Here is a 56,218-nt window from a genome sequence, read left to right as displayed (position 1 = left end):
AATAACCGGCGCGCAGCAACCGACGCAAACGCGAGCAGTGGCAAAAGCGCCATTGACATGGATCAATTACCCGCGGGGACATTACCGGTAGCATCCGCGCCTTTTGCCGCGACCTGATCATGACCTCGTTTGCCAAACCTGAATTGCTCGCCCCAGCCGGCACCCTGAAGAATATGCGTTACGCCTTCGCCTATGGCGCCGACGCGGTCTATGCCGGCCAGCCGCGCTATAGCCTGCGCGTACGCAACAATGAGTTCGACCACGCCAACCTGGCGCTGGGCATCAAAGAGGCCCAGGCTCAGGGCAAGCGTTTTTACGTGGTGGTCAACATTGCCCCGCACAACGCCAAGCTCAAGACTTTCCTCAAAGACCTCGCCCCGGTGATCGAGATGGCCCCGGATGCGCTGATCATGTCTGACCCGGGCCTGATCATGCTGGTGCGCCAACACTTCCCGCAGATGCCGATTCACCTGTCTGTGCAGGCCAATACGGTAAACTGGGCCAGTGTCGAGTTCTGGCGCAGCCAGGGGCTGACCCGAGTGATCCTGTCCCGCGAGCTGTCGCTGGAAGAAATCGAAGAGATCCGCCAGCAGGTACCGGCCATGGAGCTGGAAGTCTTCGTCCATGGTGCCTTGTGCATGGCTTATTCCGGCCGTTGCCTGCTGTCGGGTTATCTCAACCGCCGTGACGCCAATCAGGGCAGCTGTACCAATGCCTGCCGCTGGAAGTACAGCGCTACAGCGGCCACTGAAGATGCCAGCGGCGATATCGTCCGCGAAGTACAGCCAACTCTGGGGATCGGCGCACCCACCGAGCAGGTGTTCCTGCTCCAGGAAAGCAATCGCCCGGATGAAGACATGCCGGCCTTTGAGGACGAACACGGCACCTACATCATGAACGCCAAGGACCTGCGTGCAGTGCAGCACGTCGAACGCCTGACCCGTATGGGCGTGCACTCACTGAAAATCGAGGGCCGCACCAAATCGCATTTCTACTGCGCGCGCACCACTCAGGTCTACCGTCAGGCCATTGATGATGCCGTGGCGGGCCGTGAGTTCGACCGCAGCCTGATGCTCAATCTTGAATCGCTGGCCCAGCGTGGTTACACCGAAGGCTTCCTGCGGCGTCACGTGCATGACGAATATCAAAACTATCAGCGTGGCAATTCGGTATCCGAGCGCCAGCAGTTTGTCGGTGAACTGACTGGCGAGCGGGTCGATGGGCTGGCTGAGGTAAAGGTCAAGAACCGCTTTGCCTTGGGTGATCATCTGGAGTTGATGACCCCGCGTGGCAACTATCATTTTGATCTGCACCAGTTGCGCGATCGTCAGGGGGCATCGATCGAGGTAGCTCCGGGGGACGGGCATACCGTCTACCTGCCGATTCCCGAGCAGGTAGACCTGGGGTTTGGCTTGTTACTCAAGGAACTGATGCATTAACGGCTCTGACCACCACCGCCGCATCTGCCTCGCGTATGACCAGTGAGCGATACTGTGGATCAGCCTTGATCTGCGCCTCGGTGAAGGGAATCACCTGCCACTGTTTGGCCGAAAAAGCCCGAGTCTGGTCACTGGCATGCACCGACTCTGCCTCGCTGGACTCCGAAAAAGCCAACAGCCCCAAGGCCTGCGGCCCCTTGGTATCAAAGGTCACCAACTGCAAATAGCTGGTACCACTGACCACCAGGCGCTTGCCTGGCCCGGTCGCTACACTCTGGATCGCATTGTAGACCCCCAGGCTGGCAGGCCCGCCGTGAATCGGCGTGCCGTCGGCGGCTTGCTGGATAAAGTCACCACGGCTCAGGCTCGGTAGCAGTTGGGCTGGAAAGATGCCAGGCTGCGCCGCACGCGGGTCAATTTTCCAGCTGCAGGCACTGCAGGCACTGCGCGAACCGTCGAGCACAATCAACTCCTGTCCCGCTGCCGGATCGCTGCACTGTGCCAGCAAGGCAGCGTCGACAAAAGGCACCACCGACTGATTCAGGTACAAGGTTTGCCCCTTGGCGTCCACGGCCAGGGTGTTGACCCAGGGAATACCCTGCAAGCAATACACCGAGTCCTGCAACGCTTCCAGGCTGTCAGCCTGGTTCATGCTGTACCACTGCTGCAGTACCCGAGTGTTGTCCAGATTGGCGTCGCGCAGGCTGAAAGCGTGCTGTTTGTCCCAGCCCAAGCGTCCGGGCCACTGTACTATCGGGCCGAACACCGAGCTGTAAACGTCACGGTTGAGCGCGGTCAGCTTGCCGTCCTCACCCTTGACCGACACCGTCAGACGTTGGCGGTTCATGGGTATCGACTTGCCATCGAGCAGGTAGCGGGTCGGATCCTTGGGATCGAGTTCAAGCCGATACACCGTGAAGTGTCTGGAAGTATCCACGGTGTGGGTCCAGGCCAGATGACGGTTGAAACCGATGTTGATCATGGGAAGACCCGGCAAGGCGGCACCCATGACATCCAGTTTGCCGGGCACGGTAAGCTGCATCTGGTAAAAGCGCATGCCGCCTGCCCAGGGGAAGTGCGGGTTAGCCAGCAACATGCCATGGCCACTGGCCGATCGCTCGCTGCCGACCGCTACGGCATTGCTGCCACGCTCCAGAGCGAAATTGTTCTGGCGTGTTTGAGCCACGCCCATATCCACGTTCAGGCGCGCGATGGCATTGGGCGGGGTAGCGCCCGCCAGGGCTTCGGCAAACTGCCCGACCCCACCTTCAACCAACAGGCGCCGGGTGAGCTTGACCAGATCAAGCGTGGTGATCGGTCGCAACCACTGCGCCTGAAGGCATGGGGCACCCTGCCTCTGGGCAACGCGCTCGGCCAGTGCGCGGTTGTAGCCCTTGGCATAGCCTTCGAGCAAGGCCCGTACCTGCGTCGGTTGTGCTTGCCAGAAGCCGAACACACCAGCAGGCGTGTTGAGCCAGCTGAAAAACAGATCACTGGCCAGGTTCTCGCGCTGTTCGAAGGTTACCTGCTCAGGCCCGAAGTAACGTGAGCGTTTGCCGTTGACCGTGACCACCTCGTTGGCCAGCAGGCACAGGTTGTCCTGGGCGTAGGCATAACCAATGCCATAGCCCAGACCCTGTTCATCCCGGGCCAGGATGTGCGGTACCCCAAAGCTGGTACGGCGAATTTCGGCGCTGGCATCACCAGGAGCAACACGGGCCTGGGAAGCAAAACTGAGGCAGACCAGCAGTCCGGCCAGACAAACGCTTGCCAACGGATGGGTTTTGATCACGGACACTCCTGCACCGATCAGGGAACTATTGATCCTGATTGAACGAAGCGCAGGCGATAAATTTACGGAATCTGCCTCGCTGAAACGTCTTTACCTAAGTGGCTCGATAATTTTTTCCCCGGGTACTGCAGTTTTGCCACGCTCATTCGTCTTATAGGGTGTAGGCAACAATTTTGACGGTATCTGGACTGGCCACGAAAGGGAGCGTTCACATGTATAACCAGCAACAGGCAGCGATCGCCAACCGCCCCGAGCGAAAACCTCGGCAAGCCTTGACCGTAAAAGTCGACAATCGCGAAAGCGAGCGCCCCGGCAACGAACATATTCGCGAACTGCTCAGGTCATTCGGGCTGCGAACCAGCCTGATCCGCCTCAAGGTCATCGATGCCTTGCACATGGCCGACAGGAACGGGCGCAGCATCGGCGTACGCGGCGTCCACAGTCACCTTGAACAGCTGGATGTTCCCCTGTCGTTCCTCAGTGTCCGGGAAGTGCTCAAGCGCCTGTGCGTCGAGGGTGTGATCTGCATGGGCAACGACAAGTGCTACAGCCTCAACCCCGAGGCCCGCAGCATTCTGGAGCAAACGTGCCCACGCTAAGCGAAAGGCCGGCATATGCCGGCCGCGCGGATCACCTCAGAGCTTGACCTTGCGGCGCATGATGCCGTTGATCACCACAACCGCGACTGCCACCGCAATGGCAATGTACTGGAACACTTGCTCACTGATCGTCCCCTGCTTCTGCAGGTAGGACAGACCGAGCATGATCCCCAGCACCAGCAGGGAGATCAGAATGGAATATTTCAGGCGTTGACCTTGAGTCATTGATATTTCCTTGCAACATCGGGGTAAGGGCCCGGGACGGCCGACGCGCATCATACAACGCAGCTTTGCCGCAAGCGGACAATTTCCTCCTTCTGCAGTGACCTTGCTCCTGAAACCATGGCGTCCCGGGCATAGTCCCAGACGAATGGAAAGTCGCCATGCTCCTCGGTCGATTATTAAGTGGCATCACCTTGCTGGTTGGCCTTGAGGCCCTGGCGCTCCCCACCACGACACTCTCCCCCGATCAACGCGCTGCACTGGGCAAACAACTGGCCGAACACGCAGGTGCCAGCCAGTGGCAACAACTCTGGCAGCGCTCGCGACACGCCGGGTACCTGCACGAACAATCGACGGTTCCCCACTTCAGCCTTGATTCCAACGAACTCATCAAGGCAGCAGCTCTGACTCTGTCGCAGCCAAAAGAGACAAGTGCAGTCAACCAGACCCAAGTCCTGTATCGCCGGGACTTTGCCCCGAAAATCGTAGGTAAACACGCACAAACCAGCCTAAGTGCCGTGTGCATCTGGGTAGACTGGCGCGCCCTCCCGGAGCACGCCGTGAACCGGCCCGCCCCCTACCTCGGGCAAATCAGCCTGCTGCTGGTGCACCCCTGCCAGTAAACATGGGTTGCCAGACCTTACCCCCCTCGACCAAGCACCTGGAACGCGGAACCAAGGGGTTACGCAGTATCAGCCATGACTTTCCTATTCCAATGGCCCACGTTGCCTACAAACCATATACCCGATGCCCACCGCCCCTGCTGCGCTTGCGGCCTGTTACGACCGGCTGGGATGTTCAAACATGAAGGTGTCAAGCCAATCCCTACAAGGAAGTCACTATGGAACTGCACGACCTCGACCGTATCGACATTCACCAACTGCCCCATTCGCTGCAGATGCTGATCGAATGCCTGGGTATTGAAAACGCTTACAACTTGACCTGTGCTTTCGGTGGCCGCCCCAAGTACATCCCCAAGCATCGTGAACGCACCGCACTGGCAGACGTTCTACCCGCAGAAGCCCTGGACGCGCTGATCAAACGTTTTGCTGGTATGGCTCTGGAAATTCCCAAGGTCGACCACTTCCTGCGCCAACTGCGCAATCAACAAATCCAGCAGGAAAGCGCCGAGGGCCTCTCGCGCAGCATGCTAGCCAATAAATACGGCTTGAGCTTGCGCCAGATCGGCAACATTCGCCGCCAGGAGTCATGTGCACTCTCTCGCCTCACCCCTTGAGCCGCTAACCTCGGCGCTCAAGGCAGCTCCCGCACAATGATGTGCATTCATCACAAGGAATCTTCTAATGGCAACTATCGATAACAGCTTGATCGGCTCGGTCATGAACGCCTTGCCACTGGACCGAATGATCTCCGGCCCCTTGCAGGCGATGATTCAGGCGCAAGTCACCGCGAGCAAGTCGTACGCCGACTTTCTTATGGGCGTCTGTATCCAGGATGGTAAGGCCGTCGCCATTCAGTTTGACTACGACGAAACCATCACCGATGAACAAGGGGTCTATAAGGGAACCGTCTCCAAGAAGATGCAAATCCCGCTGCTGGCAGCGGTTACCCACCCCAACATTGTCATTGAAGAAGGCAACATCGAGTTTGAGCTGACCATCAGCCAGCAAGCCGAGAGCACCACGGAAACCGGTGGCGAAGCGAGTTTTGGCGCCTCGCTGGGTTGGGGGCCATTCAGACTCAATGTCAAAGGCCAGGTCAGCCACAAGTCCAGCCAGACCCGTAAAACCGACACCCGTGCACGTTATGCCTTCAACACCAAAGTCCGCCGCCAGGATCCACCAGAAGCCTTGATGCGCGTAATTGACTTCCTCACTGATGCGGCCACCAAGCCGGTGGTCATGGGCGATGCCACTGCTCAAAACCTTGAGGCACTGCCTGAATCGGCCCTGCCAATGCCCGACAAAGCAACGCAATCATAAAAAATACCCGCTTGAACATGCTTTGCTAACAAATTCGGCCTCTCCCTGGTGAGGGGCCCCTGCTAGAAACACAAGGAGTGCAAACGTTTGGATGATCTCTCCTCAAAAAACGCCCCCATCACTGCCAGCGATCTTTGTGATATTACCCGTGGCCTGCAGGAAGCCGCTGCCGCCACCAATAATCTGATCGCCCAGCAGTACATCAAACTCTTCGATCAGTTTTTCGACTATGACGCCCAGGCACTGGGCTCACCGATGAAAGCCAAGATGGTTGAAGTGGCGATGGATGATCAGCACAAGATGCACGTCCCGCTGATTGCCCTGGTTTCGCCCAGGGGGTTGGCGCTAGAGCGTATGCAGGTCGACCTGTCGGTGAGAATCCAGAACACCGAAACCACCAAGGCCAGCGAGAATCTGAAGCGCGAGCGCTTCTATGTAACGGTAGGCGGCCAGAACAAGCGTAACGGCGACGCCCGTGATCCCGACGAAGTGCAAATCCGCATGCAGTTCCAGGCGTGCGAGCCTCCCGAGGCACTGAACCGCCTGATCGAGGAATACACCAACCTGATCAGCCCGCAACGACTGCCAGAGTCCCCCAAGCCCACGGACGACAGCAACGAATTCATCGAAGCTGCGACCGTACGCTGATAGCGATCATCAAAAATCTCGCTTGTAGAAAATATCCAGAGAGCTTGCCAGGCCACTAGCAGCCTCCAGGTAGACCTTCTTGCTCAACTTGTAACGTAGAGCAACGGTATTGACCGGTTCGAACACACCCACGCCATAGCGCAAGCTCAATCGCTCGGTGAGGTTGCCGCTGGCCACCACACTGGTGCTGGTACCGCTGCCTTGGGTGTCCAGCTGGAAATCGTCGATCCCCAGGCTCGAGGCCAGGCTGCCGGTAACCCCGGCGCTGGTAGCCAGGCCCAGGCCAAGTGCCGCTTGGGCGAGCATGTTGTTGTCCTCGCCCGTGGCCCCCAAGGGGCGCCCTAATACCAAGTACGACAGGGCCTGCTCCTGGCTCATCGCCGGCTCGGAAAACACCTGGGTGGTGGGTTGCTCGGCACTACCACTGAGGCGGATACCGGCAATCACATCATCGGTCTGGCGAATAGCTTCAATGTCCAGGTAAGGCTGATCGATGGGCCCGGCAAACAATAGGCGCGCACGGCGGATGGTCAGCCGCTGGCCGTAGGCACGATAGCGACCGTCGGCCAGGCTCAGCTCACCCCGGGTGTCGAGGTTGTCACCAATGTGCACATGGCCGATTAGATTGGCGGTCAGGCCAAAGCCACTGAACGACAACTTGTCCTGGCCCACCTCGACATCGATGTCCATGGCGACTGCCATCGGGGCTTTGCCTTCTTCGGTCTGATGGCCGACGATCACCGTGTCATCAGAAACCTTGACGGTCGAAGGCGGCAACTCACGCACCGTGATCTTGCCCTTGGGCACCCGTACCTTACCCGCCACCGCCAGCTTGTCATCGAGCAGGCTGACCTTCAGGTCCGGCGCCACCTCCAGGTTCGCATAGGGCTCGACAGTGACCGGTAGACGTTGGCCCTGCAGTTGCAGGTCAACCGCCAGAGCCCGTCCCCAGCCGATCTGGCCACGCAGGCTGCCCTGGCCGGCCTCACCGCTTTTCCAGGCACCGTTAATCTGTACTTGCTCGCCAGCGATCAGCGCCTGCAGGCTCAGGTCTTCCAGACTGACCGGCAGCTCTGCCCCGGCGACTTCGCCAGCGGTCAGGTTCAAGCTGCCGTTGACCTGTGGCGTCAGCAACGTGCCAGACAGCTGCCCGCTACCGTTCAACTGGCCGGACAGACGCTCGACCATCGGTGCAAACGGGCGGGCAATGGCGATATCCAGCCCGGTCAGGCGGAAATCACCGTTCAGCGGCTTGTTGCGGGCCACCGGATCAAGGCGGGTGGCCAGAGACAGTTCGCCCAACCGTTCGCCCTTGAAATCCAGACGGGTATCAACCCGACGTGGTGCCAGGGTGCTTTGCAGGCGCAGGGTCTGGTAGGGAAAATCCAGCCATTGATCCTTCTCGCGCAATCGTAGGGAGCCACCGCTGGCATCGACCACAATGGTGCCTTTCGGACCACTGACCGGCAGGTCCAGATTGATGTCGGCATTGAGCAGCCCCTGCCAGGCGAAGTCCTTGGGCAACCATTGCGCCAGGCTTTGCAACGGAAATTGCTTGAGGTGATAACGCAAGCGCGGCTCGGGTGCCAGACGCTGGTCGTCGCCGCACAGGCTGGCTTGCCCGGAGCGCCAGCAATGGGCGCCGAAATCCAGTTGCCCAGTGGCCAGGCGTTGTAGTTTCGCTGGTGCCTGCAACCGCCAGTCCTGACCGCCGGCCTGGATCTGACCAGTGGCCAGTCGTCCACGCCAGCTGCCCTTGTCCAATTGCCCATCCAGGCCCAGATCAAGCTTGAGTTGCGGTCCGTCGAGGGCCAGCTCCAGCTGCTGCTGACGAATGTCGCCACGACCTTTGACGTTGAGCACGCCCAGAGCGGTATCGCCCAGACGAATTCCGCCCGCCTGCAAATCAATCACTGCCCGCTGGGCACTGTCCAGCCGTGCGTCCAAGGCCAAACGCTGCAAGTGATTGTCAGCCTGGGCCAGTCGCTGTCCCTGCAAGGTCAGCGTACCTTGCGGCGCATGCAGCGTTCCGGCGACGTCCAGCCTACCCTTGAGCTGTCCCTGCAAATGCGGCCAGAGCTGGCCAAGCCGAGGCAGATTGAGGTCCAACTGACCGGCCAGGCGCTGCTGCAGACTGCCACTGCCGTTGATATGGTTGTCGCCCAGGCGCACGTTCAGAGTACCGAGCGTCCAGGTCTGCCCTGCGCCTTGGGCGACAGCCTTGAGCACCGCCGTCTGGCCGCGCAGGCGGCCCTTGAGGTCAAGTTCGGCGTCCAGGCTGAGTTCACCGTTTTTAATCTGGCCCTTGCTGCGTAGCGGACCGGCCAGAGTGCCAGGCAGCTCGGCGAGCCAGTAGGCTGGGTTCAGCGCCGACAGTTCGAGAGCGGCCTCCCAAGCCACAGCATCAGCGAACTTCACACTCACGCTTCCCGCAAGCTTGCCTTGCCCGGCATTAAGCGCCAATTGAGGCAAGGCAATCTGCTGCAAGTCGCCCTTGAACGGACTGCTCAGGCTGAACGCACCCGCTGGCCCGTCAAGGTCGCCCTTGAACTCACCCTGATAGTTGCCATCGCGGTACTGCACCTGGCCGTTGAAGCGGCGCAACGTGACCTGTGGCGCTGGCTCCAGCGGGTACAGACGCAGCCAGGGGAAGTCCAGCCAGTCGATAGTTGCCTCGGCGCTCAAGCCTTTTTGCCAGTCGGCACTGGCCGTGAGTTTGAGGCGCTGATCCGTGCCGGCAGTAAGGTCCAGGGCGCTCAGTTGCGCGCCCTTGGCATCGACCTTGCCCTGCAGGCTCAAGGCCACAGGCTGCTGTTCGGTCGCCAGAGTGGCCGAGCCGAGCAATAGATAGCCACTCTGCAGGTTGCCCTTGGCGCTGAGTTCAAGATTGTTCAGTTGCAGGGTGTCAGGCAGCTCAGCACCAGGTTTGAACGCCTGGGCACTGATCTGTAGCTTGGCCGGCAACTGTTCGGCCAGTGCCTGCAGCTCACCACTGAGCCGGGCGTTCAGGTAACCGCTACTGTCGGCAGTGAGCTTGAGGGTTTTCTGCAGCTCGCCCTTAATCTGTACGGCCAACTGCCAGTCCTGGCCATCGACCTTGGGCAGCTGTAACTGCCCCTGAATCTGCAACGGCCAGTCGCCCTCGGGTTGCAGCTGGCCTTGCAGGCTCAAATGCAAGTCATCGCGTTGCAGTTGCAGGCTGTCGATCTGCAATCCGGCAACGGTCCAGTGAGCCGCCAGTTGCAACTGGCTCAGTTGCTCGTTGCCATCCAGGCGCAAGTGACCGATGCGCACCTCACCCAGCTCGATCGCCAACGGTAGTTTCAGGGTGGGCAATTGCAGCGGCCCGCTGTCGGGTTTGGCCTCGCCAGGGGCGAAGGCGAGATTGACCTGCTCGGCCTGCAGGCGCTCGATACACAAGGTCATGCGCAACAAGCATGACGGTGACCAGGCGAACACCGGTGCAACCAGTTCGACCCGGTCAGCGCCCTGCTCCCACAGCACGCGCTCGGCCTGCCACTGACCGCCCAGACGCCCCTGGTACTGCTCAAGCTGCAAGCCCGGCACCAGACCCAGCGCCCAGCGACTACCCGCCTGGGTCCCCAGTAACAGGCCCAGCAGCAACACCAACATGAGCAACAGTGTCAGCATCGCGAGCAGGATATTTCTGAAAACGCGACTCACAGTTCCGGCCCCATGGAGAAGTGCAGACGAAAGCCGCCATCGTCATCCAGCGCGTGGGCCAGATCCAGACGCAGCGGTCCGACCGGAGATACCCAGCGCACGCCAATACCGACACCGGTCTTGAGGCTGGGAAACTCCAGGTTGTTGAATGAATTACCCTGGTCGACAAAAGTCGCCACCCTCCACTTTTCCATCACTTCGTACTGATACTCGGCACTGCCGGCCACCAGGTAGCGGCCACCAATCCGATCGCCATCGGAGTTTTCCGGCGACAGGCTCTGGTAGTCATAGCCACGCACACTCTGGTCACCACCGGCAAAGAAACGCAGCGAGGGCGGAATCGAACTTTGATAATCGTTGGTGGCGCTGCCGCCGACCTGCACGCGCCCGAGAAAACGGTGTTTCTGGGCCAGTGTGGTCAAACCCTTGAGCACCACATTGGCATGCAGCAGGTTGGTATCGGACACCAGCCCTTCCTTGGCCGCCTGCACATCGAACTGCAGACGATAGCCGTTGTGCGGGTCAATACGGTTGTCGCTACGCAGATAGGAATAGCTGACGCCAGGCATCAACAGGTTGCTCAGGCCCGAGTCATCCCCTAAGCGATACTCTTCGCGCTGGTACTTGAGCGACAGCACGCGCTGCCAGCCACTGGGTAGCTTGCTGTGCCACTCCGGGCCAACGGTGAGGAGCTTGCTCAGCGTGTCGGTGCCGGCGATTTCTTCGTTCTGGTAGCCACCGGCAAAGCGAAATTTGTCGGTCAATGGTGGGTCGAGGGGAATGTCGTACCACAACCCGACATTCTGCCGGGGGGCCGACAACTCGGTTTCCCAGCCATAACTATGGCCCTGTGGATTGACCCAGTGCCGGGTCCAGTTGGCCTTGCCACGCGGACCGACGTCAGTCGAAAACCCCAGGCCCAGACCCATGGTGCGTGGTTTGCGGGTGCTCAGTTGCACCGCGACGGGAATGCTCTGTTCTACCGCTGCCGTGGGCGCGGCATCGACCCGCACGCCCTCGAAATAGCCGCTCGATTGCAGGGCATTGTTGAGTTCGGCAATCAGCTCGGAATCGTAGGGGGTGTCGGCCTTGAACGGCACCATGCGCTGCAACAGGGTCTCGTCGAACGGCGTGTCACCGGCAAAACTGACCTTGCCCAGGCGATAGCGTGGGCCACTGTCATAGATCAATTCGATGTCGGCAACGCCAGCCTGGGGATCAACTACCAGGCGCTGGCGCAGGAAACGCCCGCTGAAGAAACCGTAGCGCGCAGCCTGGTTCTGGATCAGCCGTTTGGCGTCTTCGTAATGGCCATGGTTGAGCACCTCGCCTGAACGCAGGGCCTTGCTGTCGGGCATGCGAAATGCCTTGAGCTCAGTGGCCGGGCCATCAATGCGGATGGTCACGTCACGCAGGTGCACAGGCTCGCCGGGGTCGATGTTGAGGATCAGTTGCGGGCCCTTGTCGGCCTTGGCCGGCGGCTTGACCTCACTGTCGATCTGCGCCTGATAGTAGCCCAGGGCCTGAGCCGCCTTGTGCGCCTGCTCGACAGCCCCACGGCTGAAACGCAGCAGCGCCTCTTCATCGCGTTTACCAAGGCTGCCGATATAGCCTTCGACATTGGCCTTGAGTTCGTTATTGGCAGGTTTGACCTTCACAACCAACTCGCTCTGCGCATACGCGGCAACGCTGGCCATCCATAGAATCAAACCGCAGGTGAATCGTCCTGAATACGTCATAGGCGCGGATGCTACCAGAGCTTGGCGCCAGCATGGAGTCCGAGGCTCTCCCGCCAGCTATGCAGGCACGGCCGATGCACGCCGAGATGACTGGGGATTGGGATGAAAGAACACATGTTCGCGAACAGGTCCTACAGCAATTTCGCCGATTTCCTGGTAACCCTGGCGCTGATAAAAGGCCAGATAGTGTTCATTTCCGGTGTCCAGCACCACACCTTGGGAGTGCTCGTCCTCGGCACACCAGTCATGCACAGCTTGTAACAATTGCTCACCATAGTGCTTGCCCTGGAACTGCGGATGAATGCCCAGCAGCGGCAACACATGCACGGCGTCGCCCGGTAGGCAGGCCATCAGTGCTGCCTGATAATCGAGGTAGCGCCGGGTACAGCGAAAACCGGTACTCAAGACCATGCGCATGCGCCAGGCCCAACTCTCAGTGATACCCAGGCGGCGCTGTGGCGGTGCAATCAGGGCAATGCCAATCAGCCGGTCGTCAACCAGCAGCCCCAATGCCGGCAACTCCTGAAGAAAATGCTGCTTGACCAGTTCACGCACCGTGGCGCGAATACGCTGATCATAGCCAGGACGCTGCGCTTCGAACAGGAAGGCAAAAGTCGGCTCATGCCGATAGGCGTGATACAACAATGAACGCGCCTCACGGTTATAGCCGCCATCAAGCAAACGGACCTGAGCCGGGACAGCAGTCGATTCGGCCATACTGAAAAACCTCCACAAATGGGCATTCATTGCCTTCAAGGCGTACGTTGCGCCGACGTTCGCCCCGAGCACCACGTTAGCAGCCTACGCAGTGGTGCGCCATGCTGGCCGCAGCCGTCGATGTCGGCTAGGATCCTTGGTTTTATCAGGATTGTGTTTCCCATGAAGATCGTCTCGTTCAACATCAATGGCCTGCGCGCCCGGCCCCACCAGTTGGCGGCGTTGATCGAAAAGCATCAGCCAGACGTGATCGGCCTGCAGGAAACCAAGGTCAGCGACGATCAGTTTCCGTTGGCCGAGGTCCAGGCACTGGGTTATCACGTGCATTTCCATGGCCAGAAGGGCCACTACGGCGTCGCCCTGCTCTCGCGCCAGGCGCCGCTGAGCCTGCACAAGGGCTTTGCCACCGATGAGGAAGACGCCCAGCGCCGCTTTATCTGGGGCACCTTCGCCGATGCCGATGGCACGCCGATCACCATCATGAACGGCTACTTCCCTCAGGGCGAAAGCCGCGACCACCCCACCAAATTCCCAGCCAAACAGCGTTTTTACAGCGACCTGCAGGCGCTGCTGGAAAACCAGTTCAAGAACGATCAGCCGCTGCTGGTCATGGGCGATGTGAACATCTCCCCCGAGGACTGTGACATCGGCATCGGCGCCGACAATGCCAAACGCTGGCTCAAGACTGGTAAATGCAGTTTCCTGCCTGAAGAACGCGAGTGGATGGCACGCCTGAAGAACTGGGGTCTGGTCGACAGCTTCCGTCACCTGCACCCTGAGGTTGCCGACCGTTTCAGTTGGTTCGACTACCGCAGCCGCGGTTTCGAAGATGAGCCCAAACGTGGTCTGCGTATCGATCTGATCATGGCCTCCCAGGGCTTGCTGCCGCGGATCAAGGCGGCGGGGGTCGACTATGATCTGCGCGCGATGGAAAAACCTTCGGACCATGCGCCGATCTGGCTGGAACTGGCTTAACACTGACTTTTCGCTGGGCAAGCCCGCTCTCACTATGGGGGTTTGCCCAGCGATCAGGCGCTGTCACATTACGGTCATCCAACCGTCTTAATCTGCGGCAAATCCTTTGCCCGAAGAGTGCCTGCCGGCATGTTCCGCCACCTCAGCCTGATTCTGCTGTGCCTGCTTGCGCTCTATGCTCAGGCAGCCCCTGACACCTCGACTCAACTCCGTATCCAGGGCTCGAATACTATTGGCGCGGCGCTGGCGCCAGCGTTGGTCAAGGGTATGCTGGAAGCTCAAGGCGCCAGCCATATATCAATCGTAACGGCCAGCACTGCCAACGAAATCCAGGTCAACGCCCGGGATGCCCATGGCCAGCCCTTGCGCATCGACATCGCCGCCCACGGCTCCAGCACCGGTTTTGCCGCACTCAAAACCGGACAGGCCGAACTGGCCGCTGCCTCGCGCCCGATCAAGGTCAGTGAGCTGAGCGAACTTCAGGCACTCGGCGACCTGAACAGCGCCGCTGCCGAACAGGTCATCGGCCTGGACGGCGTCGCCGTGATCGTCCACCCCGACAACCCGCTGCCACAGTTGAGTACCGCGCAATTGGCGCAGATCTTTGCCGGGCGGATCACTACTTGGCAGGAGTTGGGACTGGGCAACGGGCCAATTCACCTGTACGCCCGGGATGACCGCTCGGGCACCTTCGAAACCTTCAAAGCGCTGGTGCTCGATGCCACCGGGCGGCCGCTGGCCACCACGGCCCGGCGCTTCGAATCCGGCGAGCAACTGGCCCGGGAGGTCCTGGCGGACCGTCAGGCCATAGGCTTCGCCAGCCTGGCTTCGGTACATGGGGCCAAGGTACTGGCGATTGCCGATGGCGCCTCGCGGCCGATGCTGCCGAGCCCGGCGCTGGTGGCCAGTGAAGACTATCCGCTGTCACGGCGCTTGTACTTTTATCTGCCTCCCACCCAGGCTACGCCTTGGGCCCGGGCATTGGTGGAGTTTACCCAGAGCCCTAAAGGGCAGGCGATCGTCAGCAGTAACGGGTTTGTCGGGCAGCAGGTTCAAGCCGTCAAGGTACCTCCCGCCGACAACATGCCGTTGTCCTATCGGACCCTGGCGCGCAACGCCCAGCGCCTGTCGGTTAATTTCCGCTTCCAGGAGGGCAATGCCAGCCTGGACAACAAGGCGCTGCGTGATGTGCAGCGGGTGGTTGAATTCCTGCGTCAGCACAACAAGCTCGAACAAGGTGCTGTGCTGGTCGGATTTGGCGATGCCAAGCACGATCCCGAGCGCGCTGCCCTGCTTTCGCGCCTGCGTGCCATGGCCGTGCGCCGGGAACTGGTCAAGGAGGGCGTGACCCTGCGCGAAATCATCGGCCTGGGCGACGAACTGCCGGTAGCCGCCAACACCGCCGAAGAAGGCCGCATCCGCAACCGGCGGGTTGAAGTCTGGGTCTATTGACTGCCCGTAACAGCCCGCGCAATTATTTGTAACAGCGCCGACTGGGCGTCAGTGCTCTCCACAGCTAGGCTTTGATTATTGACGCCGGGCCCCTCTGACGGCTGCCAAGCCGCCATGTCGGAGTCACTGTTGCCTATGGCAACGTCGACAATCAAGGAGGGGCGCATGGCGGCTCTACTAGTATTTCTCGAAAGCGACGTTCTCGGTACCAGCGCCTGGTTCTGGCTGGCATTCATTGGCATTGTCCTGACCCTGCTGATGCTGGACCTGGGCGTGTTACACCGCAAGGCCCACGAAATCGAAATGCGCGAAAGCCTGCTGCTGTACGCTGGCTATTTCAGTGTCGGTGTGCTGTTTGGCGGGTGGATCTGGATGGAACTGGGCGCGCAACGTGCCTTGGAGTTCTACACCGGCTTTCTGGTCGAGCAATCGTTGTCCATGGACAATATCTTCGTCATGGCGATGATCTTCAGCTACTTCGCCATTCCCCGCGTTTACCAGCACCGGGTATTATTCTGGGGCATCCTCGGCGTGGTGGTGTTGCGGGCGATCATGATTGGCATCGGCAGTGCTCTGGTCCAGGAGTTCGCCTGGGTCCTCTATGTGTTCGGTGCCTTCTTGCTGGTTACCGGAGTCAAGATGCTGTTTTCCCGCCAGGAGGCTCACCCGGACCTGGCCAACAACCCTGCACTCAAGTTTGTGCGCCGTCATTTGCGCGTCACCGACGACCTGTATGGCCCGCGCTTTTTCGTGCGCCTCAAGGCTGCCAGGCAGAACAAGGCCGGACTGTACGCCACCCCGTTGTTCCTGGCCTTGGTGTTGATCGAACTGGCCGATCTGGTGTTTGCCGTAGACAGCGTGCCGGCCATCTTCGCCATCACCCAGGACCCGTTCATCGTCTACACCTCGAATATCTTCGCAATCCTTGGCCTGCGTGCACTGTATTTCGCCTTGGCGGCACTGATGCATCGCTTTGTCTATCTCAAGTACGCCCTGGCCCTGGTGCTGATCTTTATCGGTAGCAAGATCTTCTATCACGGCCTGATTGGCGCGGTACCGGCATTGCTGTCGCTGGGTGTGACGGTGGGTTTGTTGAGCGGCGGCGTGCTGTTGTCACTGTTCAAGACGCGTGACCAGCCACAACATCCTGCAAACTCCGGCAGCCACAAATGAATCAGGCCCGCATCGGCGGGCCTGATATCCATGGCGTGCGAATCAATGCCCGCTGCGCAGCATTTCCTTAGGGACGTATTTGCCGATTTCGTACTTGCCGATCGCCGCCCGGTGCACTTCATCCGGGCCATCGGCCAGGCGCAGGGTGCGTTGCATGGCGTACATGTAAGCCAGTGGAAAATCTCCACTGACCCCGGCTCCGCCATGAATCTGAATCGCCCGATCGATGACCTTCAAGGCCACGTTCGGCGCCACTACCTTGATTTGTGCGATCTCGCTGCGAGCGACCTTGTTGCCCACGGTATCCATCATGTAGGCCGCCTTCAGCGTCAGCAGCCGAGCCATGTCGATTTCCATGCGCGAATCGGCGATCTTGTCGACGTTACCGCCCAGGCGCGCCAGCGGGCGGCCAAACGCGGTGCGTTCCACCGAACGCTTGCACATCAATTCCAGGGCCCGTTCGGCCATGCCGATCGAGCGCATGCAATGGTGAATGCGTCCCGGGCCGAGCCGCCCCTGGGCAATTTCAAAACCTCGCCCCTCACCCAAAAGCACGTTCTCATAGGACACCCGCACGTTCTCGAACAGCACTTCGGCATGGCCATGAGGGGCATCGTCGTAACCGAACACCGGCAGTGGCCGGACTATTTTCACCCCAGGAGTATCGGTGGGCACCAGAATCATCGAATGCTGCTGGTGACGCGGGCCGTCCGGGTTGCTCAAGCCCATGAAGATCATGATCTTGCAGCGCGGATCGCAAGCACCGGAGGTCCACCACTTGCGACCATTGATCACCCACTCGTCGCCCTCGCGTACGGCGCGGGCGGCCATGTTGGTGGCATCGGAAGACGCCACATCCGGCTCGGTCATGGCAAAAGCTGAACGGATATCACCGCGCAACAGCGGTTCCAGCCACTGGCGCTTCTGCTCCTCACTGCCATAGCGCACCAGCACTTCCATGTTGCCAGTGTCCGGGGCCGAGCAGTTGAACGGCTCGGGGCCCAGCAGCGAGCGCCCCATGATCTCGGCCAAGGGCGCATATTCCAGGTTGCTCAAGCCTGCGCCCAGCTCCGACTCAGGGAGGAACAGGTTCCACAGCCCTTCAGTCTTGGCCTTGTTCTTGAGCTCTTCCATGATTGCGGTCGGCTGCCAGCGGTCACCCTCGGCAACCTGGCGCTCGAACAGCGCCTCAGCGGGATAGACATAAGCATCCATGAACGCCGTGACACGTTCGCGCAACGCCTGGACCTTGGGTGAATAGGCGAAATCCATGGGCAGTACCTTCAGTGGAAAGAGGATCTGATGAAGAGCCTAGATCAGTGAGCAAAATCCACCTAGCCTATTCTCGGCGTGTATAAACATTCATAACCAATATATGATTGCCCCATAACACCAACAAGAGCAGCGCCCATGAACCTGAGCAAGGTCGATCTGAATCTGTTCATCGTCTTCGATGCCATCTACACCGAAGCCAACCTGACCCGCGCTGGGCAGATCGTCGGCATCACCCAGCCTGCGGTGTCCAACGCCCTGGCGCGGCTGCGCGAGACCTTCAACGACCCGCTGTTCGTACGCACCGCGCAAGGCATGGTGCCCACGCCCATGGCGCAGAACATCATCGGCCCGGTGCGCAACGCCCTGTCGCTGTTACGCGTTTCGGTGCAGGAAAGTCGCATCTTCAATCCCTTGCAGGCGAACAAGACCTTTCGCATCAGCATGACCGACCTCACTGAGGCGGTGATTCTGCCGCCGCTGTTCCAGCGCCTACGCCGCCTGGCCCCAGCGGTGATCATCGAGAGCTTTCTCTGCAAGCGCCGTGAAACCACCAAGGAGCTGGCTGCCGGGCGCCTGGATTTTGCCGTCGATGCCCCGCTCAACACCGACCCGCAGGTGCGCCACGTCAAGCTCATGCAGGATCAGTACGTCTGCGCCTTGCGCCAGGGCCACCCGATGGCCAAAGACAAACTCAGCCTGGACGAGTACCTGGGGTTGACCCACATTCATATCTCCAGCCGCCGCAACGGCCTGGGTTATGTCGATCTGGCCCTGGGCAAGATGGGCGTACAGCGCAAGATCGCCCTGCGTTCGCAGCATTACCTGATGGCCTCGCAGGTGCTGCAACAGACCGACATGGTCATGACCGTGCCAGAGCGCTTCGCCCGCCGCCACCAGCTCAACTATCTGAGCCTGCCGGTCAACGACGTGCCACCGCTGGAAACCCACCTGTACTGGCATGAAAGCACCGATCAGGACCCGGCCAACCGCTGGATGCGCGAGCAGATCATCGAGTTGTGTCAGACGGTGGTGGCACAGGACGAGCGGGCACAGGCATAGGCTTGCCCCACAGCGCTTGACGTATACGTCAACCTGCCATTAGGTTAGCTCATGCCCTTATCCCGAGCCTGACCATGAGCAGCCAGACCTACAGCATCTCCGACCTGTCCCGCGAGCTGGACATCACCACCCGTGCCATCCGCTTCTATGAGGAGCAGGGCTTGCTCAGCCCCGAGCGCCGGGGCCTTGAGCGTGTCTATTCGGCCCGCGACAAGGTCAGCCTGAAACTGATTCTGCGCGGCAAGCGCATCGGCTTCTCGCTGGCCGAGTGCCGCGAATTGATCGAGCTCTACGACCCGACCAGCGGCAACCTGAAACAGTTGCACAGCATGCTGGCGAAAATCGCCGAACGCCGCGCCCAGCTCGAACAGCAACTGCTCGATATCCAGCAAATGCAGCTGGAACTGGACACCGCCGAAGAGCGCTGCGAACAAGCGCTGGCCGCCACCTTGAACAATCAGAAAAACAGCCATTGAGCCCTGAGGAATCGCGCCATGTCATTGCCTGAAACAGTCCGCCTGGTCGAAGTTGGCCCGCGCGACGGCCTACAGAATGAAGCCCAGCCCATCAGCGTGGCCGACAAGGTCCGCCTGGTCGATGACCTGAGTGCGGCAGGCCTGTCCTATATAGAAGTGGGCAGCTTCGTTTCGCCCAAGTGGGTACCACAGATGGCCGGCTCCGCCGAGGTGTTTGCCAACATCAAGCAAAAATCGGGTGTCACCTATGCTGCCCTGGCGCCGAACCTGCGTGGTTTCGAAGATGCGCTGGCGGCCGGGGTCAAGGAGGTGGCCGTGTTCGCTGCAGCCTCCGAGGCGTTCTCCCAGCGCAATATCAATTGCTCGATCAGCGACAGCCTGCAGCGCTTCGTGCCGATCATGGAAGCGGCGCGCCAGCACGGGGTGCGGGTGCGGGGCTATGTCTCCTGCGTCCTGGGCTGCCCTTATGAAGGCACGATCAGCGCCGAACAAGTCGCCCCGGTGGCCCGCGAGCTGCACGACATGGGCTGTTATGAAGTGTCGTTGGGCGACACCATCGGCACCGGCACCCCCGGGGCGACCCGGCGCCTGTTCGAAGTGGTCGGTGCCCAAGTGCCCCGGGCCCAACTGGCCGGTCACTTCCATGACACCTACGGCCAGGCCCTGGCCAACGTCTATGCCAGCCTGCTCGAAGGCATCAGTGTGTTCGACAGCTCTGTTGCCGGCCTTGGCGGCTGCCCCTATGCCAAGGGCGCCAGCGGTAACGTTGCCAGTGAAGACGTGCTGTACATGCTCCAGGGCCTGGGTATCAACACCGGTATCGACCTGGAGCGCTTGATTGCTGCGGGCTTGCGTATCAGTGAAGTACTCGGCCGCGCCAGTGGGTCGCGGGTGGCACGCGCCCGTCACGCACAGTAAACACAAGCGGTAACAGCCGGATCTGCGTCTGGGTGTTACCGCTCCCGCACTTTTCAGGGAAATTCCGGGTAACACGGAAACAAATCGACAGAATCCCCCGGCCCGTTTTTCCCGGAAAACATGCAAGCCATTGATTTTATTGAGTTTTAAAAAGTTGGCACGACACCTGCTATATCTTTGGTACAAGAACAATAAAAAGTGCGACACACCCAATAAGAATAAGACGTAACGACTCTGACATAACAAGAACAACACGGCAGAGACGCAGCTAACAGATTTTTTTGGAGAAGATGTACTTTTCCGGGGTTCGCCCCCGCAACCTGACACAAAATAATAAAACTACCCCAAGGTAGCGAAGGTCACGGTTGGATCAGCAATGATGAGAGTAGATCAGCGCTCAAAAAAATACGTTTGCTCTTGATCCCGGATGGGGATCGCCAGTGATAAGAGGCAACGGTCGCCAAAAACAACAACAGGCCGCCCTCCAATAACAAAAAAAGAGCACGCAACAATCTTTGAGGGGAGCTTCGGCTCCCCTCAGTGCTTCCTGCCCTCCTCGCTTTTTCCTTCATCGTCCTTCTCGAACCTGCGCATGTCCGTGGCCGAACTGGCCGGCCAACGCTTGCCAATCAGCGAAGCACACGCCGATGCCTGACTGTAGCAGGTGCGGTGGATGGTCGCAGGCACCTGAAGACCACCGAGCAAGGCTCGATAATCTGGGGCCCGCAGGGTTACAGCAAGAAATCTGATACGGTTTTTATCTAAATATCTGAGCCTGTTATGCAAACAGATGGGGCGCCATAGTGTTCTGGCCTGATCGAGGCCTGATGAGCGACGAACCATGAGCGATAGAATTCCCGTCCAGATCGTTGAAATTGCCGAGCCTTCCACCACCAAGAAGAAGACCGCCAGCAGCGACAGACAGATCCACACCCGCAGCTTCACCGGCTTTTTTCGTAACCTGCGCCTGGGTGGCGCGGGCTTTCTGTTTCTGCTGTTCTTCGGCACCGCCTGGCTGAACTGGAATGGCCGCCAGGCCGTGCTATGGGACCTGGCTGACAGCAAGTTCCACATTTTCGGTGCAACCTTCTGGCCGCAAGACTTCATTCTCTTGTCGGCGCTGCTGATCATCTGCGCCTTCGGCCTGTTCGCCATCACCGTGTTTGCCGGGCGGGTCTGGTGCGGTTACACCTGCCCACAAAGCTCCTGGACGTGGATCTTCATGTGGTGCGAAAAAGTCACAGAAGGGGATCGCAACCAGCGCATCAAACTCAGTGCCGCGCCCTGGAGCCTGAACAAACTGGCCCGGCGCTCGGCCAAACACACCCTGTGGCTGGCCATCAGTCTGCTCACCGGCCTGACTTTCGTCGGTTACTTCACCCCAATCCGGCCGCTGACCGAAGAACTCTTCACCTTGCAGCTGGGCGGCGTCAGCCTGTTCTGGATCCTGTTCTTCACCGGCGCCACCTACATCAATGCCGGCTGGTTGCGTGAGGCGGTGTGCATGCACATGTGCCCGTATGCCCGTTTCCAGAGTGTGATGTTCGACAAAGACACCCTGGCCATCGCCTACGACCCGGCGCGCGGTGAGTCCCGCGGCCCACGCAAGAAAGACAGCGACTACAAGGCCAAAGGCCTGGGCGATTGCATCGACTGCCAGATGTGTGTGCAGGTCTGCCCGACCGGTATCGATATCCGTGACGGCCTGCAGATGGAATGCATCGGCTGCGCTGCCTGCATCGACGCCTGTGACTCGATCATGGACAAGATGGGCTATGCCCGCGGCCTGGTTGGCTACAAGTCCGAACACAACCTGCAAGGCGGCAAGACCAACTGGTTGCGCCCACGCCTGCTCGGTTACCTCACCGTGCTGGTGGTGATGATCGGTGCCCTGGTCATCGCCCTGCAGCAACGACCAATGGTGTCGATGGACGTGATCAAGGACCGTGGCCTGTTCCGCGAGAACAACCTGGGCCAGATCGAAAACATTTACACCCTCAAGGTCATCAACAAGACCCAGCAAGCGCAGCATTATCGCTTGCGCCTGGTGGACGCCGAGGGCTTCCAGTTGCACGGCAAGACCGAGCTCACCCTGGATGCGGGTGAGATGAGCGAGATGCCGGTATCGGTGGCGATGTTTGCCGAACAGCCGCAAAGCAGCTCCCAGGAAATCGCTTTCGAAATCAGCGACAGCGACCAACCGGGTATTTCCAGTGTTGCCCACAGCCGTTTTGTCGCGCCTTTGAACCGCTGATCACATACACTTCGCAGCAGTCGAAACGTCCTGAGCCATGATGAAACGCTACGAAAAATTCGCCGACGACATTGCCGAACTGATTCGCTCCGGGGTCCTGGGCCCTGGCCAGCGAGTGCCATCGGTGCGCTATGCCAGCCAGACCCACGGGGTCAGCCCGTCCACGGTGTTCCAGGCCTATTACCTGCTGGAGCGCCGCGGACTGATCCGCGCGCGACCGCGCTCGGGCTATTTCGTCAACGCCCATGCGCCGCGGCAGTTTAGCGAACCGCAGATCATCGAGCAAGCGAGCGAATCCACCGAGGTGGATGTCAGTGAGCTGGTGTTCTCGATTCTCGACTCGATCAAGGACCCACAGACCGTCGCGTTCGGCTCGGCCTTCCCCAGCCCCCACCTGTTCCCGCTGCCACGCCTGGCCCGTTCCATGGCCAGCGCCAGCCGCGAGATGGATCCGCGTATGGTGGTCACCGACCTGTCGCCGGGCAACCCGCAACTGCGTCGGCAGATTGCCCTGCGCTACATGGTCGGCGGGCTGATGTTGCCGATGGAGGAGCTGCTGATCACCAATGGCGCACTGGAAGCATTGAACCTGTGTCTGCAGGCGGTGACCGAACCGGGTGACCTGGTAGCAATCGAGGCACCCGCTTTCTACGCCTGTCTGCAGGTGCTTGAACGGCTCAAACTGAAGGCTGTGGAGATCCCCGTGCACCCGCGCGAAGGTATCGACCTTGGCGTGTTGGCGCAGACCCTGGCCAAGCATCCGGTCAAAGCTGTCTGGTGCATGACCAACTTCCAGAACCCGGTGGGCGCGAGCATGCCGGAGGAGAAAAAACAGCAGCTGGTCGAACTGCTGCGCCAGCATCAGGTACCGCTGATCGAAGACGATGTCTATGCCGAGCTGTACTACGCCCAGCAGGCGCCAAAACCGGCCAAGGCTTTCGACACCGATGGCCTGGTGATGCACTGCGGCTCCTTCTCCAAGAGTCTGGCACCGGGCTACCGGATCGGCTGGGTGGCGGCCGGGCGCTATGCACAGAAAATCGAACGGCTGAAACTGATGACCTCGTTGTGCGCCTCAATGCCGGCCCAGGCGGCGATCGCCGACTACCTGCAGCACGGCGGTTACGATCGGCATCTGCGCAGACTGCGCTATGCCCTGGAAGAGCAGCAGAGCGCCATGCTTGCCGCCATTGCCCGGCACTTCCCGGCGCAGACCCGGGTCAGTCACCCGTCGGGTGGTTACTTCCTGTGGCTGGAGCTGCCGGAGCAAATGAATTCGCTCAAGCTGTTCCAGATGGCCCTGGCCCAGGGCATCAGCATCGCGCCCGGGCCGATCTTTTCGCCGACCCAGCGCTTTCGCAACTGTATCCGTCTGAACTACGGCAGCCCATGGACCGAGCAATCGGAACAAGCCATGGAGACCCTGGGCAGAATCGTGCGCTCGTTCTGAGCGCCCGACAGTGTGGGGGCAGGCTCAGCGCCCGCCGCCCAAGTCGATGAAGCTGCCTGTGGAGTACGAGGCCTTGTCGGACAACAGCCAGATAATCGCCTCGGCCACCTCCTCTGCCTGACCACCACGGCCCATGGGGATGCCCGGTTCAAGCTTGCTGACACGCTCAGGGTCGCCGCTAAGGGCATGGAAGTCCGTGAATATGTAGCCTGGGCGCACAGCATTGACGCGGATGCCGTCACCGGCAACTTCCTTGGCCAGGCCCTGGGTGAAGGTGTCCAACGCCCCTTTGGAAGCCGCGTAGTCGACATACTCGTTCGGCGAACCCAGCCGCGCGGCCACCGACGACACGTTGACGATGCTCCCACCCTGCCCGCCGTGGCGCTTCGACATCCGCTGCACGGCATGCTTGCTACAGAGCATCGGCCCGACCACGTTGGTCTTCATCAACTTGAGCAGGCGGAACTCCGACATATGCTCAAGCTGACTCTTCTGGCCGATGGTCCCTGCATTGTTGACCAGCGCGGTCACTGGCCCAAGCTCAGCATCGACCCGCTGAAACAGGTGAATGATCTCGTCTTCGACACTAACGTCGGCTTTGACCGTGATGGCCTCGGCGCCCAATTCGCGGACCTCGGCCAGCACCCGCTGGGCAGCCTCGTCGTCACTCAGATAGTTGATGCAGATGCGATACCCTTCACGAGCCGCCAGGTGTGCAGTCGCGGCGCCAATGCCACGACTGGCGCCAGTGATCACAATGACTTTATCCATGGATACTCCGTGCCCCCAATGGCATATACCGCTCAAGGCTAACGCAGGATGGAGCAGCCGCAAAGCAGCGCACACGCTATCCAGCACAACACCTCAGCGCAGACAGGATGATCAGTGTGCCTGACAAATCTGTAATCTGCCGCTCAGATTTCTGACAGTCGTCGCTCGCTATGGTCATGCCACCCTCGCTTATGGATTGGCAACCCCATGCTTGCAAACCCGACTCGCCGTACCTTCGTCAAAGGCTTCGCTTGCGCTACGGCGAGCGCCTGCGCATCACCCCGGTCAACGACACCATGATGGCCCAACCGATTCACCTGCACGGTCTGTGGAGCGACCTGGAAGACGAACACGGGCGCTTCCAGGTGCGCAAACACACCCTCGACATTCCGCCCGGCAGTCGCCGCAGCTACCGGGTCAGCGCCAACGCTCTGGGGCGCTGGGCCTACCACTACCACCTGCTTTACCACCTGCAGATGGGCATGTTCCGCGAGGTACGCGTCGATGAATGAAGTACTCACCCGTCCCCTGTTGGTCAGCCTGGCGCTGCTCGCGCTGTTGGCCAGTGAGGAAGTCCGGGCCCAGGGCATGGATCATTGCGCCATGAACCATGGCAGCATGAACCACGACAGCATGCCCCAACCCCCGATGGACCACGCCGGCATGGACAACAATGCCATGGGACACGGCCAAGCGCAGGACACACCGCGCACACCGTTGCGGTCGATCACTGTAGCCGACCGCCGCGCCGCCTTCCCGCCCCTCCCCGGTCATCAGGTGCATGATCGGCAAGTCAATTGGGCGGTGATTGTCGAACAGCTCGAGTATCAGAACTTCGACAGCAGCAGTGCCCTGAACTGGAACGCCAACGCCTGGATCGGCGGCGATATCGATCGCCTCTGGCTGCGTACCGAAGGTGAATGTGAACAAGGCGTGACCCACAAGGCCGAACTGCAAGCGCTCTAGGGGCATGCCACTCTACGGCCTGGAGCTGGAAGCCACCGCCTACCTGGGTGAGCGGCAACAAACCGCGCCGCGCCTGGAGAGCAGTTACGCTATCCTGCTGAGCAACCGTTGGATTCTCGAACCGTCGCTGGAAGCCAACTTCTATGGCCGTAACGATGCCAGCCGCGAGCAGGGCTGTGGCCTGGCCGACAGTGAGATCGGTGTCCGCCTGCGTTTCTAGTATTGGAGAAGTACCATGTTGAGCAAGAAAATCGTCGCCTTCGGCCTGCTGGCCCTGAGCACCCTGGCCCAGGCCGGACAAACCATCGATGTCTACCGCGACCCCAACTGCGGCTGCTGCAAGGAGTGGATCAGCCACCTGCGCGACAACGGTTTCACCGTCAACGATCATGTCGAGCCGAACATGAGTGCGGTCAAGCAGCGTCTGGGGGTGGCGCCACGCCTGGCCTCGTGCCACACCGGGGTGATCGACGGCAAGTTCGTCGAGGGCCATGTGCCGGCTGAACAGGTCAAACTGCTTGCCAAGCGCTCCGACTTGCGCGGCCTCGCGGTACCGGGTATGCCGATGGGCTCGCCCGGCATGGAAATGGGTGACCACAAGGATGCCTACCAGGTGATCGGCCTGACCCAGAACGGGCGCGACGAAGTGGTCGCCAACTACTGATCAGCGCGCAATGTTGAACGAGTGGGCGCTGTTTCTCAGCGCCTTTGGCGCAGCGACCCTGTTGCCGCTGCAATCGGAAGCCGTGCTGGTGGGTTTGCTGCTGCACGATCCACAGGCTGTGTTCAGCCTGCTGCTGATCGCCACCACCGGTAATGTACTGGGCTCGATCGTCAACTGGCTGTTGGGCCGCGGGATCGAACACCTGCGTGACCGGCGCTGGTTTCCCTTCAAGCAGGCGCAACTGGACAAGGCGCAGCAACGCTACCAGCGCTATGGCCAGTGGTCACTGCTGCTGAGCTGGATGCCGGTAATCGGCGACCCGTTGACCCTGATCGCCGGAATCATGCGCGAACCTTTCTGGCGCTTCGTCGTGCTGGTCACGATTGCCAAAGCCGGGCGTTACGCTGTGCTGGCCCTGCTGACCCTAGGCTGGCTGGGGCGCTAGCGCCCCCAGATTTGTGCTTCGGTCCAGCCCAGTTCGGCAAAGTCCCGGGCGCGCAGGTGCGCTTCGTCTTCGCAGAAAAATTCGTCCAGTTGTGGTGGTTTCACCGAGGTGTCACTGAGCATGGCGTGTACCTGCCCGCGGTGATGAATCTGGTGCTCAAACAGGTGGGACAACAGTCGCAATCGTTGTTCTCGCTGGACCCAGTCCGGACGCACGATGCTCACGTAACGCTGTAACTGGTCATCTTGCAGTTGGCTGCAGTAGGCAATCAGCCGGTGATCGGCCTGGGCCTGTTCTTCTCTGAGCGCCTCACAGTTGGAAAACGGCTCTTCAGGCTCGAAGAAACGCTCAATGTCCGTCTCCGGCGCCTCGCCACGCTGCTCTGACTCCAGCGCGTTGAGATAGAACCAGTCCACCGTGAGGATGTGATTGAGTGTGGCCTTGATCGACCCGAAAAAACTGCAGCGCGGCGCCACGAACTCGTCCTCGCTCAACTGCAGGCAGGCCTTGTAGAGCCTGTGGTTGGCCCAACCATTGTGGTAGGCCATGGTCAGCAAATGGTGCGAAAGCGGCTGCATTTTCGACTCCTTCAACAGAAGCGTTGCAGTTGCATCTCCCGCAAACGGCTGAGGGTGCGCCGGAACGGGAACTCCAGATACCCTTGAGTGTAGAGCGCTTCGAGAGGGACTTCGGCTTCCAGGTACAGGGCGACCCGACGGTCGTAACATTCATCGACCAACGCGATGAATCGCCGCACGCTGTCATCATGCACCGATAACTGCGGCAACTCCCGGTCGCCAGCCAGCACACGGCTGGCCGCATCCTCAGTGCCCCGGGCAATCTTCGCTGGCCGCTGGCGAGCGCCCAGAGCGGGTACCTCTCCCAACAGGATGGCGGTGAAACTGTCGCACAGCGCCATGAAATCCATGGCGGCCAAAGGCTGCTCGCACAACCCGGCGTAGCGGCACCAGATCACCGTATCGCTGCGTTGCACTACCTGTATCTGCCGCGACCCCACTGGCAAGGGCTTATCGCAGCAGGGCTGTTCACCGCGCAGCTGGGCAAAGACTCCACCCAGGGCTTCGGGCTGGCCGGGCTCACGCACCCAGTAACGCTGCTGCGCGACGCCTGGATGCAGGCGGTGGTCCTGCTCACCGACCACTGCCTGCACCTGCATGTGCTGTTCGATGGCGGTAATCGCCGGCAGGAAGCGCTCACGATTGAAGCCATCGCGATACAACTGGCCGGGTGGCTGGTTGGAGGTGGCGACAATCACCACGCCAGCCTCGAACAGCACCTGGAACAGACGCCCGAGAATGATCGCGTCACCAATATCGTTGACGAACAGTTCATCGAAGCACAGCACCCGGATCTCTTCGGCCAGGGACCAGGCCAGGGCGTGCAAGGGATCGGCGGTGCCATTGAGCTGGAACAGGCGTTGGTGCACCCAGCGCATGAAGTGGTGAAAGTGCTGACGCCGGGCCGGCACCTGCAAGCAGCGGTGGAACTGATCCATCAACCAGGTCTTGCCGCGCCCCACCGGACCCCAGAGATAGACGCCCTGCGGAGTTTCGCCACGTTGCAGGGCCTCAAAACAGCATTGCAAAGCACTGGCAGCTTGCAGCTGAGCCGGGTCGCTGACAAAGCCATCGCGTTCGATGGCCTGCTGGTAGAGCTGCAGGGGGGACTGCTCGGTGAAGCAGGTCATGAAAGGCGCCTAAGGTCAAAGGGCTCCATTCTGGCAATCGGGGCTCTACAGATCCAGCCCCACTTTCAGCAGCGCACCCTCCTCGGCATCCGTCAGCAAGTACAGATAACCATCCGGCCCCACCCTCACATCACGAATCCGCGCATTGAGCTCTCCCAGCAGGCGCTCTTCGTGGACAACCTTGTCGCCATTGAGCTGCAGGCGAATCAACTCCTGGCTCGCCAAGGCACCGATAAACACACTGTGTTCCCAGGGTTTGAATCGTGGGTTGTCGTAAAAGGCCATGCCGCTGATGGCCGGCGATTTTTCCCAAACATGGTGTGGGTCGACCATGCCATCGACATGCTCGCCCTTGGCCTCGGGAATCGGCATCAGCGAATAATTGATACCGTGCGTGGCGAGTGGCCAGCCGTAGTTTTTACCGGGTAGAGGGATGTTGATCTCGTCACCGCCACGCGGGCCATGCTCGTTGGTCCACAACTCGCCGGTCCAGGGGTTGAGCGCTGCGCCCTGCTGATTACGGTGGCCGAACGACCAGATCTCGGGGCGGACATTGTCCTGGCCGACAAACGGATTGTCCTTCGGCACCGTGCCGTCCGGCAGGATGCGCACCACCTTGCCCTGCAGCTTGTCCAGGTCCTGGGAGGTCGGACGCTGGTTGTTTTCCCCCAGGGCAATGAACAGGTATCCGTCACGGTCGAACACCAGCCGCGAGCCAAAGTGCAGACCTGTCGACAGCTTGGGCTGCTGGCGGAAGATCACGTCGAAATCTTCTAGCTCGGCCATGTCGGCAGACAAACGCCCCCGGCCCACAGCGGTACCGGCTTTCCCATCCTCGCCATCACCCTCGGCATAACTCAGGTAAACCATACGGTCCTGCTTGAAGGTCGGTGACAGGACGACATCGAGCAACCCACCCTGCCCTTGGGCCCACACCTCGGGCACACCGCCCAGTGGCGCACCGACCTTGCCTTCGTTACTGACGATGCGCAAATTGCCTGCCCGCTCAGTCAGCAGTATGCCGTTACCATCCGGCAGAAAAGCCAACGCCCAAGGATGGCTCAGGCCTTCGGCCAGGATACTGACCTTGACGCTGCCCTCTTCGCTCTTGAAGGTGCGCTCGGGAGCGGCATGGGCCGGCAGCGGTAGCAGCGCCGCGGTCAACAGAGTGGCAATCCAGGTGCGTGCGGACATCAGTGTTTCCTTCCAGGAATCAAGGCGTGCGAGTCGACTCGCGAGGCGGTCGAGTGGGTTCCAGTTGCGGGGTGGACTGCTCACGGCGCATGTTTTCGCCATTGCCGATGCCGCGGTTTTCCAGGGTTGGCTGGCGCGGGATGGGTTGGGTCGAAGGCCCCCGCACAGGTGGCGTGGCCTGCACGCTGCCCTGACGGCTGTTGGGGTTGGCGCGCATGATCGGGCTGTTGTAAGGATTGTTCGGCGAGGCAGCCAATTGCAACCGCGTGTCAGCGTGCGCGGTCGGTAACAGCAGGCACAGGGACAGGCTTGCCAGACTCAACACAGATCTGTTCACGAATACACCTCCTGCGCGAAACGACGCGCCCAAGCATTGGATAGCCTAAGGCGCGTCAGGTTCGTCAGGAAACCGCAATTTCTCCTACAGGTGATTCATTTTGTGTCCGGTTCAGTCGACCTTGTGCCGGGCGGCATACAGGCAGAGCATTTCCATGGCCAGTGTCGACCCGGCCAGGGCGGTGATATCGGCATGGTCATAGGCCGGCGCGACTTCCACCAGATCCATGCCGACCAAATTGATACCGCGCAAGCCACCGATTATCTCCAGCGCCTGCACCGTGGTCAGCCCGCCACATACCGGGGTACCGGTGCCTGGCGCGTAAGCCGGGTCGAGGCAGTCGATATCGAAGGTCAGGTACACCGGATGCTCGCCGACCCGCTGACGGATCGCTTCGATGATCGCCTGACAGCCACGCTGATGCACCTGGCGCGCATCCAGCACGGCAAAGCCCTGGGTGTCGTCATTGGTGGTACGCAAGCCGATCTGCACCGAGCGCGACGGATCCACCAGGCCTTCGCGAGCGGCGTGCCAGAACATCGTGCCGTGGTCGACGCGCCCGCCCCCCTCCTCACACGGCCAGGTGTCACTGTGGGCGTCGAAGTGGATCAGCGACAGCGGGCCATGTTTGCGTGCATGGGCCTTGAGCAGCGGGTAACTGATGAAGTGATCGCCGCCGAGGGTGAGCATGGCGCAGCCGGCTTCGAGGATCTGTTCGGCATGGGCCTGGATGCTGTCTGGAATGGTCTGCGGGCTGCCATAGTCGAAGTTACAGTCGCCGTAGTCGATCACCGCCAGATGGTCGAACGGATCGAATTCCCATGGCCAGTGACGGGCCCAGGCCTGCTGCACGGAAGCGCTGCGTATGGCGCGCGGGCCGAAGCGTGCGCCGGGGCGGTTGCTGGTAGCGGTGTCGAACGGCACGCCGCTGACCACCACGTCGACGCCGCGTAAGTCGCGTGTGTAACGCCGACGAGAGAAACTGGTGATCCCGGCAAAGGTGTTCTCGGCGGCGGTGCCATACAGGCTGTCGCGGGTCATTGCCTGGTCGTTGTCAGGGGTGAGGTCCATCATCGGGCTCCTGTTTTCTGGTTGTTATTGGCGGCTACGGAAAGCGGTCCACAGGCGGGTGCGCTGGCGCATGTCGGCCAAGGCCATGCTGCGGTCGGCGAACAAGCGCGCTCGCACTGCGTCCGAAGGGTAAATATCCGGGTCGCTGCGCACCGCCTCATCCACCAGCGCCGTGGCCGCCTGGTTGGCGTTGGCAAAGAACAGCGTGTTGGTCAGCGGCGCGACCGAATCGGGGCGCAGCATGAAGGCGATAAATGCCCGTGCCGCCTCTGGGTGCGGCGCGTCCTTGGGGATGACCAGGTTGTCCTGCCAGATCAGCGTGCCTTCGCGGGGAATCCGGTACGCCACCTGGTACGGCTTGCCGGCCTGACGGGCCTGGTCGGCGGCCATCGCGGCATCGCCGTTGTAGGTCAGGGCCAGGCATACACTGCCATTCGCCAGGTCGTTGATCTGCCGGCCGTTGGCGACATAGCTGATCGACGGCTGCAGCTGCTTGAGCAGCGCCTGGGCTGCGGCCAGATCGTCCTTGTTGCGGCTGTAGGGATCCTTGCCCAGGTAGTGCAGGACCACGCCGATCACTTCCTGAGGCGAGTCGGACATGGCAATTCCACAATCTTTGAGCTTGCTGGCATATTCAGGCTTGAACAGCAGGTCGAGGCTGTCCAGCGGCGCATCGCCGACACGCTGGCGCACTGCCTCAAGGTTCAGGCCCAGGCCCAAGGTGCCCCAGGTGTAAGGCACCGCATACTGGTTGCCGGGGTCGACTTCAGCCAGTTTGGCCAGCAGGTCCTTGTCCAGGTTGCTGTAGCCGGGCATCGCCTGCGCCTGCAGCGGTTGCAACGCACCCGCAGCCAAAGCCCGGGCCAGCAAACTGGAGGACGGCACCACCACGTCATAACCGCTGCCACCAGTGAGCAGCTTGGTTTCCAGCACTTCGGTGGTGTCGAAGGTGTCATAGCGAACCTTGTAGCCGGTTTCCTTTTCAAAGCGCTGCAAAGTCTCTGGTGCCACGTAGTCGGCCCAGCTGTAGAGGTTGAGGACTTTTTCTTCGGCCTGAATCGGCAAGGCCAGCATCACAGAGAACAACCACAGGAATCTACGCATGTCGGGCACCTTTATTCAGTGGATGTCGCCAGCATGCACGCCAGGTTACATTGCTAAAATGACAAGTTACTTAACCTGACATTCACCTGGAGCAATGTTTGATGCTCGGACAATTGCATGACCTCGACCTGCATCTGCTGCGGCTGTTCGTCACTGTAGTCGAGGCTGGCGGCTTCAGTGCCGCCCAGGGCGTGCTGGGCCTGAGCCAGCCAAGCATCAGTCAGCAGATGGCACGTCTGGAGACCCGCCTTGGCTATCGCCTGTGCAGTCGCGGCAAAGGCGGTTTTGGCCTGACCGCCAAAGGAGAGGTACTGCTCAAGGCAACACGGGAGTTGCTGGTGCAGATTGAAGCCTTTCGCCATCAGGCCAATGGTGTGGCTGGGCGGTTATTAGGTGAAGTGCGAGTGGGCATTTCCGAAGCCCAGGACAGCAGTGTGACCCTGCGCCTTGCACAAGCCATCGAGCATTTTCGCCAACGTGACGAATCGGTACGCCTGGAACTGGTCAGCGCCATGCCGGCCGACCTTGAGCGCCTGCTGTTGCAACAGCGCCTGGACCTGGCCATCGGTTACTTCTCGGGCAAACAGGCGGCCTTCGACTACATGCCGTTGTTCGAAGAAACCCAGCGCCTGTACTGCGCCAGCCACCACCCCCTGGCCAGTCAGACACAGGTGAGCCTGGAGGTGCTGCTGGAGGCTGACCAGGTCGAGCATCCCTACAGCTTTCTGGAAAGCCCTGACCCGCTCAGCGGCGGTCGCGCTTCGGCACGCTCCGAGCAGGTCGAGGGTGCCCTGGCGTTCATTCTATCCGGACGCCACATCGGCTATCTGCCCTGCCACTTCGCCGCGCCCTGGGTCGAGCGCGGGCTGTTGCACGGGCTGGATCCGGCGCTGAACTTCCAGGTGCCGTTCGTCCTCGCCCGGCACCGCGCCCAGGTACCCAGCGACGCCCAGCAGGCCTTCAATGCCGACCTTTTGAGCGCATTCGCCTGACTCAGTACGCCACCGACCAGATCGGCTTTACTTGGCCGCCGCCATCAGTTTGTTGACTTCACTACGGACCATATTGGCGAACTCCGGCGGCGACATGCCATCCAGTTCGGAGCGTACCCATTCGGCCCACTTGCCCTTGCGCCGGGGCTTTTCGGCGATCAGCCGCGCGGCTTCGCCCTTGGCCTTGCCCAGGTTGGTCTGCCAGAGCTCGAACAGTCGCGCTTTCTCGTCCTCGATCTGCGCCCGTTCGGCGAAGCTCTTGTTGGCCAGATTGAAACTCATGAGGGTGTCCTGCTGCTGAAAATAGGCGCTATCTTACACGGTAGCCGCAAGGGCCCGGCAAACCGCTGCAACTTTCCGCGCCCGGCGGTATCCACTGTTCAATGCCCATCAATCGACGAGGAAGTGTCCATGGCCAGGAAAACCACGCTGCAAGCCGATGCTGAGCAAATCAAGGACCAGGTGTTCAGCGAGCTGCAGGCGTTGATCGAAGAGTCGGAAAAGCTGTTGCGTGACAGCGCGGCACTGGTTGGCGAAGATGCCGAAACCCTGCGCGCCCAGGTCGGGCTCAAGCTCAAGCAGGCGCGCGAAACGGTCGGTAGCGTGCGCAGCAAGGCACAGCCAGTGATCGATGCCACTCAGAATTACATGGGTGGTCATCCGTGGCAGACAGTGGCGATATCGGCGGGGTTCGGATTGTTGGTGGGGCTGCTGCTCGGGCGGCGTTCATAAGCGCAGGCTCAATGGCTGCACTACGCCACAAGCAATCGCCATCCCCACCAAGGCAGGCAGGTGCTCGGCTTCCATGCGCTTCATCACCCGTGCCCGATACAGGTCTACTGTCTTCACACTGACCTCAAGCTGCTCGGCTATCTCGCGATTGCTGAAGCCCTGCACCAGTGGCACGAACACATCGCGCTCACGCGGCGTCAGGCTGTCAATCCGCGCCTGCACCGTCGCTCGTGGCCCACTGCCCGCCAGCGCCTGGGATGAACGCTCGAGCGCCGCCTGGACCGCATCCAGCAACAGTTGGTCGTTGTAGGGTTTTTCGATGAAATCACAGGCACCGGCCTTGAACGCCCGGACCACGATCGGCACGTCGGCATGGCCACTGAGGAAGATCACCGGCAGATCAACAGCACGCGCGCGCAAGGCGTCTTGCACACTCAGCCCGCCCATCCCGGGCATGCGCACATCGAGCAGCACACAGGCTGGCAAGTGTGCGTCACAGGCATCCAGAAACGCCTGGCCGCTGGTAAAAGGCAAGGCCTGAATACCGACCGACTCCAGCAGCCAGACCGTGGAATCGAGCATGCCTTGGTCATCGTCGACCACATAGACTTTCGGTTGCTGCATCACACTTCCTCTGTTCAGACACTTGCCGCTGGTGCCAGCCGGCAACACAAAATCAAGCCACCCACCGTACCCGGCATCGCCTGCAAGGTACCGCCAAAGCCCTCGATGATACTGCGGCTCATGCTCAAGCCAAGGCCCAGGCCTTCCGGCTTGCTGGTGTTGAAGGGAGTGAAAATACCGTCCAGACGCTCTGCCGACACACCCGGCCCCTGATCGCTGACCTGTATGTGTACATACCCTTCGACAAGGGCGGCGCTGAGCACAATACGCGAAGGTTGCCCCTGATGCTGCTCGCGGTTGGCGTCGATTGCATTGCGCAACAGGTTGAGCAATACCTGCTCAAGCAAGACACGATCGGCATAGACCGCAGGAAGCACATCACCGATCTGTAGCTCGATGCTCACCTGGTCGCGCCCCGCCTCCCAATCGCACAGGCGTACCGCTTCAATCGCGACATCGGCAATGGCCAACGCCTGCAGACGCCGTGGTTCCTTGCGTAAAAACGCACGCAAGCGTTTGATGACTTCGGCAGCATGAGTCGCCTGTTCACTAATGCGCTGCAAACCCTGGGCGACCCGCAGGGCGGCCTGCGGATCACGATCCAGGGCTTGCAGGTAACGCTGACTGGCCCCGGCATAATTAACCACAGCGGCCAGCGGCTGATTGATTTCATGAGCGATGCCGGAGGCCAGTTCGCCAAGGGTGATCAACCGCGCGCTGTGGGCCAGCTCATCCTGATGGCGGCGTTGCTGGCTTTCGCGCAATTCGCGCTCCGTCATGTCGCGGGCCACCAGCGAGTAGTAACCCTCGCCACCGGTGCCACGATGGGCCAGCAACACCAATGACACCGGAAACGCCGCAGCACCCTGCCAGGGCATCAGCCGCGTCTCGACGTGCCAGACGCCCGTCAGATCGGCGCACTGCCAGCCTTCGCGGTCCAGGCGTTGCAGCAACGCCGGATCGAGCAATGCTTGCAACCCCGGCAATACCTGCGCGTCCTGTAGCCCCAGCGCCCGCCGCGCCGAACGATTGAGGTAACTGAGGCGGCCGTCTCGGTCGGTGAACAGCACCAGGTCAGTGTTGGCCTCCACCACTTCGGCCAAGCGTCGGCGGTTCTCCTGCGCTTCGATGCGAACGCTGATGTCCCGTGAGACGCTGACAATCTCCACCACCGCACCGGTATAGGTCTCGCGAATCGCCCGGCTGGCAATCTCAAACCACAAGTTGTGGCCATCGCGATGACGCACCCGGCAGGTCATGGTCTGGTAACCGTCCTGCTCCAATGCCTGGGCGGCCTGCAGCAACGACTGCTGACGATCCTGAGGGTGGAACAGTGATTGCACCGCGACCCCGCGTAATTCCTCAGGCCAATAGCCAAGCAAGCGATAGGACGCTGGCGAGGCATCGAGAAAACAGCCATCGGGGCTGTGCCGGGAAATCAGGTCGGTGGTGTTTTCGGTAATCAGTCGGTACAGACGCCGGGCCTGGCTGGCCTCGCGCTCAGCCAAGCGCTCGGCCGTGGCATCACGACAACGTGCCAGCACCTGATCGGTGCTGACGGGAATGAAGGTCCACAGCAGGATCTTGTCAGCCACCGACGCTTCGACATCACTGATGGCGCGAGCCTGGCTCAGGCAAGCGTTGACCAACGCCTGAACGTTACTCGGCAACCAGTAGTCGACCGTACGCGCCGGCCAGGGCCCGAGCATCGCCTGTAACGCCGGATTGACTGCCAGCGCGGCTGCGGATGCATCGAGAATGAGACTGGGCTGTGGGTCACTGGCGAGCAAAGGTGTCATGGATGCGCTCAAAGGGTGGCCTTAAATGGCAATATAGTATTTCTACTATATTGCTATAGTCTATCTTCCAAGTACCATGGCGATTCACGTAATAATTGTGACACCTGAAGGGCCTGCCCTTCACGACACCTGATCAGAGCTAACAATCAGCCACCGGGGGTTGCAGTACGCCATACAGGCGCCCCCTGCACAGGAACAATACATGTCGATCTTCTCCCAGGGCCTGGCGCCCGCCCCTGTCAATCACCAGGCCCTGAGCCCCTTGAGTTTCATCGAACGCACGGCGGCGGTCTATGGCCAGTACCCGGCGGTGATTCATGGTGCCATCCGGCGCAACTGGCAACAGACCTACGAACGCTCCCGACGCCTGGCCAGCGCCCTGGCCGGGCGCGGTATCGGACAAGGTGACACGGTAGCCGTGATGCTGCCAAACATTCCGGCAATGCTTGAAGCGCACTTCGGCGTGCCGATGATTGGCGCCGTGCTCAATGCCCTCAACGTGCGCCTGGACGCCGAAGCCATTGCGTTCATGCTCGAACACGGTGAAGCCAAGGTGCTGATCACCGACCGCGAGTTCCACAACGTCATCAGCGCAGCGCTGGCACTGATGGAGTACCCGCCGCTGGTGGTCGATGTCGATGATCCGGAGTACGGAGAGGGTCAGGCCGTCAGTGACCTGGACTACGAGGCCCTTCTCGCCGAAGGCGACCCCGAGTTCGCCTGGCAATGGCCCGAGGACGAGTGGCAAGCCATCTCGCTGAATTACACCTCTGGCACCACCGGCAATCCCAAAGGCGTGGTCTATCACCACCGCGGCGCCTACCTCAACGCTCTGGGCAACCAGATGACCTGGGCCATGGGCAACCATCCGGTCTACCTGTGGACCCTGCCGATGTTCCACTGCAACGGCTGGTGCTACCCCTGGACCGTCACTGCCCTGGCTGGCACTCACGTATTCCTGCGCCGCGTCGACCCACAGCGGATCCTCACCCTGATCCGTGAACATCAGGTAACCCACCTGTGCGGCGCACCGATCGTCCTCAATGCCCTGATCAACATGCCCGAGTCGGCCAAAGCGGCCATTGATCACCCGGTCAACGCCATGGTCGCCGGTGCAGCGCCACCGGCCAAGGTCATCGGCGCGGTGGAAGAAATGGGCATCAAGGTCACCCATGTCTATGGCCTGACTGAAGTCTACGGCCCGGTGACCGTGTGCGCCTGGCATGCCGAATGGGATAAGCAACCTCTGGCTGAACGGGCGCGGATCAAGTCGCGTCAGGGGGTGCGCTATCCCACCCTTGAAGGCCTGATGGTTGCCGACCCGCAGACCCTGGAGCCGGTGCAACGCGATGGCAACACGCTGGGTGAAATCTTCATGCGCGGCAACACGGTGATGAAGGGCTATCTGAAAAACCCCGAAGCCACTGCCGAAGCCTTCCGTGGCGGCTGGTTCCATACTGGCGACCTGGCGGTCTGGCATGCCGATGGCTATGTGGAAATCAAGGACCGGCTCAAAGACATCATCATTTCCGGCGGCGAGAACATCTCCACCATTGAGGTCGAAGACACCCTTTACAAACACCCTGCAGTACTCGAGGCCGCCGTGGTTGCCCGCCCGGATGAAAAGTGGGGCGAAACGCCCTGCGCCTACATCACCCTCAAGGTTGGCTTCGAGCAGACCCGCGACACCGACATCATCAGCTTCTGCCGTGAGCACCTGGCGGGATTCAAGCTGCCCAAGACCGTGGTCTTCAGTGAACTGCCGAAAACCTCCACCGGCAAGATCCAGAAGTACCTGTTACGCGACTGGGCCAAGGCGCTCTGATCCCCCTTTGACAGCGAGAACCCGCATGCCTGAATTCAATGCTCCGCTGCGCGACATGCGCTTTGTCCTTCACGAAGTGTTCCAGGGCCCAGACTTGTGGGCACGCCTGCCGGCACTGGCCGATCGGGTGGACGCCGATACCGCCGACGCCATCCTTGAAGAAGCGGCAAAAATCACCGGCCAACTGATCGCCCCGCTCAACCGCAGCGGCGATGAACAGGGCGTGACCTTTGACGCCGGCCAGGTACGCACACCTGACGGTTTTGCCCAGGCTTGGCAGACCTACCGCGAAGGCGGCTGGGTCGGTCTTGCCGGCAACCCCGAGCACGGTGGCCTGGGCATGCCGAAAATGCTCGCGGTGCAATTTGAAGAAATGCTCTATGCCGCCAACTGCAGCTTCAGCCTCTACTCAGCGCTGAGCGCAGGTTGCTGCCTGGCCCTCGACGCCCACGCCAGTGACGAGCTCAAGGCCACTTACCTGCCGCCGCTGTACAGCGGCCAGTGGGCCGGCACCATGTGCCTGACCGAGCCGCATGCCGGCACTGACCTTGGGATCATCCGCACCAAGGCTGAACCTGCCGCCGATGGCAGTTACCGCATCAGTGGCACCAAGATCTTCATTACCGGCGGCGAGCAGGACCTGACCGAAAACATCATTCATCTGGTCCTGGCCAAACTGCCCGATGCCCCGGCCGGGCCCAAGGGCATTTCGCTGTTTTTGGTGCCCAAGTTCCTGGTCAATACCGACGGCAGCCTGGGCCCGCGTAATCCGGCGCACTGTGGCTCGCTTGAGCACAAGATGGGCATCAAGGCCTCGGCCACCTGCGTGATGAATTTCGACGGCGCCACCGGCTACCTGATCGGCGAGGCGAACCGTGGGCTGGCAGCCATGTTCACGATGATGAACTACGAGCGCCTGTCCATCGGCATCCAGGGCATTGGCTGCGCCGAAGCCTCCTACCAGAACGCTGCGCGCTATGCCCAGGACCGCCTGCAAAGCCGGGCCGCCAGCGGAGCGCAAGCGCGCGACAAGGTTGCCGACCCGATCGTTGTCCACCCGGATGTTCGCCGCATGCTGCTGACCATGCGTGCCCTGACCGAAGGTGGACGGGCCTTTGCCACCTATGTCGGCCAGCAACTGGACATCGCCAAATACGCCGAAAATACCGAGGAGCACGACCTCGCCCAGCGCCAGGTGGCCCTGCTGACGCCGGTAGCCAAGGCATTTTTCACCGACAACGGCCTGGAAAGCTGTGTGCTCGGCCAGCAGGTGTTCGGCGGTCATGGCTACATCCGCGAGTGGGGTCAGGAACAGCTGGTGCGTGATGTGCGCATCGCGCAGATCTATGAGGGTACCAACGGTATTCAGGCCCTCGACCTGCTCGGTCGCAAGGTGGTGGCGGACGGTGGCCGAGCACTGGCCGAGTTCACTGAGCAGATTCGCCATTTCTGTGATCAACACACGCCCTACCGCGAGCCACTGCTCAAGGCCACCAGTGATCTGCAAAGCCTCAGCCAGTGGCTCTGCGAACAAGCCCGCGAAGACGCCAACGCCGTCGGTGCTGCTTCGGTCGAATACCTGCAGCTGTTTGGCTACGTGGCTTATGCCTACATGTGGGCGCGCATGGATGCCGTGGCCGAAGCAAACCTCGCGCAAGATCCGGCTTTCTACACCGCTAAACGTGCAACCGCGGCGTTCTTCTTCGCTCGCTTGTTGCCACGCACCCTGTCGCTGCAAGCCAGTATCCGAGCGGGCAGCACATCCCTGTTCAGCCTGGCTGCCGAACACTTCTGAAGCAGCTCGCTACCGTCAGTCGCCCACGGTAGCGCGGCTTGCCCCGTCATCAGACGGGGTATGGCTGCGAATTCAGTGCTTTTACGGGATTTTTCACGGTGAAAAATCTTACAACTGATAGTCATTCGCCATTATCTCGGGTTCTCGCCGCCTACGCTGCAAGGGTAGAATAGGCAAAACCGGGAGTCTCGATGAACCACACCAGCCACAGCGCCGACGAATACGATGCCATCACCGATGCCGCCGCGCATTGGTGCTTGCGTTTGCAAGCTGAGGACTGCACTACAGCCGAACGCCAGGCGTTTGAGCAATGGCTGGCTGCCGACCCGCTGCATGCTCAGGAATACCAGGCCATGCTGGATATCTGGCAGACCGCCGATCATCTGCCACGCAGCGCCACACCCGGTAATGTCATCAACCTTCCCCGGCGTCGTCAAAGCGCCTGGCGCCACTATGCCTCGGCCGCTGCCATCGCGCTGGTGGCGCTGCCGGTCGGTGCCTGGGTCGGCTGGGAACAAGGCTGGCTGCCTAACCACTATCAGTACCTGGAAAGCGGCGACGCCATCAGTCATGTAGTACTCGGCGACGGTAGCCAGGTCGAGCTGAACCTGGGGACCGAATTACGCTTCACCAACTACAAGGACCAACGCCGGGTCACTCTGGTCAAAGGCGAAGCCTTCTTCAAGGTCCGCCACGACAGTCTGCATCCCTTCGTAGTGCATGCCGCCCAGGGCCTGACCCGCGTCACCGGCACCCAGTTCAATGTCTGGAAGTATGAAGATCAGGTCAAAGTGACCCTGGTCGAAGGTTCGGTTCTGGTCAGCAGCGATGCCAACGACAGCGATGCTGGCTATCGCCTGGGCCCCGGCATGCAGGCAAGCTACCAGGCCGGTGACTACGAACCGCGCCTGAGTCAGACCTACGCCCATGACACCAGCCTGACCTGGCGCAACGGCAAGCTGATCCTCGACAACCTGAGCCTGGCCCAAGCCCTGCCACAGATCAACCGCTACCTGGAGCAGCCACTGCTGCTGGCCGACGAAAACACCGGCAGAATCCGTATCAGTGGCATCTACGACACCACTCAGATCAAACGTCTGGTCAGCAACCTGCCCAAGGTGTTGCCGGTCTATCTGACCCGCAACAAGGACGGCAGCATGCTCCTCAACCGCATCTCACCACCGCCGGCACGGGGCTGAGCCTAACGCTCAACCCCACTTTGCTGCGTGCTACAGCGTCATTGCCGCCAGCCAGCCAAACGCCAGCAGTGGCAGGTTGTAGTGAATGAAGGTCGGCACCACGGTGTCCCAGATGTGGTGATGCTGGCCGTCCACGTTCAAACCAGAGGTCGGCCCCAGGGTCGAATCCGAGGCCGGTGAGCCGGCATCGCCCAGTGCACCAGCAGTGCCAACGATGCACACAGTGGCAACCGGATCAAAGCCCAACTGCACACACAGCGGCACAAAGATCGCCGCAAGAATCGGCACCGTGGAAAACGACGAGCCGATGCCCATGGTCACCAGCAGCCCCACCAGCAACATCAGCAGTGCGCCAATCCCCTTGCTGTGGTCGATCCAGATCGCCGAGGTCTCGACCAGGCTCTTGACCTCGCCGGTAGCCTTCATCACTTCAGCGAAGCCGGACGCGGCAATCATGATGAAGCCGATCATGGCCATCATCTTCATGCCTTCAGTGAACAGGTCATCGGTGTCCTTCCAGCGCACAATGCCCGACACCGAGAAAATCAGAAAGCCAACCATGGCGCCAATGATCATTGAGTCCAGCCACAGCTGAATGATGAACGCCGCAGCGATGGCAACCCCTGCCACCAGCAGGGTCAACGGGTTGTAGCGCACCGCCACCTGCTCGACTTGCTCGATTTTTTCCAGGTCATAGACACGCTTTTTGCGGTAGCTGAAAAACACCGCCAGCAGCAGGCCGAAGAGCATGCCCGCTGCTGGAATGGCCATGGCGTGGGTGACGTTAACCGCGCTGACATCCACCCCGCTACGACTGACGTTGGCCAGCAGGATCTCGTTGAGAAAGATGTTGCCAAAGCCCACCGGCAGGAACATGTAAGGGGTGATCAAACCAAAGGTCATCACACAGGCCACCAAGCGCCGGTCGATCTGCAGCTTGGTCAGCACATAGAGCAGCGGTGGCACCAACAGGGGAATGAAGGCAATGTGGATGGGTAAAATATTCTGCGAGGAAATCGCCACCACCAACAACAAGCCGATCAGCAGCCATTTGACCTTGCCGCCGTCGGCATACCCTTGCTGGCCAACCATCGCCAGGGCGCGGTCGGCCAGAGCATGGGCCATGCCGGACTTGGCAATCGCCACCGCAAAGGCACCCAGCAAGGCATAGGACAAGGCCACGGTGGCACCGCCGCCGAGCCCACCGTTGAATGCTTTGAGCGTACCTTCGATGCCCAGACCGCCCACCAATCCGCCAGCCAGCGCGCCGACGATCAGGGCGATCACCACATGCACGCGGGACAGACTCAATATCAGCATGATGCCGACCGCGGCAATTACTGCATTCATTCCTGTGACCTCTAGAAACCAGACAAAAAGCGACCGATTCGGCGACAAACTGCCCGGGAGCAGTGGCCGAACGACAGGTATTTTTATGGAGGGCGCACACTCTGAAGCAGGCCCTCGCGCTTGTCAAAGTTCGCAGGGCGATCGGTGTCGTGGGAATGAACGAAAACGACGCTTTAAAATTGATCGTTTGAATAAAGAAAGCGGCGTATCCGCCGATAACGTCGGCAGCCTCAATCTTTTTTGGATCAAAGGACTTCGCCATGTCGTTCAGACAACTTTCCATTCAGTGGAAAATCACCCTGCTCGCCGGTTTGTGCCTGGCCAGCATCGTTACCCTGCTGGTGGGCCTTTCGTTGTACCGCATGGGACACAGCTCGGAGCTGGTCAAGACCAGCAGCATGCAAATGCTCACCGAAGCAGCCCAGGGACGCATCGAATCCCAGGGCGAAGTCCAGGCCTTGAACATTCGTCGCCAGTTCATGGATGCCTACCAGTACGGTGCCGGTTTTGCCCGCCAGGTCCTGTTCCTGCGCGAGCAGTCCGAAAAACGCTTTCTCGATGCCTTCGACCTGCGCGAAGACCTGACCCGCCAGGTACGTGCCGCCTTGCAGGCCAACCCCGACCTGCTCGGCCTGTCACTGGTATTCGAACCCAATGCACTGGACAACAAAGACGAGTTGTTCATCAATCAGGAGCAACTGGGCAGTAACGAAAAAGGCCGCTTTGCCCTGTATTGGTCGCAACCGACCCCCGGCCAGCTGACCTCCATGGCCCTGCCGGAAAAAGACATGGCCGATACCAGCATCGGCCCCAGTGGCGAGCCTGCCAACACCTGGTCAGTGTGCCCACGCACCACCCGCAAGACCTGCGTGATCGAACCCTACTTCTATGAGATCAACGGCCAGCAAGTGCTGATGACCAGCATCGTGTTCCCGTTGATGGTCGCCGACAAGGTGGTTGCCACCCTGTCCATCGACATCAACCTGAACAGTCTGCAGGCCATGAGCCAGCAAGCCAGCCGCAACCTCTACCAGGGCCAGACCCGGGTGAGTATTCTGAGCCCCGTGGGCCTGCTGGCCGGCTACAGCCAGGATGCCGGCAAACTGGCCCAGCGCTTTGACCAGGTCGATCCCGAGAAAGGCGCCGAAGTAATCCGCCTGCTGGCCGACAACACGCCAATTCACAGCATCCATCATCAGCAGCGCCTGAAGGTGCTGGCCTCCTTTGCCCCGATCCCGGGCAGCAAGTCCTGGGGGGTGCTGCTCGACGTTCCGCAAAGCGCCCTGACCGGCCCGGCCGAGGCCCTCAAGCAGGAGCTCGACCACAGCAACACCAGCGGTACCCTGATCGAGCTGGGGCTGGGCGCGTTGGCGGCCATCGTTGGCCTGCTGCTGATCTGGCTGATGGCCCGCGGTGTGACCCGGCCGATCCTGGGTGTCGCGACCATGCTCAAGGACATCGCCAGTGGCGAAGGCGACCTGACCCGTCGCCTGCCTTACGACAAACGCGACGAACTGGGCGAGCTGGCCGGCTGGTTCAATCGCTTCCTGGACAAACTGCAGCCGACCATTGCCGAGGTCAAGCGCTCGGTCCAGGCCGCCCGCGACACCGCCGACCAGTCCTCGGCGATTGCCAGCCAGACCAGCGCCGGCATGGAACAGCAGTACCGTCAGGTCGATCAGGTGGCCACCGCTTCGCATGAAATGAGCGCCACCGCCCAGGACGTCGCCCGCAGCGCCGCCCAAGCCGCCCAGGCCGCCCGCGACGCCGATCAGGCCACTCGTCAGGGCCTGGCCGTGATCGACCGCACCACCACCAGCATCGACACCCTGGCAGCCGACATGAGCACCGCCATGGCTCAGGTCGAAGGCCTGGCCGAGAACAGCGAGAAGATCGGCTCGGTGCTGGAAGTCATCCGCTCGATCGCCGAACAGACCAACCTGCTGGCGCTCAACGCCGCCATCGAAGCCGCCCGTGCCGGTGAAGCGGGCCGCGGCTTCGCCGTGGTCGCCGATGAAGTACGCAACCTGGCCCGCCGCACTCAGGAGTCGGTGGAAGAAACCCGTCAGGTTATCGAAGAACTGCAGGCCGGTACCCGCGAAGTGGTTAGCGCCATGGACAGCAGCCATCGGCAGGCACAGGGTAGTGTTGACCAGGTCAGCCAGGCGGTCACTGCCTTGCAGCAGATCGGCGATGCGGTCACGGTGATCAGCGACATGAACCTGCAGATCGCCAGTGCCGCCGAAGAGCAAAGCGCCGTGGCCGAGGAAATCAACAACAACGTGGCGACCATCCGCGACGTGACCGAATCGCTCTCCGGCCAAGCCAACGAATCGGCGCGGGTCAGCCAGTCGCTCAACAGCCTGGCCAACCAGCAGCAGGGACTGATGGATCAGTTCCGGGTCTGAGGTGTCCCCCCTTGCGAGCAGCCGATACGCTCGCGCATCAAAGCTCATCCCTGGGCGAGTGGAACCTGCCACCGCCCAGGATCTGATCGAGCAGGATCAAGGCGGCATGGACGTTGGGCCTTGCTCCCATCGGCAGTACATCCGAGTAAGGTAAGACCGCGTCCCGGTAGCCTGCCTGCATCACCAGCAAATGCATCTGATCAGCGTTCAAATAGACATGATGCTGCTCCATGGCATAGGACTGGATCAGCGTGAGCGCGCCGGTGACCAGGGGGGTGGCGCTTGAGGTCCCGCCATAGCTCGAGGTGTAATCCCTGTCATCACCGGATTTGTCTTGCAATCGATCATTTTCATAGCCCAGCGTGGCCACGCTGTCCCCCCAGGCATTGAGCATCCTGTACGGGTAGGAAAAGTTCGAGTACTGATGGGGTTTACCATCCCATGAATGACAGGCGCCAACCACAATGGCATCGGCGTCCCCGTGATCATCAAAATACCGCCATTGCGAGAGATTGACGCCATAACCCAATACGGTCCCCTTGCCAGCGTCAGACACAGTACTGCCATTGCAAGCCGCGAAGACCACCACTGCTCCCCGTTCGGTCAGCGTTTTTGTCATATCCCACCAGTACCGCTCATGGATTGACGGCAAGTACGTCGTCAACACATTGACATTGGCCGACTGCCGGTTGATGGCTACGATGTCCCCGGGCTCGACATGGCGCAGAAGATCCTTCGTCGTCCGGACACGCGAAGCCTCATCCACAGCATAATTGTGGTAGAGGTACAGTTCGCTGGTGTGGCACATGCCGGTCATGCCGATGCCGTTGGGCACAGCCAACAGAACTCCCACTGATTCGGTTCCGTGGTTGGGGTCATCATTGGGTTCCAGGGTAACGATCTTGAGGTTGGGGTTGCCTCGCAGGTCTTCATGGTTTGGGAACAACCCACCATCTGAAAAATGCACGCGTGCCCCCTTCCCCGTCACCTGCTTCGCCCAAACCTTGCGGACATTCATACCCTGGTATCTGGGACCGGGTTCATCCAGGTATGTCTGGCGCGGCGTATAGTCAGGTGTCGGCTGTGCATCATCATAGGCGGCATCGCCCGCCACGACAGCCGCACCAGTGATCAGCGTCGCCAGTGCGGCCGCGACGCCCACAAGCGGGAGGCCGCCCGGGTCCGCCTCTGGGGGCACGAAGTGAAGGGACTCAAGGTACTCCAGCGCCGCCAGGGTCTTGATCAACGCCAAATAGGTGTCGTTGAGCATACTCGCGGGTTGCTCCAGGTAGCAGTAATCCTTGAACGTTTCGAGTTTGTCGTCATGGCGCTCCTGCGGGCTCAGGAAAGGCCGGGGATCGATCACCTCCTTCAGCTTGGGCCAGAGACGCACGAGATCCGAGCCTGAGCCAGGCTCAAGCTCGGACAGAAATCGCTCAAGACCGTCGTTAATGAACTTGAGCACCAACATCGGGTAGGACTTGCCGGGCTCCACTTCAGGGAACTGTTGTTGAGATTCCCCATACGGGTCCACCAACGCATGCGTCTGAGCAGCAGACTCGCGGCCCTGCTTATCGACCACCAAGCGCCTGCGCCTGCTGTTGCCAGCCTCCAGTGGCACAGTGTCGAGAATGCCTCGACTCAGTTCTCCTTCGTTGATGTGAATGACCAGTGGCTCCATCAGCAGCGAGCGGTGCGCATCGACAGGCAGATCCGTGACGTTATCCATCACCCTGACCCTTGGCCTGATCGTATAGGTACCTGTCGCCACCTCTGTGCGCAGCATGACAGGACAACCATGATGGACCAAGGCACCACTATGAGCCTGGGAGTGCACAGATTGAGCGTCAACCTGCACAGAGCCATCGGGACCAGCTTTCTCCAGCTCATAGCGGATGCTTTTCACTTTGCCTAAATCGCTGCCGATACAGCGCACGTGGAATTTTCCATCGAAACGAAAATTGCGGTAGTAAACGAAGCTCACATCAAGAGTCATATATTCGCCCTTCAGTGTTTGGGCCCGTACCCTTCGCCGGGCCTACCAAGACACATGCTCACATCCAACCTGGTCACGCGTGCAGACAGAAGGCATTCCACGGCGTCTGTGCCCGGACTGTACGCGCGACCTCGTCGTCTACACTTGCCCGAATCCGCAGACACCAACGACGAGGCCCCGATGAAGAACATCCCGACGCTGCTGGCCGGCCTGTTGCTCGCCCTGGGCCTGGTCAGCGCCGCAGCCAGCGAAGCACGTAAGCCCATCCACTTCGGCGACATCACTTGGGAAAGCGGCAGCCTGACCAGCGAAATCCTGCGCCTGATCGTCGAGAAAGGTTACGGCTTCCCCACTGACACTCTTCCCGGCAGCACCGTCAGTATGGAAGTGGCTCTGGCGCGCAACGACATCCAGGTGATTGCCGAAGAATGGGCCGGTCGCAGCCCAGCCTGGGTCAAAGCTGAACAGGCCGGTCAGGTGTTCGCCCTTGGCGACACGGTGAAAAATGCCGATGAAGGTTGGTATGTGCCGGAATACGTGATCAAGGGTGATGCTGCGCGTGGCATCCAGGCCCTGGCGCCGCAGCTGCGCTCGGTGGATGACCTCAAACAATGCGCCAAGGTGTTCAGCGATCCAGAGTCACCCGATAAAGGCCGCTTCCTCAACAGCCCCAGCGGCTGGACTTCGGAAACCGTCAACAGCCAGAAGCTCAAGGCGTACGGCCTGAACGATCTGTACGTGAACTTTCGTAGCGGCTCCGGCGCCGCCCTGGATGCGGAAATCACCTCGGCGATCCGCCGTGGCAAGCCGGTGCTGTTCTACTACTGGTCACCTACCCCATTGATGGGCCGCTTCTCGCTGGTTCGTCTGGAAGAGCCCCCTTTCGACGCAGCAGCCTGGAAGACCCTGACCGACGCCAACAACCCCAACCCCCAAGGCTCCCGGTCACTGCCAGCGAAGTTGTCGATCGGCATCTCCGCGCCGTTTCGCATAGAGTATCCGCAACTGGTCGAGTTCTTCGCCAAGGTCGATATCCCCATCGACACCTTGAACAAAGCCTTGGCGCAGATGAGCGAAAAGCGCGAGTCGCCAAAAGATGCCGCATTGAAGTTCATGCGTGATCATCCGGCTATCTGGAAAGCCTGGCTGCCCAGCGAAATCGCCGAACGCGTTGAGGCCGACTTGTGAGTGGAGGCTTTCCGGAAACCCTGCACTTCTCCTTCGCCGACAGCGTCAACCGTTTCGTCGACTGGCTGGTGTTGGCTTACGGCGACCAATTGCGCAGCGTCTCCGAAGGCCTGCTGCAATTGCTGGTCGGTCTGGAAAACCTGTTGCGTGCGACACCTTGGTGGCTATTGCTGTTGGTTGTCGCACTGCTCACCTGGCATGCCAGTCGCAGCGTGATCCGGGCGCTGGTGCTGACCAGCCTGTTGTTCCTGATCGGGGTGATCGGCCTGTGGGACAAACTCCTGCAAACCTGCGCGCTGGTGCTGGTAAGTACCGGTCTGTGTATCCTGATCGGTGTGCCAATCGGTGTATTGCTGGCCAGCCGGCCACGGGCACGCCAATTGCTGTTGCCGGTACTTGATGTCATGCAGACCCTGCCCAGCTTCGTCTACCTGATCCCGGTGCTGATGCTGTTTGGTCTGGGCAAGGTCCCGGCGATATTCGCCACCTTGATCTACGCGCTGCCACCGCTGATCCGCCTGACCGAACTGGGGTTATCACAGATCGACCCGTCGCTGACTCAGGCTGCGCAAGGGCTGGGTGCCGGGCGCTGGCAACGCCTGCGGCGAGTCATGCTGCCACTGGCCATGCCGAGCATCATGGCCGGGCTCAATCAATCGGTAATGATGGCCCTGTCGATGGTCGTGGTCGCCTCGATGATCGGTGCGCGCGGCCTGGGTGAAGATGTGCTGGCAGGGATTCAGACATTGAATGTCGGCAAGGGCGTAGAAGCCGGGTTGGCGATAGTCGCCCTGGCGATGGTGATCGACCGGATTACCCAGGCCTACGGCCAGCCGAAGTCTGGTGCTTTCAATCAACGTTGATCGACGCCATGATGAGCCTCCACTCCCCAGCACAATCGGAGCCTGCGTTTGTCGCTCAAAGCCCTGCGCACCCTGGTCACCATCGCTCGCCACGGCACTTTCGCCCGTGCTGCCGACGTCCTGAGCCTGACGCCCTCGGCGGTCAGTCTGCATATCCGCAGCCTGGAGCAAGAGCTGCGGGTAAGCCTGTTCGACCGTAGCCGACGCCAGGTCAGCCTGACCGAAGCCGGGCACCTGGCGGTCGAGCGCGCCGAGGGCATGTCCGCCGAGCTTGCCCGACGTGTCGCGGACGGTGAACTGGATGCCGCCATCACCACCGAACCTGTACCACCCTACCCGGCCAACCTGGACTTCACCCCGCTCTACCAGAACCGTTTCTGGGCCGTTGCCGGACCGGACTTTGCCGGTGCAAACCTGAGGGAATTACTCGCCAGCCAGCCATTCCCAGCGCGTTCGCTATGTCGGCTTGCTCGAACATACTAGCAGCCGTCGGCGCCACCTGAGCGCAGTGCTGAAAGCCACTCTGGGCCAATCATGAAGTTTTCCTCAACGGTGGATTGAGAATTCAGCGTTTTTTTCTTTCAATGCCACAGGCCAGCCTGATGTCGACTTCTATCAGGAAGTACCAACTGACAGAGAAATCGCCTGATGCTGAACGTGATCCTTGCCACCATTGTCCCCATCGCCCTGCTGATTGCGCTGGGCCGCTGGCTGCGGATCCAGGGATTTCTTGGTGAGAGCTTCTGGCCAGCAGCCGAGCGCCTGAGCTACTTCGTATTGCTCCCTGCCCTGTTCATGCATGGTCTGGCGACAGCCGACCTTACCGGCCTGCCGGTGTTCGACATGGTTGCTGTGTTGCTGCTCTCGACGCTGATTGGCGCCACCTTGCTGGTACTGTGCAGGGGCGCAGTCGCCAGTGATGGCGCCACTTTCACCTCAGTGTTCCAGGGCGGCATACGCTTCAACAACTACATTGGCGCGACGCTGGCCGCCGGGATTTATGGCACTGGCGGGATCGCCCTGGCTGCCGTGGCCAATGCGGCCATCGTCCCCACAGTGAATGTGCTGTGCGTCATGGTCTTTGCCCGCTACGGCGGTACGCGCAGTTCGGCCGCTACTGTAATCAAGGCGATTTGCAGCAATCCACTGATCGTTGGCTGCGCAATCGGTATTGCCCTGCGCACCACGGGGGTAGGGCTGCCAGCGGGAATCGAACCGACCGTGAAAGCGCTCGGTCAGGCAGCCTTGCCGTTAGGCCTGCTCTGCGTCGGCGCCGCGCTGGGTAGCAGTGCTCAGGGGCTGGGCCCGCGTCCACTGCTGGCAGCCTCGCTATTCAAGTTCGTAATACTGCCACTGACGACATACGGGGTCTGTCGAATACTCGGACTCAGCGGCCAGGCGGCAATCGTGGCCGTTTTGTTCCAGGCCCTGCCGACCGCTTCGTCGTCTTATGTAATGGCCCGGCAAATGGGCGGCAATGCACCGCTGATGGCCAACATTATAGCCCTGCAGACCCTTTTGGCAGCGCTGACGCTGCCGGTGATGCTGAGCCTGACCCTGACCTGAGTCCGCCTGCAAAACCGGCGGCGCAATGCCGATGCGCCGCCACCGCGTAACACTTACTTATCCGACTTGATGCTGGTCCAGACCCGGGTACGCACGCGCTCCAGCTTCTGCGGCAGCGGTTGCACCACATAAAGCTTGGCCAGCGCTTCCTGGGTAGGGGTCAGGTTCGGGTTGCCGGTAATTTCCGGATTGATCAGCGCTAACGAATCCTTGTTGGCATTGGGATAACCGAGAAAATCACTGATAGGGGCGATGACCTTAGGGTCCATCAGGTTGTTGAGAAACTCATGGGCTTCGGCGACGTTCTTCGCGCTTTTCGGAATCGCAAAGGTGTCGAACCAGATGGGCGCACCCTCTTTGGGCAATCGCCAGTCAACCACCACACCGTTACCCGCCTCCTTGGCACGGTTGCCGAACTGATAAAAGCTACCGGAATAGCCGATGGCGACACAGATGTCACCGTTGGCGATATCGGTCATGTATTTCGCGGAGTTGAAGTAGGTGACATAAGGGCGAACCTTCAACATCAAGGCCTTGGCTTTTTCGTAGTCGTCTGGGTTCTGGCTGTTGGGATCCAGGCCAAGGTAGTGCAAGGCCAGCGGCAGGATCTCCGAAGGCGAGTCGAGCATGGCCACGCCGCAGGACTTGAGCTTCTCCATGTTCTCGGGCTTGAACACCAGATCCCAACTGTCCACCGGCGCCTGATCCCCCAGCGCTGCCTTGACCTTGGCCGGGTTGAAGCCGATCAACACCGTACCGTACATGTAGGGCACACCGTACTGGTTGCCCGGGTCGTTGCTGTCGAGCAGCTTGAGCAACACCGGGTCTTGATGGCGCCAGTTGGGCAACTTGCTCTTGTCCAGTTTCTGAAAAACACCGGCCTTGATCTGGGTATCGAGAAACTGGTTCGAAGGCACCACCAGGTCATACCCCGAGTTGCCGGTGAGCAACTTGGCCTCCAGTGATTCGTTGGTGTCGAAGGTATCCCAGGTGACTTTGATGCCGGACTGCGCGGCAAAATCCTTGGGTACGGATGGCAAGATATAGTCCGCCCAGTTGTACACCCTCAACTCTCGTACTTCAGCGTGCACGGCGCCGGCCAACAGCGACAGTGCGCCAACGCCGACAGCAAGCATACGTTTCAGTGTGGCCATGGATTATTCCCCCGAGTTTGGCCTCCTGATTCTTGCTGAGGGTTTTAGCGGATCACAGTGTGTGATTGGCCAAAAAGAGATCGTAATGGCCAATTTGCGTGTCCGCATCAAGCCCTGCGTGGCAACGCGATACTGACTCGCAATCCACCAAGGGGGCTATCTTGCAGTGTCAACTGCCCGCCCCAGACTTCGACGATGTCCCGCACGATGCCCAATCCCAAGCCATGCCCATCGACCTGCTCATCCAGTCGGGTACCGCGTTCGAGCACTTGCTGGCGATCAGATTCAGGAATACCCGGCCCATCGTCTTCAATAACCAGCAGATAGCGCTCGGGCTGCTCTTCGATAGTCAACTGCACTTCGCTGTCAGCCCATTTGCAGGCGTTGTCCAGCAGATTGCCGAGCAGTTCGAGCAGGTCTTCCCGGTCCCAGGGCAGCAGCAGACCGGGCGGCACTCGCTGGCTGAGTTCCAAGCCTTCACCATGGATCATGCCTAGAGTCGAAAGCAACCCGGGCAGCTCGGCATCACAGTCGAACTGCGCACCGGGCAAGGCATCGCCAGCCAGCCGGGCACGGTTGAGCTCACGACTCAGACGTTGCTGGATCTGTTGCAGCTGCTCGCGCAGTTGTACGCGCACCTGCGGTACATCCTTCAGTTGTTCGCTGGACGCCAGACTCAGCAGCACCGCCAACGGCGTCTTCAGTGCGTGCCCGAGGTTGCCCAAGGCATTGCGCGAGCGGCGCAAGCTGTCTTCGGTATGAGCCAACAGGTGGTTGATCTGCGCGACCAGGGGCTCAAGCTCGCTAGGCACCTGGGTGTCGAGTTGCGAGCGCTTGCCTTGTTGCAACTGCGCGATCTGTCCACGCACGCGCTCAAGCGGGCGCAATGAACGGGTGACGGTGATGCGTTGCAGCACCAGCACCAGTATCAGGGCGACCAGGCCCAGCCCCAGGCCGATCTGCTGCATACGGCGAAACTGATCGCGCACTGGCGTGTAATCCTGGGCGACACTGATCGAAATTGGCTGGCCAAAGCGCCGGTAATCGCTGCGCAACACCAGTAACTGCTGGTTCTCTGGGCCGAGCTGCAGATCGGTGTGCAGGCCGCTACTGGCCGGTGCAGGCATGTCCAGGTCCCAAAGTGAGCGAGAACGCCAGCTACCACCGTCGAAATCGATGCGGAAGTAATAGCCGGAGAACGGCCGCTGGTAAGCCGAGGAAAGCCGCCGCTCATCCAGCTCCAGACCCGACTGTCCACGCACCAACGCAACCAGCAGGTTCTCGCTTTCCTTGCGCAGACCTGTCTCCAGATAGCGCTGCAAGCCTACTTCGAACAACCACAGACTCAGCTGCGCCAGGGCCAGACCTACCAGCACCAGTACCGCAATCAGGCCAAGACTCAATCGTGCCTGGATCGACTTCACTCGGCACTCCCGGCATAGCGGTAACCTTGCCCGCGGCGCGTCTCGATGACGCTGCGGCCGAGCTTGCGGCGCAGGTGATTGACATGGACTTCCAGCACATTAGAGTCGCGCTCGGTCTCACCGTCATAAAGGTGTTCAGCCAGATGACTCTTCGACAGAATCTGCTGCGGGTGCAACATGAAGTAGCGCAACAGGCGAAACTCTGCAGCAGTTAGCTGGATATCGACGCCGTCACGGGTCACGCACTGGCGTCCTTCATCCAGCTGTAGACCGGCCGCCTCAAGGGTTGGCTGATTGGCCAGGCCGCGGGCGCGACGCAGCAACGACTGTACACGCAACATCAGCTCTTGCGGGTGAAAGGGTTTGCTCAGGTAGTCGTCGGCGCCGGCCTTCAGCCCCTCGATGCGCTCCGCCCAGGAGCTGCGCGCAGTCAGAATCAGCACAGGCGTGGCCAAGCCACTGGCACGCCACTGGGCCAGTACTTCAAGCCCTGACAACCCGGGCAAGCCGAGGTCGAGAATGATCAGGTCATAGGGTTCGCTGCTACCCTGATAGACCGCGTCACGGCCATCAGCCAGCCAGTCGACCGCATAACCCTGGCGCTGCAGACCTTGCGTCAATTCGTCCGCCAACGGGACGTTGTCTTCGACCAGTAACAGGCGCATCAGTCATCTTCCTCGTCTTTGAGCAACGTTCCATTGGATGCATCGAGTTTGATCTCGCGCACTACGCCTTCTGGGGTCAGCAACTCGACTTCGTACTCGTAACGACCGTGCTTGTGCTCCAGCTCCGCCTCCAGCAACTTCGCCCCGGGATAGCGTCCCAGGGCGTCATCGAGCAACTGCTCCAGCGGCAGGATTACGCCCTGCTGTCGTAGCTGCAGGGCTTCGTCCTGATCAAGGTCACGGGCCGATGCCAGCGAACAAAGTGCCAACAGCGCAACGAGAACGGTCTGTGCTGTTCGCGTGTAAACGCTCATTATTTGTCCTGGATGTCCTTGAGGATCTCACCGGTCTTGGCGTCCAGGTCCACGTCCCATTCGACGTTCTGGGCATCGTGCAGGTCAATCTTGTAGACAAGGCGGCCATAGACATCTTCAAGCTCGGACTCTTTGATCGTGGCCCCCGGATGCTTGACCAGCGCTTTGGCATTCAAGTCGTCCAGGGACATGATGGTCTTGTCCTGAACCAGCTTGGTTACTTCATGCATAGGGATGTCTTTGGCTAGTGCGACATTGGCGCTCAGGGCAAGTGCAGCGGTCACGAACAGGGCAGTCAGAGTTTTCATGGTGTCTCTCCGTTGAGATCAATAATGTTTCTACGGGGCCTAGATTAACCACCCGAACTTAATTGAAGCTGAAAACAACTGGCGACATGATAGCGCACCCCTGCCCCACAACTGGACCGCTGTTCTTTATAATTGCCGGCTCCAGACAACGAGGCCCGTATGAGCGCAATCCATATCAAGTACCCGGCTCTGACGCTCAAGGCCGGTAGTGGAGCCTTACAGCGCATCCGCGAACACGGGTTGCAGGCTGCCGATGTGGGTGTGCTGCCAGGCGCTGCAGGCGGTCCCAAGGCCCTCGGCATACAGGGCCTGGACTTGGCGTTGTTCGGCCACTGGTTGCCTAGCGCACCCCGTGAGCGGGCGTTGATCGGCGCATCCATCGGCTCCTGGCGCTTTGCCAGTGCCTGCCTGCCCAACCCGACTCAGGCGTTACAGCGCCTCGGACAGCTTTACACCGAGCAGGACTTCGCCAAAGGCGTCACCCAGGCCGAGGTCAGCCGTAGCTGCCAGTGCATGCTTGATGAACTGTTACAAGGGCGTGACGCGCAGATCCTCGAGAGCCCCGATTACCGCCTTAACGTCATGCTGGTGAAAAGCCATGGATTGCTGGCACATGATCATCGCGCACGCTTGGGAGCGGGCCTGTCTTCGGTGATCGCCGACAACCTGATCGGTCGCCCCCGGCTGGCCCGCCACTTTGAGCGGATTATCCTGCACGATGCCCGCAGCAACCCGCCGTTGCAGCCCCTGAGCGACTTTCCTTCACGTTGCCTGCCGCTGGATGTGACCAACCTACGTCATGCCCTGCTGGCTTCTGGTTCAATTCCGATGGTGATGCAGGGCGTTCGCGATATTCCCGGTGTTGGTCCGGGCACTTACCGCGATGGCGGCCTGCTCGACTACCATCTGGACCTGCCTTACCAGGGCGACGACATCATTCTCTATCCGCACTTTACCGATAAGGTGATCCCTGGCTGGTTCGACAAAGCCCTGCCCTGGCGGCGTGGCGATGCCCAACGCTTGCGAAACGTCCTGCTGCTGGCGCCTTCGCCTCAGTACCTGGCGAGCCTGCCTTACGGCAAGTTGCCAGACCGTAGCGACTTCAAGCGTTTCATGGGGGATGCGGGCAGCCGCCAGCGTTACTGGCACAAGGCAATATCCGAAAGCCGGCGTTTGGGCGACGAGCTGCTTGAACTGATAGAAACCGGCAGGCTGCACGCGCAACTGCAACCGCTGTAACGGTCATACTGGTAAACTGCTTACCAGCATTGGCTTTCAGAGTTGAGATATCGTGGAAATTTTCAAGGAATTCACCTTCGAGTCGGCACACCGTCTGCCGCACGTTCCTGAAGGGCACAAGTGCGGCCGCCTGCACGGTCACTCGTTCAAGGTTGCCCTGCACCTGACCGGCCCACTGGACCCACATACTGGCTGGATTCGCGACTTTTCCGAGATCAAGGCGATCTTCAAGCCACTGTATGAACAGCTGGACCACAACTACCTGAACGACATTCCTGGCCTGGAAAACCCTACCAGCGAAGTGATCGCCAAATGGATCTGGGACCAGGTCAAACCGTTGCTGCCAGAACTGTCCAAAGTGCGCATTCATGAGACCTGCACCAGTGGTTGCGAGTATTACGGCGACTGACCTGCCATTCGATGTAATGAAACCACCCTACGGGGTGGTTTTTTGGGTCTGACGTTTATCGCTGTTGCGGGGCCAGCAAAGACAAAACCCCTACCTGCATACGCAGATAGGGGTTTCGGAATTTAATCTTGACGATGACCTACTCTCACATGGGGAAACCCCACAATACCATCGGCGATGCATCGTTTCACTGCTGAGTTCGGGATGGGATCAGGTGGTTCCAATGCTCTATGGTCGTCAAGAAATTCTGTTGCCAGAACGTCTTGTTAGACACTCCAGCGAATCGGGTATGT

The 56,218-nt window shown here is 60.5% G+C and carries 52 protein-coding genes, 1 rRNA gene and 4 pseudogenes; 33 read left to right on the top strand and 24 right to left on the bottom strand.

From position 1 onward, the window contains the following. The first annotated feature begins 116 nt into the window (after positions 1–116). A complete protein-coding gene (yegQ, locus tag C6382_RS17105) occupies positions 117–1,439 on the top strand; it encodes a tRNA 5-hydroxyuridine modification protein YegQ (protein WP_371919632.1) in 1,323 nt (440 codons plus the stop codon). Here the strand turns inward: yegQ and C6382_RS17100 are convergent. Beyond that, a complete protein-coding gene (locus tag C6382_RS17100; protein WP_107025559.1) occupies positions 1,420–3,231 on the bottom strand; it encodes a penicillin acylase family protein in 1,812 nt (603 codons plus the stop codon). The two genes, yegQ and C6382_RS17100, sit on opposite strands and share 20 nt — an antisense overlap. Before the next feature lie 212 nt (positions 3,232–3,443). Between C6382_RS17100 and C6382_RS17095 the strand changes: the two genes are divergently transcribed. Next, a complete protein-coding gene (locus C6382_RS17095) occupies positions 3,444–3,830 on the top strand; it encodes a fe2+ zn2+ uptake regulation protein (RefSeq protein WP_107025558.1) in 387 nt (128 codons plus the stop codon). Between the two features lie 36 nt (positions 3,831–3,866). On the opposite strand, the gene C6382_RS17090 is transcribed toward C6382_RS17095, so the two are convergent. Further along, complete coding sequence (locus C6382_RS17090) at positions 3,867–4,055, bottom strand: hypothetical protein (RefSeq protein ID WP_038612844.1); 189 nt, start codon at positions 4,053–4,055, stop codon at positions 3,867–3,869. A gap of 158 nt (positions 4,056–4,213) precedes the next feature. Between C6382_RS17090 and C6382_RS17085 the strand changes: the two genes are divergently transcribed. From C6382_RS17085 to C6382_RS17070, 4 genes are all read left to right on the top strand, one after another. Next, a complete protein-coding gene (locus C6382_RS17085) occupies positions 4,214–4,675 on the top strand; it encodes a hypothetical protein (RefSeq protein WP_107025557.1) in 462 nt (153 codons plus the stop codon). Positions 4,676–4,893: 218 nt separating this feature from the next. Next, positions 4,894–5,289, top strand: a complete 396-nt coding sequence (locus C6382_RS17080) for a Mor transcription activator family protein (RefSeq protein WP_107025556.1) — start codon at positions 4,894–4,896, stop codon at positions 5,287–5,289. 67 nt (positions 5,290–5,356) lie between these two features. Next, positions 5,357–5,995: a DUF2589 domain-containing protein gene (locus C6382_RS17075; RefSeq protein ID WP_107025555.1), complete on the top strand. Its 639-nt coding sequence runs from the start codon at positions 5,357–5,359 to the stop codon at positions 5,993–5,995. Between the two features lie 117 nt (positions 5,996–6,112). Then, a complete protein-coding gene (locus C6382_RS17070; RefSeq protein WP_107025641.1) occupies positions 6,113–6,643 on the top strand; it encodes a DUF2589 domain-containing protein in 531 nt (176 codons plus the stop codon). 9 nt (positions 6,644–6,652) lie between these two features. Here the strand turns inward: C6382_RS17070 and C6382_RS24760 are convergent, their stop codons facing one another. After that, positions 6,653–7,750 (bottom strand): translocation/assembly module TamB domain-containing protein, encoded by a 1,098-nt coding sequence (locus C6382_RS24760; protein ID WP_371919631.1) that lies wholly within the window; start codon positions 7,748–7,750, stop codon positions 6,653–6,655. Between C6382_RS24760 and C6382_RS24755 the strand changes: the two genes are divergently transcribed. After that, the gene (locus C6382_RS24755; protein WP_371919630.1) at positions 7,661–8,059 is read left to right on the top strand and encodes an LdpA C-terminal domain-containing domain; all 399 of its coding nucleotides are present in this window, start codon (positions 7,661–7,663) and stop codon (positions 8,057–8,059) included. The genes C6382_RS24760 and C6382_RS24755 overlap by 90 nt on opposite strands. 2,264 nt (positions 8,060–10,323) lie before the next feature. Here the strand turns inward: C6382_RS24755 and C6382_RS17060 are convergent. Both C6382_RS17060 and C6382_RS17055 read right to left on the bottom strand, forming a co-directional pair. Then, positions 10,324–12,066, bottom strand: a complete 1,743-nt coding sequence (locus tag C6382_RS17060) for an autotransporter assembly complex family protein (protein WP_107025553.1) — start codon at positions 12,064–12,066, stop codon at positions 10,324–10,326. A gap of 57 nt (positions 12,067–12,123) precedes the next feature. Continuing rightward, on the bottom strand, positions 12,124–12,783 hold the full coding sequence (locus C6382_RS17055; protein ID WP_107025552.1) for an N-acetyltransferase: 660 nt from the start codon (positions 12,781–12,783) through the stop codon (positions 12,124–12,126). Positions 12,784–12,945: 162 nt separating this feature from the next. On the opposite strand from C6382_RS17055, the gene xthA reads away from it, so the two are divergent. The 3 genes from xthA (at position 12,946) to C6382_RS17040 (ending at position 16,383) form a co-directional block, all read left to right on the top strand. Further along, positions 12,946–13,758, top strand: a complete 813-nt coding sequence (gene xthA, locus C6382_RS17050) for an exodeoxyribonuclease III (RefSeq protein WP_107025551.1) — start codon at positions 12,946–12,948, stop codon at positions 13,756–13,758. A 129-nt stretch (positions 13,759–13,887) separates the two neighbouring features. Continuing rightward, entirely contained in the window at positions 13,888–15,210 is a 1,323-nt protein-coding gene (locus C6382_RS17045; protein WP_107025550.1) for a substrate-binding domain-containing protein, read from the top strand. Positions 15,211–15,375: 165 nt separating this feature from the next. Beyond that, the gene (locus C6382_RS17040) at positions 15,376–16,383 is read left to right on the top strand and encodes a TerC family protein (RefSeq protein ID WP_107025549.1); all 1,008 of its coding nucleotides are present in this window, start codon (positions 15,376–15,378) and stop codon (positions 16,381–16,383) included. Positions 16,384–16,425: 42 nt separating this feature from the next. Here C6382_RS17040 and C6382_RS17035 read toward each other — a convergent pair whose 3' ends face one another. Beyond that, positions 16,426–17,655 carry an acyl-CoA dehydrogenase gene (locus C6382_RS17035; protein ID WP_107025548.1) on the bottom strand — a complete coding sequence of 410 codons (1,230 nt, stop codon included), beginning with the start codon at positions 17,653–17,655 and terminating at the stop codon, positions 16,426–16,428. Between the two features lie 138 nt (positions 17,656–17,793). Here C6382_RS17035 and C6382_RS17030 point away from each other — a divergent pair, with 138 nt between their 5' ends. The 6 genes and pseudogenes from C6382_RS17030 (at position 17,794) to mapR (ending at position 23,815) form a co-directional block, all read left to right on the top strand. After that, positions 17,794–18,717 carry a LysR family transcriptional regulator gene (locus C6382_RS17030; protein WP_107025547.1) on the top strand — a complete coding sequence of 308 codons (924 nt, stop codon included), beginning with the start codon at positions 17,794–17,796 and terminating at the stop codon, positions 18,715–18,717. Positions 18,718–18,791: 74 nt separating this feature from the next. Next, positions 18,792–19,193 (top strand): MerR family DNA-binding transcriptional regulator, encoded by a 402-nt coding sequence (locus tag C6382_RS17025; RefSeq protein WP_028944211.1) that lies wholly within the window; start codon positions 18,792–18,794, stop codon positions 19,191–19,193. Positions 19,194–19,211: 18 nt separating this feature from the next. Beyond that, complete coding sequence (locus tag C6382_RS17020) at positions 19,212–20,111, top strand: hydroxymethylglutaryl-CoA lyase (protein ID WP_107025546.1); 900 nt, start codon at positions 19,212–19,214, stop codon at positions 20,109–20,111. Positions 20,112–20,598: 487 nt separating this feature from the next. Then, a pseudogene (locus tag C6382_RS24750) lies at positions 20,599–20,876 on the top strand (DUF3203 family protein). Positions 20,877–20,952: 76 nt separating this feature from the next. Continuing rightward, complete coding sequence (gene ccoG, locus C6382_RS17015) at positions 20,953–22,365, top strand: cytochrome c oxidase accessory protein CcoG (RefSeq protein ID WP_107025545.1); 1,413 nt, start codon at positions 20,953–20,955, stop codon at positions 22,363–22,365. Positions 22,366–22,405: 40 nt separating this feature from the next. Then, positions 22,406–23,815: a GntR family transcriptional regulator MpaR gene (gene mapR / locus C6382_RS17010; RefSeq protein ID WP_107025544.1), complete on the top strand. Its 1,410-nt coding sequence runs from the start codon at positions 22,406–22,408 to the stop codon at positions 23,813–23,815. A gap of 24 nt (positions 23,816–23,839) precedes the next feature. Here mapR and C6382_RS17005 read toward each other — a convergent pair whose 3' ends face one another. Next, positions 23,840–24,586, bottom strand: coding sequence for an SDR family oxidoreductase (locus C6382_RS17005; protein WP_107025543.1), 747 nt, complete (start codon positions 24,584–24,586; stop codon positions 23,840–23,842). 170 nt (positions 24,587–24,756) lie between these two features. Here C6382_RS17005 and C6382_RS17000 point away from each other — a divergent pair, with 170 nt between their 5' ends. The 4 genes and pseudogenes from C6382_RS17000 to C6382_RS16985 all read left to right on the top strand — a co-directional run bounded on the left by C6382_RS17000 (position 24,757) and on the right by C6382_RS16985 (position 26,661). Further along, entirely contained in the window at positions 24,757–25,098 is a 342-nt protein-coding gene (locus C6382_RS17000; protein ID WP_371919628.1) for a multicopper oxidase domain-containing protein, read from the top strand. Further along, positions 25,091–25,769 (top strand): annotated as a pseudogene (locus tag C6382_RS16995) (copper resistance protein B); the annotation flags it as partial. The gene C6382_RS17000 and the pseudogene C6382_RS16995, both read left to right, overlap by 8 nt. 18 nt (positions 25,770–25,787) lie before the next feature. Further along, the gene (locus C6382_RS16990; protein ID WP_107025542.1) at positions 25,788–26,216 is read left to right on the top strand and encodes a DUF411 domain-containing protein; all 429 of its coding nucleotides are present in this window, start codon (positions 25,788–25,790) and stop codon (positions 26,214–26,216) included. Between the two features lie 10 nt (positions 26,217–26,226). Beyond that, positions 26,227–26,661, top strand: coding sequence for a YqaA family protein (locus C6382_RS16985; protein WP_107025541.1), 435 nt, complete (start codon positions 26,227–26,229; stop codon positions 26,659–26,661). Here the strand turns inward: C6382_RS16985 and C6382_RS16980 are convergent. From C6382_RS16980 to C6382_RS16955, 6 genes are all read right to left on the bottom strand, one after another. After that, entirely contained in the window at positions 26,658–27,239 is a 582-nt protein-coding gene (locus C6382_RS16980) for a DinB family protein (protein ID WP_107025540.1), read from the bottom strand. The two genes, C6382_RS16985 and C6382_RS16980, sit on opposite strands and share 4 nt — an antisense overlap. 11 nt (positions 27,240–27,250) lie before the next feature. After that, positions 27,251–28,369 carry a cell division protein ZapE gene (zapE, locus tag C6382_RS16975; RefSeq protein ID WP_107025539.1) on the bottom strand — a complete coding sequence of 373 codons (1,119 nt, stop codon included), beginning with the start codon at positions 28,367–28,369 and terminating at the stop codon, positions 27,251–27,253. A gap of 45 nt (positions 28,370–28,414) precedes the next feature. Beyond that, positions 28,415–29,563, bottom strand: a complete 1,149-nt coding sequence (locus C6382_RS16970) for a PQQ-dependent sugar dehydrogenase (protein ID WP_107025538.1) — start codon at positions 29,561–29,563, stop codon at positions 28,415–28,417. Positions 29,564–29,582: 19 nt separating this feature from the next. Further along, positions 29,583–29,900, bottom strand: coding sequence for a hypothetical protein (locus C6382_RS16965; protein WP_107025537.1), 318 nt, complete (start codon positions 29,898–29,900; stop codon positions 29,583–29,585). A 111-nt stretch (positions 29,901–30,011) separates the two neighbouring features. Further along, positions 30,012–30,971 (bottom strand): agmatinase, encoded by a 960-nt coding sequence (speB, locus tag C6382_RS16960; RefSeq protein WP_107025536.1) that lies wholly within the window; start codon positions 30,969–30,971, stop codon positions 30,012–30,014. A gap of 24 nt (positions 30,972–30,995) precedes the next feature. After that, positions 30,996–32,075, bottom strand: a complete 1,080-nt coding sequence (locus tag C6382_RS16955) for an extracellular solute-binding protein (protein ID WP_107025535.1) — start codon at positions 32,073–32,075, stop codon at positions 30,996–30,998. A 101-nt stretch (positions 32,076–32,176) separates the two neighbouring features. Here C6382_RS16955 and C6382_RS16950 point away from each other — a divergent pair, with 101 nt between their 5' ends. Next, positions 32,177–33,067 (top strand): LysR family transcriptional regulator, encoded by an 891-nt coding sequence (locus C6382_RS16950; RefSeq protein ID WP_107025534.1) that lies wholly within the window; start codon positions 32,177–32,179, stop codon positions 33,065–33,067. Positions 33,068–33,094: 27 nt separating this feature from the next. On the opposite strand, the gene C6382_RS16945 is transcribed toward C6382_RS16950, so the two are convergent. Then, positions 33,095–33,349: a hypothetical protein gene (locus tag C6382_RS16945; RefSeq protein WP_038612906.1), complete on the bottom strand. Its 255-nt coding sequence runs from the start codon at positions 33,347–33,349 to the stop codon at positions 33,095–33,097. A 129-nt stretch (positions 33,350–33,478) separates the two neighbouring features. Here C6382_RS16945 and C6382_RS16940 point away from each other — a divergent pair, with 129 nt between their 5' ends. Then, positions 33,479–33,799, top strand: a complete 321-nt coding sequence (locus C6382_RS16940) for a YqjD family protein (RefSeq protein ID WP_107025533.1) — start codon at positions 33,479–33,481, stop codon at positions 33,797–33,799. On the opposite strand, the gene C6382_RS16935 is transcribed toward C6382_RS16940, so the two are convergent. Then, entirely contained in the window at positions 33,794–34,423 is a 630-nt protein-coding gene (locus tag C6382_RS16935; protein ID WP_107025532.1) for a response regulator transcription factor, read from the bottom strand. The genes C6382_RS16940 and C6382_RS16935 overlap by 6 nt on opposite strands. A 14-nt stretch (positions 34,424–34,437) precedes the next feature. Then, on the bottom strand, positions 34,438–36,222 hold the full coding sequence (locus tag C6382_RS16930; protein WP_107025531.1) for a PAS domain S-box protein: 1,785 nt from the start codon (positions 36,220–36,222) through the stop codon (positions 34,438–34,440). A gap of 202 nt (positions 36,223–36,424) precedes the next feature. Here C6382_RS16930 and C6382_RS16925 point away from each other — a divergent pair, with 202 nt between their 5' ends. From C6382_RS16925 to C6382_RS16915, 3 genes are all read left to right on the top strand, one after another. Then, positions 36,425–38,047: an acyl-CoA synthetase gene (locus C6382_RS16925; RefSeq protein WP_107025530.1), complete on the top strand. Its 1,623-nt coding sequence runs from the start codon at positions 36,425–36,427 to the stop codon at positions 38,045–38,047. A 25-nt stretch (positions 38,048–38,072) separates the two neighbouring features. Next, positions 38,073–39,842, top strand: coding sequence for an acyl-CoA dehydrogenase C-terminal domain-containing protein (locus tag C6382_RS16920; protein ID WP_107025529.1), 1,770 nt, complete (start codon positions 38,073–38,075; stop codon positions 39,840–39,842). A 191-nt stretch (positions 39,843–40,033) separates the two neighbouring features. After that, positions 40,034–41,041 (top strand): FecR family protein, encoded by a 1,008-nt coding sequence (locus tag C6382_RS16915; RefSeq protein WP_107025528.1) that lies wholly within the window; start codon positions 40,034–40,036, stop codon positions 41,039–41,041. A gap of 30 nt (positions 41,042–41,071) precedes the next feature. Here C6382_RS16915 and C6382_RS16910 read toward each other — a convergent pair whose 3' ends face one another. Then, positions 41,072–42,391, bottom strand: a complete 1,320-nt coding sequence (locus tag C6382_RS16910; RefSeq protein ID WP_107025527.1) for a Na+/H+ antiporter family protein — start codon at positions 42,389–42,391, stop codon at positions 41,072–41,074. A 260-nt stretch (positions 42,392–42,651) separates the two neighbouring features. Between C6382_RS16910 and C6382_RS24745 the strand changes: the two are divergent. Next, positions 42,652–43,941 (top strand): annotated as a pseudogene (locus C6382_RS24745) (HAMP domain-containing protein); the annotation flags it as partial. Positions 43,942–44,043: 102 nt separating this feature from the next. Continuing rightward, entirely contained in the window at positions 44,044–44,799 is a 756-nt protein-coding gene (locus tag C6382_RS24740) for a methyl-accepting chemotaxis protein (RefSeq protein WP_371919629.1), read from the top strand. A gap of 37 nt (positions 44,800–44,836) precedes the next feature. Here the strand turns inward: C6382_RS24740 and C6382_RS16900 are convergent, their stop codons facing one another. Further along, complete coding sequence (locus C6382_RS16900) at positions 44,837–46,795, bottom strand: S8 family serine peptidase (protein ID WP_107025525.1); 1,959 nt, start codon at positions 46,793–46,795, stop codon at positions 44,837–44,839. A gap of 180 nt (positions 46,796–46,975) precedes the next feature. On the opposite strand from C6382_RS16900, the gene C6382_RS16895 reads away from it, so the two are divergent. From C6382_RS16895 to C6382_RS16880, 4 genes and pseudogenes are all read left to right on the top strand, one after another. Further along, positions 46,976–47,983, top strand: coding sequence for an ABC transporter substrate-binding protein (locus C6382_RS16895; RefSeq protein WP_107025524.1), 1,008 nt, complete (start codon positions 46,976–46,978; stop codon positions 47,981–47,983). Then, positions 47,980–48,846 carry a proline/glycine betaine ABC transporter permease gene (locus C6382_RS16890; protein WP_107025523.1) on the top strand — a complete coding sequence of 289 codons (867 nt, stop codon included), beginning with the start codon at positions 47,980–47,982 and terminating at the stop codon, positions 48,844–48,846. Before C6382_RS16895 ends, C6382_RS16890 begins: the two co-directional genes overlap by 4 nt. A 48-nt stretch (positions 48,847–48,894) precedes the next feature. Continuing rightward, positions 48,895–49,290: pseudogene (locus C6382_RS16885) on the top strand (LysR family transcriptional regulator); the annotation flags it as partial. Between the two features lie 204 nt (positions 49,291–49,494). Continuing rightward, the gene (locus C6382_RS16880; RefSeq protein ID WP_107025522.1) at positions 49,495–50,412 is read left to right on the top strand and encodes an AEC family transporter; all 918 of its coding nucleotides are present in this window, start codon (positions 49,495–49,497) and stop codon (positions 50,410–50,412) included. 53 nt (positions 50,413–50,465) lie between these two features. Here C6382_RS16880 and C6382_RS16875 read toward each other — a convergent pair whose 3' ends face one another. The 5 genes from C6382_RS16875 to C6382_RS16855 form a co-directional block, all read right to left on the bottom strand. After that, complete coding sequence (locus tag C6382_RS16875; protein ID WP_107025521.1) at positions 50,466–51,566, bottom strand: polyamine ABC transporter substrate-binding protein; 1,101 nt, start codon at positions 51,564–51,566, stop codon at positions 50,466–50,468. Between the two features lie 107 nt (positions 51,567–51,673). Continuing rightward, positions 51,674–52,990 (bottom strand): sensor histidine kinase, encoded by a 1,317-nt coding sequence (locus tag C6382_RS16870; protein WP_107025520.1) that lies wholly within the window; start codon positions 52,988–52,990, stop codon positions 51,674–51,676. Further along, positions 52,987–53,655, bottom strand: a complete 669-nt coding sequence (locus C6382_RS16865; protein ID WP_107025519.1) for a response regulator transcription factor — start codon at positions 53,653–53,655, stop codon at positions 52,987–52,989. Before C6382_RS16865 ends, C6382_RS16870 begins: the two co-directional genes overlap by 4 nt. Further along, complete coding sequence (locus C6382_RS16860) at positions 53,655–53,969, bottom strand: PepSY domain-containing protein (protein WP_107025518.1); 315 nt, start codon at positions 53,967–53,969, stop codon at positions 53,655–53,657. Before C6382_RS16860 ends, C6382_RS16865 begins: the two co-directional genes overlap by 1 nt. After that, entirely contained in the window at positions 53,969–54,277 is a 309-nt protein-coding gene (locus C6382_RS16855) for a PepSY domain-containing protein (RefSeq protein ID WP_107025517.1), read from the bottom strand. The genes C6382_RS16860 and C6382_RS16855 overlap by 1 nt, the downstream gene beginning before the upstream one ends. A gap of 159 nt (positions 54,278–54,436) precedes the next feature. On the opposite strand from C6382_RS16855, the gene C6382_RS16850 reads away from it, so the two are divergent. Further along, on the top strand, positions 54,437–55,516 hold the full coding sequence (locus C6382_RS16850) for a patatin-like phospholipase family protein (RefSeq protein ID WP_107025516.1): 1,080 nt from the start codon (positions 54,437–54,439) through the stop codon (positions 55,514–55,516). A gap of 52 nt (positions 55,517–55,568) precedes the next feature. Further along, positions 55,569–55,925, top strand: a complete 357-nt coding sequence (gene queD / locus C6382_RS16845) for a 6-carboxytetrahydropterin synthase QueD (RefSeq protein WP_010226613.1) — start codon at positions 55,569–55,571, stop codon at positions 55,923–55,925. Positions 55,926–56,051: 126 nt separating this feature from the next. Here queD and rrf read toward each other — a convergent pair. Further along, a 5S ribosomal RNA gene (rrf, locus tag C6382_RS16840) occupies positions 56,052–56,167 on the bottom strand. Between the last annotated feature and the right edge of the window lie 51 nt (positions 56,168–56,218).

The organism is Pseudomonas sp. BBP2017, assembly GCF_003024385.1.
GTDB lineage: Bacteria > Pseudomonadota > Gammaproteobacteria > Pseudomonadales > Pseudomonadaceae > Aquipseudomonas.
The sequence above is the reverse complement of the archived record's forward strand: the minus strand, read 5'-3'. Positions and strand labels throughout refer to the sequence as shown.

Bases quoted from the DNA above. Each gene is read 5' to 3' on its own strand.
- speB (WP_107025536.1), bottom strand. From the start codon at position 30,971: ATGGACCTCACCCCTGACAACGACCAGGCAATGACCCGCGACAGCCTG.
- C6382_RS16880 (WP_107025522.1), top strand. From the start codon at position 49,495: ATGCTGAACGTGATCCTTGCCACCATTGTCCCCATCGCCCTGCTGATT.
- C6382_RS16985 (WP_107025541.1), top strand. From the start codon at position 26,227: ATGTTGAACGAGTGGGCGCTGTTTCTCAGCGCCTTTGGCGCAGCGACC.
- C6382_RS17020 (WP_107025546.1), top strand. From the start codon at position 19,212: ATGTCATTGCCTGAAACAGTCCGCCTGGTCGAAGTTGGCCCGCGCGAC.
- C6382_RS17040 (WP_107025549.1), top strand. From the start codon at position 15,376: ATGGCGGCTCTACTAGTATTTCTCGAAAGCGACGTTCTCGGTACCAGC.
- C6382_RS16950 (WP_107025534.1), top strand. From the start codon at position 32,177: ATGCTCGGACAATTGCATGACCTCGACCTGCATCTGCTGCGGCTGTTC.
- ccoG (WP_107025545.1), top strand. From the start codon at position 20,953: ATGAGCGATAGAATTCCCGTCCAGATCGTTGAAATTGCCGAGCCTTCC.
- C6382_RS16900 (WP_107025525.1), bottom strand. From the start codon at position 46,795: ATGACTCTTGATGTGAGCTTCGTTTACTACCGCAATTTTCGTTTCGAT.
- C6382_RS17095 (WP_107025558.1), top strand. From the start codon at position 3,444: ATGTATAACCAGCAACAGGCAGCGATCGCCAACCGCCCCGAGCGAAAA.
- C6382_RS16895 (WP_107025524.1), top strand. From the start codon at position 46,976: ATGAAGAACATCCCGACGCTGCTGGCCGGCCTGTTGCTCGCCCTGGGC.
- C6382_RS16945 (WP_038612906.1), bottom strand. From the start codon at position 33,349: ATGAGTTTCAATCTGGCCAACAAGAGCTTCGCCGAACGGGCGCAGATC.
- C6382_RS16855 (WP_107025517.1), bottom strand. From the start codon at position 54,277: ATGAAAACTCTGACTGCCCTGTTCGTGACCGCTGCACTTGCCCTGAGC.
- C6382_RS16925 (WP_107025530.1), top strand. From the start codon at position 36,425: ATGTCGATCTTCTCCCAGGGCCTGGCGCCCGCCCCTGTCAATCACCAG.
- C6382_RS16940 (WP_107025533.1), top strand. From the start codon at position 33,479: ATGGCCAGGAAAACCACGCTGCAAGCCGATGCTGAGCAAATCAAGGAC.
- C6382_RS16955 (WP_107025535.1), bottom strand. From the start codon at position 32,075: ATGCGTAGATTCCTGTGGTTGTTCTCTGTGATGCTGGCCTTGCCGATT.
- C6382_RS17085 (WP_107025557.1), top strand. From the start codon at position 4,214: ATGCTCCTCGGTCGATTATTAAGTGGCATCACCTTGCTGGTTGGCCTT.
- C6382_RS17025 (WP_028944211.1), top strand. From the start codon at position 18,792: ATGAGCAGCCAGACCTACAGCATCTCCGACCTGTCCCGCGAGCTGGAC.
- C6382_RS16910 (WP_107025527.1), bottom strand. From the start codon at position 42,391: ATGAATGCAGTAATTGCCGCGGTCGGCATCATGCTGATATTGAGTCTG.
- mapR (WP_107025544.1), top strand. From the start codon at position 22,406: ATGAAACGCTACGAAAAATTCGCCGACGACATTGCCGAACTGATTCGC.
- C6382_RS16915 (WP_107025528.1), top strand. From the start codon at position 40,034: ATGAACCACACCAGCCACAGCGCCGACGAATACGATGCCATCACCGAT.
- C6382_RS17055 (WP_107025552.1), bottom strand. From the start codon at position 12,783: ATGGCCGAATCGACTGCTGTCCCGGCTCAGGTCCGTTTGCTTGATGGC.
- C6382_RS16860 (WP_107025518.1), bottom strand. From the start codon at position 53,969: ATGAGCGTTTACACGCGAACAGCACAGACCGTTCTCGTTGCGCTGTTG.
- zapE (WP_107025539.1), bottom strand. From the start codon at position 28,369: ATGACCTGCTTCACCGAGCAGTCCCCCCTGCAGCTCTACCAGCAGGCC.
- C6382_RS17045 (WP_107025550.1), top strand. From the start codon at position 13,888: ATGTTCCGCCACCTCAGCCTGATTCTGCTGTGCCTGCTTGCGCTCTAT.
- xthA (WP_107025551.1), top strand. From the start codon at position 12,946: ATGAAGATCGTCTCGTTCAACATCAATGGCCTGCGCGCCCGGCCCCAC.
- C6382_RS17005 (WP_107025543.1), bottom strand. From the start codon at position 24,586: ATGGATAAAGTCATTGTGATCACTGGCGCCAGTCGTGGCATTGGCGCC.
- C6382_RS17075 (WP_107025555.1), top strand. From the start codon at position 5,357: ATGGCAACTATCGATAACAGCTTGATCGGCTCGGTCATGAACGCCTTG.
- C6382_RS17080 (WP_107025556.1), top strand. From the start codon at position 4,894: ATGGAACTGCACGACCTCGACCGTATCGACATTCACCAACTGCCCCAT.
- C6382_RS17090 (WP_038612844.1), bottom strand. From the start codon at position 4,055: ATGACTCAAGGTCAACGCCTGAAATATTCCATTCTGATCTCCCTGCTG.
- C6382_RS17000 (WP_371919628.1), top strand. From the start codon at position 24,757: ATGGTCATGCCACCCTCGCTTATGGATTGGCAACCCCATGCTTGCAAA.
- C6382_RS16930 (WP_107025531.1), bottom strand. From the start codon at position 36,222: ATGACACCTTTGCTCGCCAGTGACCCACAGCCCAGTCTCATTCTCGAT.
- C6382_RS16990 (WP_107025542.1), top strand. From the start codon at position 25,788: ATGTTGAGCAAGAAAATCGTCGCCTTCGGCCTGCTGGCCCTGAGCACC.
- C6382_RS17030 (WP_107025547.1), top strand. From the start codon at position 17,794: ATGAACCTGAGCAAGGTCGATCTGAATCTGTTCATCGTCTTCGATGCC.
- C6382_RS17035 (WP_107025548.1), bottom strand. From the start codon at position 17,655: ATGGATTTCGCCTATTCACCCAAGGTCCAGGCGTTGCGCGAACGTGTC.
- C6382_RS16850 (WP_107025516.1), top strand. From the start codon at position 54,437: ATGAGCGCAATCCATATCAAGTACCCGGCTCTGACGCTCAAGGCCGGT.
- C6382_RS24740 (WP_371919629.1), top strand. From the start codon at position 44,044: ATGGAACAGCAGTACCGTCAGGTCGATCAGGTGGCCACCGCTTCGCAT.
- C6382_RS16980 (WP_107025540.1), bottom strand. From the start codon at position 27,239: ATGCAGCCGCTTTCGCACCATTTGCTGACCATGGCCTACCACAATGGT.
- C6382_RS16920 (WP_107025529.1), top strand. From the start codon at position 38,073: ATGCCTGAATTCAATGCTCCGCTGCGCGACATGCGCTTTGTCCTTCAC.
- C6382_RS16875 (WP_107025521.1), bottom strand. From the start codon at position 51,566: ATGGCCACACTGAAACGTATGCTTGCTGTCGGCGTTGGCGCACTGTCG.
- C6382_RS16935 (WP_107025532.1), bottom strand. From the start codon at position 34,423: ATGCAGCAACCGAAAGTCTATGTGGTCGACGATGACCAAGGCATGCTC.
- C6382_RS17060 (WP_107025553.1), bottom strand. From the start codon at position 12,066: ATGACGTATTCAGGACGATTCACCTGCGGTTTGATTCTATGGATGGCC.
- C6382_RS16865 (WP_107025519.1), bottom strand. From the start codon at position 53,655: ATGCGCCTGTTACTGGTCGAAGACAACGTCCCGTTGGCGGACGAATTG.
- C6382_RS16970 (WP_107025538.1), bottom strand. From the start codon at position 29,563: ATGTCCGCACGCACCTGGATTGCCACTCTGTTGACCGCGGCGCTGCTA.